The sequence below is a fragment of the Cupriavidus neocaledonicus genome (assembly GCF_000372525.1).
Taxonomy (GTDB): Bacteria; Pseudomonadota; Gammaproteobacteria; order Burkholderiales; family Burkholderiaceae; genus Cupriavidus; species Cupriavidus neocaledonicus.
Map to the genome: position 1 here is coordinate 57196 of NZ_AQUR01000094.1, position 55140 is coordinate 112335.

The window sequence follows — 55140 nt, forward strand, 5'->3', positions numbered from 1 at the left end:
CGCCTGCGTCAGGCCGAGATGTTCGCGCCAGGCACGCAGCGGGGGCACGTCATCGAGTAGCACGCGCCGGACCACGGCATGCGGTATCAGGTCCGCGGCTTGGGCAAATTGCGTGAGGTAATCTTCGTACGGGATCACGACAAAGGCCGGCTTGCCGTCCGCCCCAACGATCGTCTGGATGTTAGTAGGTACGTTCATCCCGTTTCTTCACTTCCTGAATTCCACGATTCGTATCGCACCGTCTCAGTCGAACAGCACGCGGTAAGCGCCAACCCTCAGCCGATAGCCATAGACATGACCGACCAGCGCTTTGACGTGCTGGCAGTTCGGCATGTATGCCAAGGCTTCCACCGCATCCACGATAGTGACGCGCATCGGCTTTTCGAGCCGTCGGACCTGTTTCGAGGCTCTTGCCGTCCAAAATATCGAGTTCATCACTCGAATATAAGGACATTATAAGCTTAGTGGCCGAGATCTGGCCGAATTATAAGTTTCTTCTCACGCGGCCGAGTTCACCGTTCCGCGGCAGCGCCGGCGGCCTGTCGCGTTCCGGTCGGCGCCGCCGGCCCCGGCCGCAATACCAGCCACACCGCCATGCCGATCAGCGCGCCGCCGGCGGCATGCGCCCACGACAGCGCCTCGCCCAGGAACAGCGCGCCCCAGACCATGCCGAACGGCGGGATCAGAAAGGTGACGGTCAGCGAGCGCACCGGGCCCAGGTCGGCGATCAGCCGGTAATACAAGATGTAGGCCAGCGCCGTGCACAGCGTGCCCAGCCCCAGCATGGCCGCCCAGACACCGGCGCCGGCATCGGGCAGCGTGTTGTGGCGCCACAGCGCCGCCACGCAGAAGGGCAGCAGGAAGACGCCGGCGCCGACCAGGCTGCCGGCCGCGACCAGCCTGCTGTCCAGGCCGCCGCGCTGCGTGATCCAGCGCCGTGCCAGAAACCCGGACAGGCCGTAGCACGCGGTCGCGAACAGGCAAGCCAGCGCGCCCACCAGGACCTCGGTGGAAAAGGTCACCGGTCCGGTGCGCGTCAGCACCGCAACCCCGGCCACGCCCAGCACCACCCCCATCGCCTTGGCACGCGTCAGCGGTTCGGAGAAGGCAATGGCGCCGATCACCACGCCCATCAGCGGAGTCATGGCGTTGAACACCGCCGAGGAGCCGGCCGGCAGCCACAGCGCCGCCACGGCGTACATGGCGAACGGAATGCCGGAGTTGACCACGCCCAGCGCCAGCACCGCCGGCCATTTGCCTTGCATGTCCCAGCGCAGGCCCAGCAGCGGCAGGCACGCCGCCAGCGTCAGCGCGCCGATCAGCACGCGCACGAAGGCGGTCGGCACCGGCCCCAGCACCGGCGCGCCGATGCGGATGAAGAGGAAGCTGCCGCCCCAGAGGGCGGCCAGGGCCAGCAAGCGAAGCAGGTCGAGGGGTTTCATCGGTCGGGCGAGGGCACTCCGCCGGCAAGATCAGCGATGCCGCATTGGACGCCGGCCCAGCGCCAATCGCAAGCCGGATTCGGACCTGTGGCCCGATCGCCGCGCGCCCCTGCGAGCGGGCACCGCCGGGATTGGCAACACGTTGACGGATCTACCTGAAATTTAGGCGACGTTTTCGCCACAATGTCACGTAAATGCGTCACTTTCTTACCGGGAGCTTTCATCCTCACCCTCCACAGGAGGGGACGCGACGCCGACGCGTGACAATCCGCATTCGATTAAATTAAAATCTGGTCTGCGCCAGAGTTAATTGACCCCTCCGACGCATTCCCGACAAGCCGCCAGGCCCCCTGGCGGCTTCTTTTTTGGATTCGGTAGAATGCTGCGCTGCCCGGCGCGTAGGCAGCGTCTTCTCATGGGACGGCCGTCCCGGGCGCCGCCGGCATCACATTACCAGCATCCTGCGTCAACCGGCGCGGCGCCGGCCGCGTTGCCAATCCACATGAAACGACAGTTCCTGGGCCTGCTGGCCCGCGTCTACGTCCTGCAGTTCGCGCTGGAAGTCCCCGCCACCGTGGCCATGCTGGCCGACATGCTGCTGGAATATGGCTTCCAGGTCGATATCGGCTCGGTGCGTCCCCTGCTGCGCGCGCTGCAAATGGAGGGGTACCTCGAAAGCGTGCTGCGCGACGGCATCGGCCGGGTCTACCTGCTGACCGAACGCGGCCGCGAAGAACTGCAGGCCAGCCGCCAGCGCATCGACGAACTCTACCGCCGCCTGCACGCCGGCCTGCCCGCGACCGACGACGCGCAACGCCAAGCCTGAAGCAGGCCCGGCAACGGCGGTGCGCGGCGCCGACAGCGTACCCGTTTCTGCGGGCATCTTTCGCCGCGGCGCCCGGCTCAACGGGCTTACTTCTTCTCCGCCTTCCCTTCGTAGCGCTTGCTCCATTCGGCCAGGATGCGGTCGCGGTTGTCGCTGGCCCAGCGGAAGTCGTTCCTGATCAGGCGCTTTTCGTAGTCGGCCGGCAGCAGTGCGTCGGGCCTGGCGATGCCGGGCACGGCCAGCACCGCGAAGTTCTTTTCATACAGCGCCATCGCTTCGCGCGACGCCGAGAAGTCGGCCAGCTTGCGCGCCGCGTCGAGATGCTTCGTGCCCTTGACGATGGCGGTCGCCTCGATGTCCCAGCCCAGGCCTTCACTGGGCAGCACGATATCGATCGGCGCGCCTTCCTTCTTCGACTTCATGGCGCGGTACTCGAACGCGATGCCGATCGGGAACTCGCCCTGCGCGGCCATCTTGCACGGCTTGGAGCCCGAGTGCGTGTACAGGCCGATGTTCTTGTGCAGGGCGTCCATGTATTGCCAGCCCTTCTGCTCGCCCATCATCTGCAGCCATGCGCTGACGTCGAGGAAGCCCGTGCCCGACGATGCCGGATGCGGCATCACCACCTTGCCGGCATAGACCGGCTTGGTCAGGTCGGCCCACGAGGTCGGCCTGGGCAGGCCCTGCTTCTGCGCCTCGACCGTGTTGAAGCAGATCGCCGCGCCCCACACATCCATGCCGACCCATGCCGGCGGGTTGGCCGGGCTGCGGTACTTGGCATCGATCGCGGACAGGTTCTTCGGCGCGTACGGGTCGAGCATGCCTTCCTTGTCCAGGATCGCCAGGCTGGAGCCGGCCAGGCCCCACACCGCGTCGGCGCGCGGCGCGGCCTTTTCGGCCAGCAGCTTGGCGGTGACGATGCCGGTGGAGTCACGCACCCACTTGATCTCGATATCGGGATGCACCTTCTCGAACGCGGCCTTGTAGGCGGCGATCTGGTCGGCTTCGAGCGCGGTGTAGACGGTCAGCACAGTGGCGGCGGCGGCGTGGCCGGCCAGCAGCGGCAGCGTGGCGGCGGCCACGGTTGCAATGGCCGCGGAAAGGCGGGTGATGCGGGACATGGTTTCCTCCTTTTTGAATCGGTCAGTGTGTTGCAGCAGTGCAGCGGGTGACAAAACGGAAGGTTCAGCCGGCGCGCCAGCGCTGCGCGCGGCGCAGCCAGCCGGCCGCAAGCGCGTGCAGCAACAGCGCCGCGAGCACCGCGGTGAGCAGGATCAGCGTCGACATCGCCGCGGCGGGCGCGGTATCGCCGGCATCGTCCATGTTCAGCACCGAGATCGCGGCCAGCACGGTGTCGGGGCTGTACAGGAAGATCACCGCCGAGACCGTCGTCATCGACGACACGAACAGGTAGCGGAAGATGTCGAGCAGCGCCGGCAGGCACACCGGCACGGTCACGCGCCAGCACGTCAGCAGCGGCGCCACGCCCAGCGACAGCGCGGCGGCCTCGAACTCCTGGTCGAGCTGGCGCAGCGCGGCGGCGGCGGTGAGGTGGCCGGTGGTGTAGCAATGCGCGACATTGCACAGCACCAGCAGCGCCATGGTGCCGTACAGCGCATGCAGCGGATTGCCGGGCGCGTTGAAGAAGAACACATAGCCCAGCCCCAGCACCAGGCCCGGCACCGCCATCGGCAGCAGGAAGCCGGCGCGCAGCACCCCATGCAGCCAGGCCGGCCCGGGCGTGCGCAAGGTCAGCCAGGCGCCGAGGAAGATCGCCACGGTGCCTGCCAGCGCGGTCAGTACGGACAGCTTCAGGCTGTTGCGGTAGGCCAGCCAGCCGCCGCCGTCCATGTTGTCGAAGTCGTAGTGCGCGAGCGTCAGGCTCAGGTTGTACGGCCACAGCTTGACCAGCGACGCGCCCACCGCGGTGACGACCACCGCCAGCAGCGCGGCGCTGACGGCCAGCACCAGCAGCAGGCAGGCGCTGTCGCGGCCGCGCGCGGGCGCCGGCACGTACACCTGCGCGCGGCTGCCTAGTTGCGTGCGCTGGCGCCGCTGCAGCGCCATGTCCACGGCGAACGTCAGCAGCGCCGGCGCCAGCAGCAGCATGCCGATCAGCGCGCCGCGGTCGAACTGCTGCTGGCCCACCACGGCCTTGTACGCCTCGAGCGCCAGCACCGGATAGCCGCCGCCCACGACCTTGGGCACGCCAAAGTCCGTGATCACCAGCGTCAGCACCAGGCAGGCCGCGGCGAACAGGCCCTGGCGCGCGCCCGGCAGCGTCACCGTGCGGAAGATGCGCCACGGGCCGGCGCCCATGGCGCGTGCCGCTTCATAGAGGCGCGCATCGGCCAGCGACAGCGTCGCCACCAGCACCATCAGCGCATGCGGGAAGGTGTAGAAGGCCTCGCCCAGCACGATGCCCCAGAAGCCATAGATGCCGCCCGGGCCGAAGGCGTCGCGGAAGATGCCCTGGTTGCCGAACAGGTAGACCAGCGCGATCGCCGGCAGCAGCGACGGCGCGAACAGCGGCAGCAGCGCCATGCCGCGCCACAGCGGCCGCAGCGCGATGCAGGAGCGCTGCAGCGCATAGGCAAAGCCGAACGCCAGCGGCACCACCAGCGCCACCACCGTCAGCGACACCGCCACGCTGCGCCCCAGCATCGGCAGGAAGTTGGGGCCGGATACCAGCGCGGCCATGCGCGCGCCCAGCACCCACTGGCCGGCGCCATCGAACCAGGCCTGGCGGAACAGCGCCAGCAGCGGCAGCAGCAGGCCGAGCGCAAGCCCGGCCAGCCACAGCCACTTCATCGCGGCGGGGGCGCCGTGCGCCAGCCGCGCGTCCAGGCCGGTACCGCGCCGATGTGAAGCCGGTGTTTGCGCCGGAGGTGCGACCGTGGTGGCGGTGGCGGCGCGCATCATGCGAACACCCGCAGCGCCGGCGCCGGCAAGGCAATCCAGAACTTGTGGCCGCCCGCCTGCGGCAGCCGGTGCCGCGCCTCGCGCGCCACGTCGGCAAACAGCGTCAGGCCGGGCAGGCGATCGGCTTCCAGCGCCAGCCGATAGCGATTGCCGAGGTAGGTCTGGTCGACCACGCGCGCCAGCAGCCGGTTGGGCTCGGCGGGGTCCGGGTCCAGCCGCACGGCCTCAGGCCGGCAGCACAGCCGGCCGGCGGCAACTGCCGGCTGCGGTGTGTCGACCTGCAACTCGACCGCCTCGGTGCCTTCGCCAATCATGAAGCGCCCGCCCGGCGCGCTGTGTCCGGGCAGCCAGTTGGCCTGCCCGACAAAGCCGGCGACAAAGGCCGACGCCGGCTGCTCGTAGATCTCGGCGGGCGTGCCCTCCTGCACGATGCGCCCGCCCTCCATCACGGCGATGCGGTCGGCCATGGTCATGGCCTCTTCCTGGTCGTGGGTGACCATCACGGTGGTGATGTTCAGGCGGCGCTGCAGCTGGCGCAGCTCCACGCGCAGGTGCTCGCGCACGCGCGCGTCGAGCGCCGACATCGGCTCATCCAGCAGCAGCAGCGAAGGCGCCGGCGCCAGCGCACGGGCCATCGCCACGCGCTGCTGCTGGCCGCCGGAAAGTTGCCCCGGGAACTTGCGCTCGCTGCCGGCCAGGCCGACCAGGTCGAGCATCTCGGCCACGCGCGCGTCGCGGTGCGCGCGCCCCATGCCGCGCCCGTACAGGCCGTAGGCGACGTTTTGCGCCACCGTCAGGTTGGGGAACAGGGCGTAGGACTGGAACAGGATGCCGTAGTCGCGCGCCTGCGGCGGCAGGCCGGTCAGCTCGCGCGCGCCGGCGTGGATGCGGCCGGCGTCCTCGCGCTCCAGACCGGCGATGATGCGCAGCAGCGTGGTCTTGCCGCAGCCGGACGGGCCCAGCAGGCACAGCAGTTCGCCCTGCGCGACCGACAGCGACACATCGTCCAGCGCGAGGAAGCCACCGGAGCCACCGGCGCCACCAAAGCGCTTGCTGACCTGTTCCACGGCCAGGAACGCCCTGCCCTGCGTTGGCTTGCCTGCCTGCATCACCGAATCTCCCTGCATCTCGATCGAACCGGCCGCCAGCATAGGCAGCCCAGATGCCAGCCGTATGGCAGATCGGCAAAGGTTTTCGATGGAGGTATCGGGGGATTTGCGATGCGGGGCGCGATCAGGCCCGTTGCGGTGCGGACACGGCGGGCAGGCTGGCAGTGTCCGGCACCGCCAGCGGCGTGCGCAGCACATCGCGCAGCGCCGCCTGCGGCACGCCCTGGCTGAACAGGAAGCCCTGCAGCCCGTCGCATCCCTGCGCGCGCAGGAAGGCAAACTGCGCCGCGGTCTCCACCCCTTCGGCAATCACCTTGAGATGCAGCTGGTGCCCCAGCGCGATGATGGCCGCGGCCACGGCCTGGTCGTGGCCCGGCGCGGCCACGCCGTCGACGAAAGACTTGTCGATCTTGAGCCGGCTGATCGGCAAGCGGGTCAGGTAATTGAGCCCGGAGTAGCCGGTACCGAAGTCGTCGATCGACAACCCCACGCCCAGCTCGCGCAGGCGGCGGAAGGTCTCGATGGTGGTCTCGCCGCCATCGACCAGGATGCCTTCGGTGACCTCGATCACCAGCCCCTGCGGCGGCAGGCCGGCCTGCTGCAGGCAACGTGCGACGGTATCGGGGAAGTCGGCCTGGCGCAGTTGCAGCGGCGAGATATTGACCGCCACCTCCAGCTCGCGCCCCAGCTCCGTGCGCAAGGCCTGGATCTCGCGGCAGGCAGTGGCCAGCGCCCATTCGCCCAGTGGCACCACCAGGCCGCTCTGCTCGGCAATGGGAATGAACTCGGCCGGCTGCATCACGCCGCGCTCCGCGGTCTCCCAGGTGATCAGGGCCTCGACCGCGGGAATGGTCAGCGTGGCGGTATCGACGATCGGCTGGTAGCGCAGCCGGAATTCATTGCCGGCCAGCGCGCGCCGCAGCAGGCCTTCGATGGTGAAGCGCGTCAGCGAGGCCTCGGCCATGGCGCTGGCGAAGCGGCACAGGCGTGCGCGCCCGCCCTGCTTGGCGGCGTAGACCGCCGAGTCGGCGGACTTGAGCAGCTCGGTCAGCGTGTCGCCGTCGTCGGGGAACACCGCCATGCCGATCGACGGCGTCACGCGCAGGCGCTGGCCGCCGGCCAGCAGCTCTTCGTTGACACGCGCCTGGATCTTGGCGGCGATCAGCTCGGCTTCGCCGTCGTGGCGCAGGCCGCCCAGCACCACGCCGAACTCGTCGCCGCCCATGCGCGCCACCAGGTCGCCCTGGCGCACCGTGCCCTTGATGCGGTCGGCCATGGTGCGCAGCACGTCGTCGCCCACCGGGTGGCCGAGCGAATCGTTGATGCGCTTGAAGTGGTCCAGGTCGAGCAGCAGCAGCGCCACGCGCTCGCCGCGGGTGCGCGCGTGCAGCAGCAAGGCCTGGGCGCGCTCGCTCAGCTCGGCGCGGTTGGGCAGGCCGGTCAGCGGATCGTGCAGCGCCAGGTGGCGGATGTACTCGTCCACGCGCAGGCGCTCGGTCAGGTCATGGCCGAGCGCCTGATAGGCGGGCGACGCGGCGGCTGCAGGCATCGGCAGCGCGGACACCGCCAGCCGCACCGGCATGCGCGAGCCGCCCTTGCGCACCCAGGTCCATTCGCGTTCATCGGTCAGGCCCAGCCTCGGCTTGGCCAGCAGCGCGGGCAGGCCCGGCGGCACCGGCGCGCCCAGCTCGGCGCTGAGCGCGCGCGCGTGGTCGGCCAGCTCGGCGGCGACATGCAGCCCGGTCATCGGCATGTGGCCGACCAGTTCGGCGCTGCTGTACCACAGCATGCGCTGGCCGGCCGCATTGATGCCGGTGATCAGGCCGTGCTCGTCGAAGGTGATGACGCAGAAGGGGGCGTGGTCGAGCAGTCCGGCATAGCGCGCCGCCTGCACCGCGGCGGCATCCTGCGCGCGCCGCTCGGGCGCGAGGTCGGTGACCGCCCACAGCCAGTGCGACGCCACGCCCTCGGCGGCGGGCAGGGGCGCGACGCTGACGCGCAGCGCAAGGCTGTCGCCGTCGGCACGCACGCCGGCCAGTTCGCGGTGGATCGCCGAGCCCGCGGCGGCGTCGGCCGGCACCACGCCGGTGGCGCCGGGAACCAGCGCGTCCAGGCTGCGTCCGGCCAGGCGGGTGGCCTCGGTGCCGAACAATTGCCCGGCGCGCTCGCTGGCGCGCACCACCACGCCCTGCGCATCGGTCACGACGAAGCCGTCGGCGGACTGCGCCAGGCAGCCCTGCAGCATGGCGCTGTCGTCTTCCCAGGCGTGCACGGCCCGCGCCTCGCGCTGGCGCGCGGCGCGGCCCTGGCGCGCCAGCGCATGGGTCAGCCAGGCCAGCAGCAGCGTCGCCAGCGCTCCGGCGGCCGGCACCAGCAGCGCGGGCCGCGGCCCATGCGCGGCTTCGAAGGCCGGACGGGTGGCGGCGCGCAGCGTCCAGCTGCGGCCGCCATAGTGGAACTGGCGCTCGCCCCGCAGCAGCGGGGCCCTGCCGTCTTCGCGCAGCTCGCCTTCGGTGGGGCCGCCCGACAGCAGCGCGCCGGCGGCGGCGGGGCTGCCCTCGTGCAGCGACAGTTCGAGTTCGTTCGACGCCGAGGCCCCGACCGCGCGCATCAGGTCGCCCAGCCGCAATGACAGGTAGACGTAGCCGAGCACGGCCTCGCGCCGCTGCGCCACCGTGCTGAGTGCGGCACCGCCGCCATAGACCGGCAGGAACACCAGCGCGCCGCGCTGGCGCGCCGCGGCCTCAGGCTCGCCAATCGGATCCAGGCCGGCGCTCAGGCGCGGCTCGCCGCTGTCGCGCGCGGCTTCGAGCGCAGCCTGGCGGGTGGGTTCGGACAGCATGTCGAAACCGGCGACGCGCATGCTGCGCCCGTCCAGCGGATCGATGTAGAGGATGGGCGCGTACAGCTCGCGCGCGCCGGCGGGGTGGATGGTGTAGTCGGCAAGGCCGTCGGCGCGGGCTGCCTGCACCAGCTGCGGCACTTGCCGTGGCGTGGCGAGCGGCGCGTAGCCGATGGCCTGGGTGCCGGCCGGCAGGTCGTCGCGCTGCGCGGTATAGAGGTAGTTGCGCCATTGCGCGCGCGAGGTGCCGGGATTGGCCGTCATCACCGCGGCCACGCCGCGCAGCAGCCGTTCGTTCTCCAGCATGCGCTCGCGCAATGCGCTGCCGGCCTGCGCCAGCAGCGCGTCGAAGTGCTGCTGGGCGGCGCGGCGCTCGAGCCGGTCGGCCTGCAGCCATGCCCCCGCCGTCAGTAGCGCGCCGCCGGCCGCAACCAGCAATGACAACAGGGCGGGAGAAAGCGAAGTCAGTCTCATGGTCGGTGAATTCCGGCATGCGGCAGGGGCACCGCCCCTGCGCAGGCATGCCGCCACGCGGTCCGCCTTCGCCTTAGCGGGGGACTATACCGTGGCGCACGCAGCGCGCCCAGCCCCGCCGCGGCATGGAGCCGGGTGCGGGGGAAATGCCCGATGCCCCACCAAGGCAGGGGTATGGTAGGGTTGCACCCGAGACTCGACCTGCAGTTTGCGACAAGCCTGCGCTGTTCCTCGCTGCCCTTGCGCCCCCACTGCACCCGACATGCCCGTTTACACGCCCACGCTGAAAGCGCGCATTGCGATCATCACCACCGTGCTGGCCGCGGTGTTCGGCACCGGCATCGTGCTGATTGCCCTGTATGACGCGCACAGCGATCTGCACGATGCGCTCGAGGGCCAGCAGGACTCCGTGGTCAAGCTGACCGCCAACCAGCTCGACACGGCCATGAACGACCGTATCCAGCTGCTGTCGCACCAGGCCGACCAGCTCGGCGGCCTGTTCGCGCAGGCGCATGGCGCGCAGGCCGCCACGGCGCGGCAGCGCGCGCTGCAGGCGCTGTCCGAGGCGATCCCGGTGCCGGCGGCGTTCAACGCGCTGCTGGTCGCCGACCAGCACGGCAATATCCTCAGCGACCAGGGCGACGGCGCCGCGGTCGGCGACCGCGCCTACTTCCGCGAGGCCGCGCGCACGCTGGCCCCCGTGGTATCGCCGCCGATCCGATCGCGCACCAGCGGCCAGATGGGCGTGCTGGTGGCGGTGCCGGTGCTGTCGCCGCAGCGCAGCTTCCTGGGCCTGGTGGGGGGATGGCTGGACCTGTCCAGCGCCAACTTCCTGGTCGACATCCTGCACAACCGGCTCGGCACCACCGGCTACTACTGCCTGGTATCGGCCGGGCGCGAGCCGGTCTACGTGCGCCATCCCGATCCCGCCCAGGCACGCCAGCCGGCCCGGCCCGTGGCCGACACCTGCGGCGAGGACGACAGCCCCGCGCCGCTGGAATTCCTGACGCCGGCGCGACCGGTGATCGCGCGCTACCTGATGTCGAGCACCGGCTGGGAACTGGTGGCATTGCTGCCGGCGCGCGAGGCCTACGCGCCGCTGCGGCAGATGCAGCAGCGCTTCCTGAGCATGGCGGGGGTGGCGATGGCCGGGGTGGCGCTGCTGATCTGGCTGGCGGTGCGGCGCCAGCTGACGCCGCTGTCGCGGCTGCACCGGGTGGTGCTGGCCAGCGCCAACGACCTGTCCGCGTTCGAGCGCCTGCCCACGCGGCAGCAGCGCGACGAGATCGGCGACCTGACGCGTGCCTTCATCAAGCTGATGCGCGACGTGCGCGAGCGCCGCCAGGCGCTGGACCGCAGCGAACGGCGGCTGCGCGCGGTGACCGACACGCTGCCGTCGCTGCTGGCCTTCGTCGATACCGAGGCGCGCTATGTGTTCAACAACCTGGCCTATGAGCGCGTGTTCGGCCTGAAGCCGGAAGAACTGCGTGGCAGGCCGATGCGCGAGGTGCTCGGCGAGGCCCGCTTCGCGCGCGTGCGGCCGTTCCTGGAACGCGCGCTGGCCGGCAGCGCCGTGACCTTCGAAACCGAGGACGAGGGCCCCGACTACCACTGCATGGAAACCAGCCTGCGCCCCGAATGGAGCGCCGACGGCAGCGAAGTGGTGGGCGTGCATGTCCACGTGCAGGACATCACCCAGCGCAAGCTCGAGACCCGGCGCCTGGCGCGCATGTCGCGCACCGACCACCTGACGCAGCTGCTCAACCGCAGCGCCTTCGAAGGTCAGCTGCACGCGGCCATGGCGCGCAGCCGCGAGCACGGCACGCTGATGGCGCTGCTGTATCTGGACATGGACCGCTTCAAGGCGGTCAACGATATCCACGGCCACGCCGCCGGCGACCTGCTGCTGCAGGACTTCGCGCAGCGCGTGCGCCAGTGCGTGCGCGACAGCGATACCGTGGCCCGGCTGGGCGGCGACGAGTTTGCCGTGGTACTGGAAGACCTGCCGCAGCCCGCCGCCGCGCGCCGCGTCGCGCAAGCGATCCTGCAGGCGATGGACGTACCCTTCCGCTTCGAGGGCGTGCGCGCCGACGTCGATGTCAGCATCGGCGTGGCGCTGTACCGCGGCGGCCCGGCGCAGGACCCCGAGCTGATGCGGCTCGCGGACGTGCTGCTATACCGCGCCAAAGGTGCGGGCCGCGGCCGCTACGAGATCGGCCCGCCGGAGCTGGCCGACCAGCCGAGCCCGCAGCACGCGGGGCCTTCCGCGGCTCAGTGAAGCGTGCCCGCGGGCTTGTCCGGCAGCGCGCCGGCCGCGCCCTCGGGCTCGAACGGCACGTGGCGGCCGTCGCTGGACTGGTAGCCGAGCTGGGCGTCGGCGCCGAGCATCTTTTCCCAGGCGATCATGGCCTGGGCGACGGCCTCGGGCGCGCCCTTGAACACCACCACGTCGTTGCCGCAGTTCGGGCATTCGCCGCCGAACACCGCGTCGATGCCGGGCAGGCCCGGCACGTCGAGCGCGTCGAACTGCGCGAACGCGGTCTTGCAGTGCCCGCAGACCAGCTGGGCGGGGCGCAAGGCCTCGATCTTTGCGCGTGCCTGTGCCGCGCGCTCCTCGGGAGTCCCCCGCCGTTTTGCCTCGCCCATGATGTCCTTCCTTCCCCGGTGCTGCCGGTGTGTGTGTTTGCGGCAGCCGGCCGTCGTGGCCGGTGTCGTGCCTGTTAGATGCGCAATGCGGGCTGGTGGTGCCCCGCACCGTAGCGCAGGTGACGGCGGCGATGCCTGCGCGCCGGCGCCTGGCTGCCGCGCTTAACCGGCATTGTAACCAGCGCTGCGCAGCAAATACCGGGCCGACAGGAAGCGGCAGCGCCTGCTATTGTGGATAACGATGCCCGGTGCGGGCGCGCATGCGCCGCCTGCCGCACCGCGGGCATGCCGGTTCCAGCCACCTACCCCCGAAGGAGGACGTTCCATGATCCGACCCACCGTGCAGGAAAACGCCGCCCGCTACGCCGACTGCATTGCCGCCTGCAATGCCGCGGCGGCGGCCGCCCTGAAGTGCGCGGCCGCGTGCCTGGAAGAACAGGACGTGCGCAAGATGGCGCGCTGCATTGCGCTGGACATGGATTGCGCCGGCATTGCCCAGCTGGCCGCGTCCTACATGCTGCGCAACAGCGAGTTCGCGCCGCTGGTGTGCGAGGACTGCGCCGAGGTCTGCAAGTGGTGCAAGGAGGAATGCGAGCGCCATGATGCCGAGCACTGCCAGGAATGCGCGCGCGCCTGCGCCGCGTGCATGGAGCAGTGCCTGAAGATGACGGCGTAGCGCCAGCCGGCTCAGTCGGCCGCGCCGCTCGCCTGCGCCGGCGGCGTGTGCGGCGTGTGCGCCAGCGCGGCGAAGGCATCGATCAGCCGCGCGCCGCGCCGCTCGCGCAGGCAATACAGGTATTCGTGCAGGCACGGCGCGGCATCGGTAAAGCCCAGCACGCGCAGGTCAGGATGGCTCGGCACCTCGTGCCGGGCGATCACCGATACACCCAGGTTGCGGATCACCGCCTCGCGGATCGATTCCCGGCTGCCGATTTCCATCTGCGCCGCGGGGCTGACGCGGGCCTGCGCCAGCATGTCCTCGGTGGCGATGCGCGTGGTCGATCCCAGTTCGCGCATCAGCAGCCGGCAGCCCGCCAGCGCGCTGACCGGCACTTCGGCATGCCCGGCCAGCGCATGGGTGCGATGCACCACCAGCATCAGCGGATCCACGCCCAGCAGCATGCGCGACAGCCGCGCATCGTCGACGCGCTGCGACGAGGTGGCGAGGTCGACGCGGTATTCCTGCAGCGCCTCCAGCACCTCCTGCGAGTTGCCGGTGACCACGCTCACGTCGATCGCCGGGAACCGCTCGCTGAAGCGGCGGATCAGTTCCAGCACGTAGTACGGCGCGGTGGCGCCCACGCGCAGGCTGCCGGTGCGCAGGTCGCCTGAATGGCGCAGGAAGAAATCGATCTCGGTTTCCTGCTGCACCAGCGCCTCGACCCTTGGCAGCAGCGCCAGCCCGGCGTCGGACAACGCCAGCCGGCGCCCGCCGCGATGGAACAGCTCCACCCCGTAGGCCTCTTCCAACGCGCGGATCTGCGCGGTGATGGTGGGCTGCGACAGGCCCAGGCGCTTGGCCGCCTGGGTGACGCTGCCGATGCGGGCCACCATGAAGAAGGATTTGAGCTGGGCGATGAGCATGCGGCGGGAACAGGGCGCGAACGCCGGCAATGCGGCAGGACGGCGAGGACGCAGGCACCCGCCATGGCGAAGCGGTATTCTAATGGACCGCACCAGCCCTCCGGCCCAGCCGCCCGCCGCCTTGCCAAGGAGTCAGCCCATGCCAGACCCGTCCACCGCCGCCACCCGCATCGAAAAAGACAGCCTGGGCGACGTGCCCGTGCCCGCCGACCATCTGTGGGGGGCGCAGACCGAACGCTCGCGCCAGAATTTCCGCATCGGCACCGAGAAGATGCCGCCCGCGCTGATCGAAGCCTTTGCCGTCCTGAAGCTGTGCGCGGCGCGCGCCAACGGCGAACTGGGCGTGCTGCGGCCCGAACTCGCGCACGCCATCGAGCAGGCCGCCGCCGAGGTGATCGAGGGCCGCTGGCCCGAGGAATTCCCGCTGTCGGTATGGCAGACCGGCTCCGGCACGCAGACCAACATGAACCTGAACGAGGTCATTGCCAACCGCGCCATCCAGCTGCTGGGCGGCGAGGTCGGCAGCAAGACCCCGGTGCATCCCAACGACCACGTCAACGCCAGCCAGTCGTCCAACGACAGCTTCCCCACCGCGATGCACATCGCCGCCACGCGCGCGATCCAGCAGCAACTGCTGCCCGCGCTGGAACAGCTGCAGCAGACCTTCGCGCGCAAGGTCGAGGCCTTTGCCGATATCGTCAAGGTGGGCCGCACGCACCTGCAGGATGCGGTGCCGCTGACGCTGGGGCAGGAGTTCTCCGGCTACATGGCGCAGGTAGCCGATGCGCAGTCGCGCCTGCAGCAGGCCATGCTGCGCGCGATGCCGGTGGCGCAGGGCGGCACCGCGGTCGGCACCGGACTGAACGCGCCGCACGGCTTTGCCGCCGCCTTTGCGCGCGCGCTGGCCGATTACACCGGCCTGCCGTTCGAGCCCGCGCCCAACCGCTATGCGCTGCAGGCCGCGCACGACGCGCTGGCCGACCTGTCGGGCGCGCTCAATACCACCGCCTCGTCTTTTTTGAAGATCGCGCGCGACTTCATGCTGCTGGGCTCGGGCCCGCGCGCCGGCTTTGCCGAGCTGGTGCTGCCGGCCAACGAGCCGGGCTCGTCGATCATGCCGGGCAAGGTCAACCCGACCCAGGCCGAGGCGCTGGCGATGGTGTGCTGCCGCGTGATCGGCAACCACACCACGGTAACGCTGGCGAACGGGCTCGGCACGCTCGAGCTGAACGCCTACAAGCCGGTGATCATCTACAGCCTGCTGCAATCGGTGAGCCTGCTGGCAGGGGCGGCCTCCAGCTTCGCCGAGCATATGGTCGAAGGGGTCGAGGCCGACCGCGAACGCATCGCCGAACTGCTGGAGCGCTCATTGATGCCGGTGACCGCGCTCAATCCGCATATCGGCTACGACCGCGCGGCGGAAATCGCCAAGCTCGCGGTCAAGCGCAACCTGTCGCTGCGCGAGGCCGCGATCGCGTCGGGGCATGTCACCGAGGCGCAGTTTGCCGAGTGGATCGACCTGAAGGGGATGACGCGCGAGGTGTAGCGCGCGGGTATCGAAGGAGGCGCCCGGCGCGGAGCCGCGCCGGGGCGGGCCGGCCTCAGCCGACGAAGGCCTTTTCCAGCACGAAATGGCCGGGGTGGCTCATATTGCCTTCGGCAAAGCCGCGCGCTTCGAGGATGGCGCGCACGTCCTTCAGCATATCCGGGCTGCCGCACAGCATGATGCGGTCGTTCTCGGTCGAGAACGGCGCCATGTCGAGGCGCTCGAACAGCTCGCCCGAGGCGATCAGGTCGGTGATGCGGCCGCGGTTGTCGAACTCTTCGCGCGTCACGGTCGGGAAGTACACCAGCTTCTCGCGCACCAGCTCGCCCAGGTGCTCGTGCTGCGGCAGGTGCTCCTGGATCAGTTCGCGGTAGGCCAGTTCTTCGACGAAGCGGCAGGTGTGGGTCAGCACAACCCGGTCGTAGCGCTCGTAGACGTCCGGGTCGCGGATGATCGACAGGAACGGCGCCAGGCCAGTGCCGGTGGCCAGCAGCCACAGGGTCTTGCCGGGCAGCAGGTTGTCGACCAGCAGGGTGCCGGTCGGCTTCTTGCCGACGTAGATCTGGTCGCCTTCGCGCAGATGCTGCAGGCGCGAGGTCAGCGGGCCGTCGGGCACCTTGATGCTGAAGAATTCCAGCGTTTCTTCGTAATTGGCGCTGGCGATGCTGTAGGCACGCAGCAGCGGGCGCCCATTGACTTCCAGGCCGACCATGGCGAACTGGCCGTTTTCGAAGCGGAAACCGGGGTCGCGCGTGCAGGTGAAGCTGAAAAGGGTGTCGGTCCAGTGATGGACGGAAAGGATCGATTGCTGGTTCAGATTGCTCATGGCAAGACGCGGAATGCAGCGCAACTGGCGCGCCAAAAAAACGGCTGGGAAGGATGCGATCTTAACGCAAGGCCCGGGCCGGCGCAGGCGGAGCCTGCAACGCCAGCAAGGGATTTGCCCGAATCCCGCGCGGTTGAGGCGGGTTAGTCACGTGCGCCATTGTTGATCGATTCTGTTTAATTCTTTTGGATTGGCGCTATTTATCCAGCGATCGCCAACATCCATCATGCAGCCATTCCCAACCAACCAAGGAATCTGCCATGACCTACCTCCCCGCTACCTCCCGCCGTGCCGCACTCGTCACCGGCGCCTCCCGTGGCATTGGCCGCGCCATTGCCTTGCGGCTGGCCGCCGACGGCTTTGACGTGGCCATCGGCTATGCCGGCAACGCCGCCCGCGCCGAAGAGACCGTGGCTGCGGCACGCGCGGCCGGCGCCCACGCCATCGCCGTCCAGGGCGACGTGGCGCAGGCGCCCGACGTGGCGCGCCTGTTCGATGCCGCGCAACAGGCCTTCGGCCGGCTCGACGTGGTGGTCAACAGCGCCGGCATCATGACGCTGAATCCGGTGGCGCCGGCCGGCGTCGAGGCCTTCGACCAGACCATCGCCACCAACCTGCGCGGCGCCTTCCTGGTGCTGGGCGAGGCCGCGGCGCGGCTGGGCCAGGGCGGGCGCATCATCGCGCTGTCCACCAGCGTGATTGCGCGCGCCTTCCCCGGCTACGGGCCGTACATCGCGGCCAAGGCCGGCGTCGAAGGGCTGGTGCGGGTGCTGGCCAACGAGCTGCGCGGCCGCGGCATCACCGTCAACGCGGTGGCGCCGGGTCCGGTCGCAACCGACCTGTTCTTCGACGGCAAGTCAGAGGAGCAGGTGGCGCAGCTGGCGAAACTGGCGCCGCTGGAGCGGCTCGGCACGCCCGACGACATTGCCGGGGCGGTGGCCTTCCTGGCGGGGCCGGACGGCGCGTGGGTCAATGCGCAGGTGCTGCGCGCCAATGGCGGCTATGCCTGAAGCCCCGAGGTCCCGGCTTCAGCCGCCGGGCGTGAGCGCGCCGGACAGTTCGCAGCGCTGGCGCGCCAGCGCTTCGCGCGAATAGCCGTGGCGCACGCGCAGCTGGTGCTCGACGGCATCGGCCTGGTCCAGGCAGGCGAACACCAGGTCGTCCTTGACGCGTTGCGACACGCCCTTCAGGCGCGGCGCCTCGTAGGCAATCTGGCGCGCGCGGCAGCGCAGGAACAGCAGGGTTTCCTGGGAGGCGATGATCAGCTGGTCATGCTCGATCCGCTTGCAGTCGACCAGGTCCTGGGCGGAGGCGCTGGCGCCGGCAAAGAACAAAGGCAGGCACAGCCATCGGCGCAACGAGCGGTGCATGGCAAACGGGGGCGCAGAAGGCCAGTTGAGGGTCCGGCTCGAATCATTGCCCAGACCCGCGCTCAGTGCAAGCCGCAGTGCGCGCAACATCGCATTGCGGCACGCGGCACTGGCGCCCCCCGCCGGGCACGCGGCGCCGGCATGGCAATATACGGGAGCTGTCACCGCCCCCGTCTTTCTCTGATCACCCCATGGACCTGAACGCCCTGCGCCTGTTCGTCGACATCGTCGACGCCGGCAACCTGAGCGCGGCCGCGCGCAAGCTCAAGATGACGCGCGCCAATGTCAGCTACCGGCTCAAGGCGCTGGAAGAAGAGCTGGGGGTGCAGCTGCTGCGTCGGACCACGCGCCATGTCGAGCCGACGCCGGTGGGTGCCGGGCTGTACGAGCACGGCCGCAATATCCTGGGCGAGGTCGCCGCGGCCAATGCACTGATCAGCAACATGGGCAAGAGCCTGCAGGGCCATGTGCGGCTGTCGGTGCCCACCGGGCTGGGCCATTCGCTGCTGTCGCCGCTGCTGGTGCGGTTCAAGCAGCGCTACCCGGACATCACGCTCGACGTGGTGTTCGACAACCGCGTGCACAACCTGGTGTCCGAGGACGTGGAGGTGGCGCTGCGCATCATCTCGACGCCGCCGGATTCGGTGGTGGCCACCGAGATCGGCGCGGTCGACTGGATCGTCTGCGCCGCGCCCGCGTACCTTGCCGGGCACCCGGCGCCGCAGGCGCTGGGGGAGCTGCAGTCGCATGCCATCGTGTGCGCGTCGCCGGTGGGGCAGAAGCTCAAGGCAGCGGGCTCGCGCGCAGGCGGCGCCGATGGCGAGGTGCGCGAACAGGTGGTGCTCGAGCCCACCCTCAGCTCGGAGAATTTCGCCTTCTTGAAAGAGGCGGTGCTGGCCGGCCTGGGCGTCGGCATCTTCCCGATCTATGCGATCGGCGCGGAACTCGACAGCGGCGCGCTGGTGCCGCTGCTGTCCGACTACCGCATCAGCGTGTTCGGCAGCAAGCTCTACATGCTGACCATGCCCAACCGCTACCAGACCCTGGCGACGCGCTACCTGCTGAACTTCCTGAAGACCGAACTGCAGGCGGTGTGGCCGCGGCTGCATCGCTAGCCGCGGGCCATCGCCATGGCGCCGGCGCACTATAGTAGGAGCACAAGGATAACCGTCGGCGCATCCGGAACCTAGGAGCAACCATGGCCCTGGCTAGTACGCTCGCAAACTGCCTGAGCAGCAAGAACACCCGCTACGACATCATCCGTCACCCCTATACCCTGAGCAGCATGGCCACGGCAGAGGCCGCGCACGTGCCCGGGGACCGGCTGGCCAAGACGCTGTTGCTGGAGGATGAACGCGGCTATGTCGCCGCTGTGATCCCTTCGAGCCATCACCTGCAGATGGCCGCCATCTGCGAACAGACCGGGCGCAACCTGGTGCTGGCGCACGAGGACGAGATCCGCGAGATTTTCAAGGATTGCGACCTCGGCGCGATTCCGCCGGTGGCGATGGCATACGGCATGACGACTTATGTGGACGACAGCCTGATGCAGCAGCCCGAAGTGTATTTCGAGGGCGGCGACCACCAGGACCTGGTGCACATGAGCGGCGACCAGTTCAAGCAACTGATGTCGGATGCCGGGCACGGGCAGTTCTCGCGCCGCATGATGTAAGCGGTGCGACGGCAACGGCCACCACGCGGGTTGCGGCCCGCGTGGTGGCCGTTTTGCTTGTTCAGCGCATCGGTGGCGTCGCTTCGGCGCTGCCCGCGGACAAGGCCGGCGCGCTGTCGTCCTTCAGGTCCACGCCGGAGCGGCCGAGCGCCGCCGCGCCGCAAAGCAGGAACACCAGCCGCTCGGCGGCCTGCACATAGGACAGCCCCTCCGGGCGCACGTTGGAGATGCAGTTGCGCTCGGCATCGGTACGGCCGACGCGCGGCGCATGGGTCAGGTAGATGCCAAGGCTGTCGGGCGAACTCAGCCCGGGCCGCTCGCCGATCAGCATCACCACCTGGCGCGCGCCAAGGCGTTCGCCGATCTCGTCGCCCAGCGCCACGCGCGACTGCTCGGCCACCACAACCGGACCGATCTGCCAGCCGTGCGGCAGGCGCTGGCGCGCCGCCTGGAGCAGCGGCAGCGCATGGCGCTGCGTCGCCAGCGCGGACAGGCCATCGGCAATCACGAACACCACGTCCGGCGCCTGCGGCGGCCGCGCCGCGTCCAGCCGCGCGCGGCTGGCGTCGTCCAGGCGACGGCCCAGGTCCGGGCGGCGCAGGTAGTGCTCGCGGTCCGGCGCCGCGCTGTGCACGGCCAGGTGCGGCAACCCTGCCGCATCCAGCGCCGTGGCGACGGCATCCACCTGCAGCGCCAGGTGCACCGCATCGCGCGCCTGCGCATGGGCCAGGCCGAAGGCCAGCACGGCGTCGGTGGGCTGGCTGTGGCCGGTGCGGCCCAGCGCGATGCGCGCGCGCGTGAAGCGGCGCAGCCGTTGCCACGGGTCGGCTTCGGCGGCGGCAGGGTCCGGCATGGCGGGAGCCCGGCGCTTGGCGGTCATGGCGGCTCCTTACAAGCTGTGGGCCATCTGCAGCAGCGGCTGGCGCGCGGCGGGCTCCAGCAGCCGGCCGGCGCCGTCGGCAATGCCCATGCGCTGCAGCCAGGCCTCGAATTCCGGCGCCGGGCGCAGCCCCAGCACTTCGCGCAGGTACAGCGCATCGTGGAACGAGGTGCTCTGGTAGTTCAGCATGATGTCGTCGGCGCCCGGCACGCCCATGATGAAGTTGATGCCGGCCACGCCGAACAGCGTCAGCAGCGTGTCCATGTCGTCCTGGTCGGCCTCGGCATGGTTGGTGTAGCAGACGTCGCAGCCCATCGGCACGCCCATCAGCTTGCCGCAGAAGTGGTCTTCCAGCCCGGCGCGGATGATCTGCTTGCCGTCGTACAGGTACTCCGGCCCGATAAAACCCACCACGGTATTGACCAGCAGCGGCGAGAACGCTCTTGCCACCGCATAGGCGCGCGCCTCCATGGTCTGCTGGTCGACGCCGTGGTGCGCGTCGGCCGACAGCGCGCTGCCCTGTCCGGTCTCGAAATACATCAGGTTGTCGCCCACGGTGCCGCGCGCCAGCGCCTGCGCGGCGTCGTGCGCCTCGGCCAGCAGCGACAGGCTGATGCCGAAGGCGGCATTGGCGCGCTCGCTGCCGGCGACGGACTGGAACACCAGGTCCACCGGCGCGCCCTGGCCGATCGCGCGCAGCGTGTTGGTGACATGGGTCAGCACGCATGACTGCGTGGGGATGTCGAAGCGGCTGCGCAGCTCGTCGATCATGCGCAGCAGCGAGACGATCGCGCCGAGGTTGTCCGAGGCCGGATTGACGCCGATGGTGGCATCGCCGCAGCCATAGAGCAGGCCGTCGATGATCGAGGCGGCGATGCCCTTGGGGTCGTCGGTCGGGTGGTTGGGCTGCAGCCGCACCGCGAGCCGGCCCGGCAGGCCCACCGTGCTGCGAAAGCGCGTGACCACCTGGCACTTGCGCGCCACCGCGACCAGGTCCTGGTTGCGCATCAGCTTGCTGACCGCCGCCGCCATCTCCGGCGTGATGCCCGGGGCGACCCGCGCCAGCATGGCGCTGTCGGTCTCATGCCGCAGCAGCCAGTTGCGCAGGTCGCCCACGGTCGTGGCATCGATCGCGGCAAAGGCGGCGGCGTCGTGGCGGTCCAGGATCAGGCGCGTGACCTCGTCGTCCTCATAGGGCACCAGCGCCTCGTCGAGGAAGCGCGTCAGCGGCACCTCGGCCAGCGCCAGCCGTGCCGCCATCCGCTCCTGTTCGCTTTGCGCGGCAAGGCCCGCGAGCGCATCACCGGAGCGCGCCGGGCTGGCCCTGGCCAGCAGCGCGCGCAGGTCGGCGAAGACGTGGCGGTGGTTGCCGATGGTATGGGTGTAGGCCATGCGTTGCGTTCCCGGACTTGGCGACAAACACGGACCGCGCGGCAAGCCACGGGCCGCGCACGATTCCCCCTAATATAGACACCCTTGGCGTGTGCCGATATGCCAACATCGGCTCCTGCTCGCGGCGGCCAGGCGACCGAAGCCGCGACTGACGCAGCCATTACATCTGGATCGGCGAGAATCCAGGAATTCTTTTCAGCAAATTGCATGCCGGAGACACCGATGAAAGACCCCGAACCGACCGTCACCCCGCGCCTGCCGCCGGCCGCGTGGTACAGCGTCGGCACCATCGCCTACCTGCTGACCGCGCTGGCGCTCTGGACCGTGCTGCACGCCAACCTGGTCGCGGCGCTGCTGTCCGGGCTGCTGCTGTATTCGCTGGTGGACGTGCTGGCGCCGCGCCTGAAGCGCCTGCACCAGCGCCACGACGCGCTCGCCGTGGCGATCCTGTCGGCGCTGATCCTGCTGGGGCTGACGCTGGCGGGCTGGCTGCTGGTGCGCTTTGTCAGCGGCGAGGGCAATACCCTGGACGGGCTGCTCAACCATGTCGCCGACATCATCGACCGCTCGCGCGGGCAGCTGCCGCCGTGGCTCAGCGACGCGCTGCCCAACGGCGTCGATGAACTCGCCGACACGCTCATCGACACGCTGCGCGAGCATGCCGCGATGGCGCAGAAACTCGGCGCCGAAGTGCTGCGCACGCTGGTACATATCCTGATCGGGCTGGTGATCGGCGCGATGGTGGCGCTGTACCGCGCGGTGGCGCGCCCCAACCGGCGCCCGCTGGCGGCCGGGCTGGTGGCGCGGGCGCGCACGCTGCAACAGGCGTTTTCGCAGTTCATCTTCGCGCAGATCCAGATCTCGGCGATCAACACCGTCCTGACCGCCCTCTACCTGCTGCTGGTGCTGCCGCTGTTCGGCGTGCACCTGCCGCTGAGCAAGACCCTGGTGGTGATCACCTTCGTCGCGGGGCTGCTGCCGGTGCTGGGCAACCTGATCTCGAACACGGCGATCGTGGTGGCCTCGCTGTCGGTGTCGCTGCCGATCGCGGTGGCATCGCTGGTGTTCCTGGTGGTGATCCACAAGCTCGAGTACTTCCTGAACGCGCGCATCATCGGCGCGCGCATCCAGGCCGCGGCGTGGGAACTGCTGATGGTGATGTTGCTGATGGAAACGCTGTACGGCATCCCGGGCGTGATCGCCGGGCCGATCTTCTACGCCTACCTGAAGCGCGAGCTCGCCGGCGCCGGGCTGGTCTGAATGCCGTGGCCGGCACGCCCGGCTGGTGGTAGGACCAATGCCGGCCTCTGCCACCTGTAGTCACGCCGCGTCGTGCTCCACGCGGCTGCGCACGAAGTCGATGTGGGTCTGCATCGCCGTGCGCGCCTCTTCCGGGCGGCGCGCGCAGATGGCATCGCACAGCGTGCGGTGCTGCAGCAGTAGCAGGTCCGAGGCGCCGTCGTCCTGTTCGCGCAGGCCGGTGCCATTGATGGTGATGTGCTCGCGCAGCATGCCGATCACGCTGGTATGCAGGTGCAGGAACATGGTGTTGTGCGAGGCCTGCGCGATGGCGTCGTGCAGCTGCGCGTCGGCATCGGCCTCGGCCTGCTTGTCGTCGGCGGCGCGCGCGCGTTCCAGTTCGGCCATCAGCGCGCGGATGCGCCTGACGTCGGCGGCATCGGCGCGCAACGCCGCGAAATAGGCCGTGGCGCCTTCCAGCACGCGGCGAAACTCCAGGATGTCTTCGCGCAGCGCGGGATGGTCCGCCACCAGCTGGCCCCACGGCGAGGCAATGCCGGCGCGCAACTGGTCGGTGGCATAGACGCCCGCGCCGCGCCGGCTCTGCAGCAGGCCGCGCGCGGCCAGGCGCTGGATCGCCTCGCGCACGGTGTTGCGCGCCACCGCGTACTGCTCGGCCAGCACGCGCTCGGCCGGCAGCCGCGTGCCGGGCGGCCAGGTGCCGTCGAGCAGCGCGGTTTCCATGCGCCGCATCACCGACTCCACGCGTCCACGGGTATGCCCGTGCCTGGCTGCCGTCATGCCGTGCTCCCTCGCTCCTGAACGTGTCTGAACGCGCGCGACCGCTTTCTGCATTGGTCCAACCAATTTGAAGCGCCGCGCGGAAGCGGGAATTATGCGCCCAAACGTGCGACCCAGCACGTGTGGAGCGAGACATGAAGGATCGTCAGTACCCCAGCGGCCCTGCCCCCACGCAGGCCTACCTGTTTGCCACCTGCTTGGTCGACATGTTCGTGCCGCAGGCCGGCCTGGATGCCGTGCGACTGCTCGAGCGCGAAGGCCTGACCGTGCATTTCCCGCGCGGCCAGAGCTGCTGTGGCCAGCCCGCCTACAGCAGCGGCAACCCCGACGCGGCCCGTGCGGTGGCGCGCGCCCAGCTCGACCTGTTCGGCCAGCCGTGGCCGGTGATCGTGCCGTCCGGTTCGTGCGCCGGCATGATGCGCCACCACTGGCCGCAGCTCTTTGCCGACGATCCGGTGGCCGGCCCGCAGGCGCGCGAACTGGCCGGACGCGTCTATGAGCTGGGCGAGTTCCTGCTGCACGTGCTGAAGCTGGACTTCGGCGCTGCCGCGCCATCGGCCCAGCCGCCGGAGCGCATCGTGCTGCATACCTCGTGCGGCGCGCGCCGCGAAATGGGCACGCGCCAGCACGGCGTGGCGCTGGTCGATGCACTGCCGGGCGTGACCCGCGTCGAGCACGCGCGCGAGTCGGAATGCTGCGGCTTCGGCGGCACCTTCTCGCTCAAGCATCCGGATATCTCGGGGGCGATGGTGCGCGACAAGGTGGCCTCGGCCTGCGCCACCGGCTGCGACCGCCTGGTCTCGGCCGACTGCGGCTGCCTGCTCAATATCGGCCATACCGCCGCGCACGACCGCGCGCCGCTTCAGGTGGAGCACCTCGCCAGCTTTCTCTGGCGCCGTACCGGAGGTGCCGCATGAGCACGCCCGGCGCCCGCGAACGCATGCTCGGCCGGCTGCGCGCCGCCGCGCCCGTGCCGTCCCCGCAGACCACCGAGCTGGACCGCCGCATCGACGACCATTTCGAAGCACGCCGCCAGGGCACGCCAACGACTGGCGCACGCGTCGCCGCGATGCAGGCCGCGCTGCAAGGCCTGCATGCCGAAGTCTGGTGCGCCGACGCCGGCGCCTGGCCGGCGATGCTTGCCGCCGAACTGGCCCGGGCAGGTGTGAAGCGCCTGCTGCTCGATCCGGCCACCGTGGCCGGCGTGGCGCTGGCCGCCGCGCTACCGGCCGGTATCGAAGCCATCGGCTACGACCGCCCGATCGAGGCGTGGAAGGCAGAACTGTTCGACACCGTCGATGCCGGCTTCACCGTGGCGCGCTCCGGCATCGCCGCCACCGGCACGCTGGTGCTGGCGCCCGATGCGGGCTCGCCGCGCACGGTGTCGCTGGTGCCGCCGCTGCATGTCGCGCTGGTGCGCGCCTCGACGCTGCATGACGACCTGCACATGGCGGCGCGCGCCGAGCGCTGGGCCGACGGCATGCCGACCAACCTGGTGCTGGTCTCGGGTCCGTCCAAGACCTCGGACATCCAGCAAACCCTGGCCTACGGCGCGCATGGTCCGCGCCGGCTGTGGGTCGTGATCGAAACCGACACCGCGGAGGCCGCGCGATGAGCCAGCAAACCCTGCAATTCGTTGCGCCGCGAGAGTTCAAGGCGCGCGCCCGCGAGGCGCTGGACGACCCCAAGCTGCGCCAGAGCTTCCGCGGCGCGATGGACTTCCTGCAAGGCAAGCGCCTGGCGCAGTTTCCCGACGCCGACGAGCTCGAGCGCCTGCGCGACCTGGGCGAGGCGGTGCGCCAGCACGCGCTGGCCAACCTGCCGGACCTGCTGGTGCAGCTGGAACAGAAGCTGACCGCCGCCGGCGTGCAGGTGCACTGGGCCGAGAGCGCCGACGAGGCCAACGCCATCATCCACGGCATCGCCAGCGCCAGGCAGGCCACGCGGGTGATCAAGGGCAAGTCGATGGCCAGCGAAGAGATCGAGCTGAACCATTACCTGGCCGAGCGCGGCGTCGCCTGCATCGAGTCGGACATGGGCGAATACATCGTCCAGCTGGCCGGCGAGAAGCCTTCGCATATCGTGATGCCGGCGATCCACAAGACCAAGGGCGATATCGCGCAGCTGTTCACTGAGCATATCCCCGACACGCCCTATACCGAGGACGTCGACGCGCTGATCCAGACCGGGCGCCGCGCGCTGCGCCAGGCCTTTGTCGACGCCGACATCGGCCTGTCCGGCGTGAACTTCGCCGCCGCCGACACCGGCACGCTGTGGCTGGTGGAAAACGAGGGCAACGGCCGGCTCTCCACCACGGTGCCGGACGTGCATATCGCCATCATGGGCATGGAGAAGGTGGTGGCCCGGCTCGAGCACATCGTGCCGCTGTCGACGTTGCTGACGCGCTCGGCCACGGGCCAGGCCATCACCACCTACTTCAACCTGATCTCGGGCCCGCGCCGCGCGGGCGAGCGCGACGGCCCGCGCGAAGTGCACCTGGTGCTGCTCGACAACGGCCGCACCCAGGCCTATGCCGACGCGCAGTTGCGCGCCACGCTGCAATGCATCCGCTGCGGCGCGTGCATGAACCACTGCCCGGTCTACACCCGCATCGGCGGCCATGCCTACGGCACCACCTACCCGGGCCCGATCGGCAAGATCCTGTCGCCCCACCTGCTGGGGCTGGACGCCACCGCCGACCTGGCCACCGCCTCGAGCCTGTGCGGCGCCTGCGGCGAGGTCTGCCCGGTGCGCATCCCGATCCCGCAACTGCTGGTGCGCCTGCGCACCGAGTCCAACCGCGATCCCGCAGAACCGGTGGCCAACCCGCTGCGCGGCCAGGGCGCCAAGTACAGCCGCGGCGAGCACCTGGTGTGGCGCTTCTGGAGCGGCGCCTATTCGCACCCGGCGGCCTACCGGCTGTTCCGCTGGGCCGCCACGCGCCTGCGCGCGCTGACACCGGCGCGGCAGCTGGGATGGACGCAGCACCGCACGCCGCTGAAGCCGGCGGCGAAAAGCCTGGCGGACCTGCTGAAGGAAAAGGGGCAGCCGGAGTAGGCGGCGCCAGGCGCGGCGCAGTACAGCGCTGACGCTTCCAGCCCCCGCTTGTTTGCTCCCCTCTCCCGCTTGCGGGAGAGGGGCAGGGGGTGAGGGCAGGCGGTGGCATACCGACGGCCTGTACTTCGTCGACACACCGGCCCTCACCCCAGCCCTCTCCCGCAAGCGGGAGAGGGAGCACACAAACGCGCAGGCTGACATCACCGCGCTTTTCAGAACAACAAAGCTTTCCCGAACCACCACAAATCAGGAGACCACCCTTGCAACCCTGGACCCAACTCTACACACCGCTAGGCAGCCTGTGGCTGTCCTCACTGGCGGCAGCGATTCCCATCGTGTTCTTCTTTATCGCGCTGGCGGTCTGGCGCATGAAGGGTCATGTCGCCGCGGCGGTGACGCTGCTGCTGGCGCTGGCCGTGGCGATCTTCGCTTACGGCATGCCCGCGCAGCAGGCGCTGGCCGCGGCCGGCTTCGGCTTTGCCTATGGGCTGTGGCCGATTGCATGGATCATCGTGACCGCGGTGTTCCTCTACAAGATCGTGGTCAAGACCGGACAGTTCGACGTGATCCGCGCTTCGGTGCTGTCGATCACCGACGACCAGCGCCTGCAGATGCTGCTGATCGGCTTTGCCTTCGGCGCGTTCCTGGAAGGCGCGGCCGGCTTCGGTGCGCCGGTGGCGATCACCGCGGCGCTGCTGGTGGGACTGGGCTTCAACCCGCTGTACGCGGCGGGGCTGTGCCTGATCGCCAATACCGCGCCGGTGGCGTTCGGCGCGATGGGCATCCCCATCATCGTGGCGGGGCAGGTGACGGGCCTGGACCCGTTCCATATCGGCGCCATGGCCGGGCGCCAGCTGCCGCTGCTGTCGCTGCTGGTGCCGTTCTGGCTGGTGTTCATGATGGACGGCGCCAAGGGCGTGCGCGAGACCTGGCCCGCGGCGCTGGTGTGCGGCGGCAGCTTCGCCGTGACGCAGTACTTCACCTCCAACCATATCGGGCCGGAACTGCCGGACATCACTTCGGCGCTGGTCAGCCTGGTGTCGCTGGCGGCGTTCCTGAAGGTGTGGCAGCCGCGCAGCGCATCGCAGCGCGCCGGCGGCAACGCCGGCAACGTCAGCGGCGGCACGGTCGCGCTGGCGGGCTTTGGCGGCGATATTGGCGGCGGTGATGGCGGCGGTTATGGCGGCGCGATGCAGAGCCGCAAGCCGTCGCCCTACACGCTGGCGCAAACGCTGCGCGCATGGGCGCCGTTCGGCATCCTGACTGCCATCGTCACGGTGTGGAGCCTGCAGCCGTTCAAGGCGCTGTTCGCCGCCAACGGCCCGCTGGCGGGCACGGTGCTGAAGTTCAAGGTGCCGGGGCTGGACCAGCTGGTGATCAAGGCCGCGCCGATCGTGGCCACGCCCAAGGCCTATGACGCGGTGCTGAAGATCGACCTGCTCTCCGCGGTCGGCACCGCGATCCTGCTGACCGCGCTGATCTCCGCCGTGCTGCTGCGCATGAAGCCGCGCGACCTGCTGGCCACGTTCGGGGAAACGCTGGTGGAACTGGCGCGCCCGGTGCTGTCGATCGGGCTGGTGCTGGCCTTCGCCTTTGTCGCCAACTACTCCGGCATGTCGTCGACGCTGGCGCTGCTGCTGGCCGGCACGGGCGCGGCATTTCCGTTCTTCTCGCCGTTCCTGGGCTGGCTGGGCGTGTTCCTGACCGGGTCCGACACCTCGTCGAATGCGCTCTTCTGCGCGCTGCAGAACACCACCGCGCACCAGATCGGCGTGTCCGACACGCTGATGGTCGCGGCCAACACCACCGGCGGCGTCACCGCCAAGATGATCTCGCCGCAATCGATCGCGGTGGCCTGCGCGGCGACCGGGCTGGTGGGCAAGGAATCTGAGCTGTTCCGCTTCACCGTGAAGCACAGCCTGCTGTTCGCGGTGATCATCGGGGTGATGACGATGGTGCAGGCGTATTGGCTGCCGGGGATGATTCCGGGGTAACACCCGAATCCTGCGGATTGCGTGCGCCCTCTCCCGCTTGCGGGAGAGGGTTGGGGTGAGGGCCGATGCGTCGACGAAGTAACGGCCGTCGGTATGCCACCGCCTGCCCTCACCCCCTGCCCGTCTCCCGCAAGCGGGAGAGGGGAGCAAACCAGTGGTGAGAGGTGACCGCGTCGCCTCTACTTTAGAAACTCGTCCCCTTCAGTGAGCGGCGCATACCGGTACGTCGCCGGCGTCCGGCTCAGCTTCACCGGCGCCCCCAGCCCCTGGTACCCCCCTTCCATCTCCACCACCATCTCGCGGTGCCGCGTATGCGGATGCTGCAAGGCATCCGCCACCGACAGCACCGGCGCGCATGGCACGCCCGCGGCCACCAGCGCATCCGCCAGCGCCTTGCCGTCGAGCGTGCGCAGGCGCGCTTCCAGTTCGGCCTTCAGCGCGACGCGGTTGACCGATCGCGCGCCGGCGGTGGCGTAGCGCTCGTCGTCGGCCAGCGCCGGCACCTGCAGGTGCTCGCACAGGATGCGGAACTGCCGGTCGTTGCCGACCGCCAGGAACACCGGGTCGGTGGCGGTGGCGACGGTGTCGTACGGATAGATGTTGGGATGCGCATTGCCGGTGCGCTGCGGCGTCTTGCCGCTCATGAACCAGTTGGCCGCATGCGGATGCAGCAGCGACAGCCCCGAGTCATAGAGCGCGGCCTCGACAAACTGCCCGCGCCCGCTGCGGGCGCGCTCCTGCAGCGCCAGCAGCACGCCGATCACGGCGTTGAGGCCGGTCACCATGTCCACCACCGGCAAGCCCACGCGCAGCGGATCGCCATCGGCCTCGCCGTTGATGCTCAGGATGCCGGACATGGCCTGGATCGCGGCATCGTAGCCGGGCAGGCCGCCCAGCGGGCCGTCGGCGCCAAAGCCTGACACGCGGCAATGGACCAGCCGCGGGAAGCGCGCCGACAGTTCGTCATAGCCCAGCCCCCACTTCTCCAGCGTGCCGGTCTTGAAGTTCTCGACCAGCACGTCGGCCTCGGCCAGCAGCGCCAGCAGCACCTCGCGGTCCGGCGCGGCGGTCAGGTCCAGCCGCATCACGCGCTTGTTGCGGTTCAGGCCGAAGTAGTAGGAGGCCACGCCGTCCTTGAACGGCGGCCCCCAGGTACGGGTGTCGTCGCCCTGCGGCGGTTCGATCTTGAGCACGTCGGCGCCGTGGTCACCCAGGATCTGGCCGCAGTACGGGCCGCCCAGGATGCGCGACAGGTCGACCACGCGGATGCCGGCGAGCGCGCCGGGACTGGCTTGGGTCATGGCTGCGATTCCCCCGGTGTCGTCAGTCAAGCTGGGCGCCGGACTTCTGCACCACGGCGCGCCACTTGCCGACCTCGGCCTTGACGAAGCTGCCGAGCTGCTCCGGCGTGGTCGACGGCGCGAACTCCAGCCCTTGGCCCTGCAGGGTCTTGCGCACGTCGGGCTGCTTCAGTGCGTCGGCAAAGGCGCGGTTGAGCTTGCCGACCACCTCCGCCGGCGTGCCGGCCGGCGCCACCACGCCGAAGAACACCGATACGTCGAAGCCGGGCACGCCCTGCTCGGCCACCGTCGGCACGTCCGGCAGCGCCTGCGAGCGCGCCCGGGTGGTCACGCCCAGCGCGCGCACCTTGCCGCTCTTGATGAAGGGCATCGCGGTCAGCACGTCGGTGAAGGTCATGCTGACCTGGCCGCCCAGCAGGTCGTTCAGCGCCGGGCCGGTGCCCTTGTACGGGATGTGCTGGAAATCGGTGCCGGTGACGTTGTTGAACAGCACGCCGGCCAGGTGCGACGAAGCGCCATTGCCGGACGAGGCATAGGTCAGCTTGCCCGGATGCGCCTTGCCGTAGGCGATCAGCTCGTTGACGTTCTTCGCCGGCACCGACGGATTGACCACCAGCACGTTGGGCAGCTGGCCGATCTGGATCACCGGGGTGAAGCTCCTGACCGGGTCGTAATTGATCTTGCGGTACAGGCTGACGTTGATCGCCAGCGGCGCCGAAGTGCCGAACATCAGCGTGTAGCCGTCAGGCTCGGCGCGCGCCACCGCCTCGGCGCCGATATTGCCGCCGGCGCCGGCACGGTTCTCGACCACCACCGGCTGGCCCAGGCTGGTCTTGAGCGCGGCCGCCAGCGTGCGCGCCATGGCATCGGTGGGGCCGCCGGGCGGATAGGTGACCACCATCATGATGGGCTTGGACGGGAAGTCCTTCTGCGCGAAGGCGGGGGCGATAAACAGCGAGCACGCGGCGATGGCCGCGACGCGGTGCCAGAGTTTCATGGCGTTGTCTCCTGATGCAGGACTTCTCCCGCGGGGTCTGCGGGATGGTTGGGGCTGCTCCCTCTCCCGCTTGCCGGAGAGGGGCGCAAACAATGGGTTCAGGTTGCGGCGTCAGAACACGTTGACCGCGTCCACCGCGCCGGCCGCGCGCACCGCGCCATCCTCGGCGGGCGCCACCGTTTCGGCGAGCCATGCCGGCTCCTCGCTCGCCGCCAGGGGGTCCTGCGGCAGCACGCGGTGGCGCAGCACCAGCTGCGCCAGCCGCATGCGGCGCACCGAGCCGATGCGCCCGGCTTCCCAGGCCATCGCCACCGCGCTGGTCACGTGGTACAGCGCCGAGGCCGCCTGGCGCGCCAGCAGCTCGCCGTCGGCACCGGCCGCGGCGGCGTGGCCGGCGAGTTGGGCGGCGCCGGCGATGGCGCCTTCGAACACGGCACGGGCTTCCGCGTGCATCGGCGTAGAGGCCAGCAGCCCGGCCAGGTGCGCCTGCAGCACCGGCAATGCGCCCTCGCGCCGCACCGCGCGCAGCACGTCGAGCGCGACGATATTGCTGGTGCCTTCCCAGATCGAGCCGAGGTGGGCGTCGCGCACCAGGCGCGGGTCGCTCCATTCCTCGATATAGCCGCAGCCGCCGCGAATCTCCATGGCGTCGCCGGTGACCTTGCGCGCGTCGCGGCAGGCGCGGAACTTGATCAGCGGGGTCAGGATGCGCATCAGCGCGTAGGCGTCGGGCTCGCCGGCGTCGGCGCGGCGCAGCGCCTCGGCGGTCTGGAACACCATGGTGCGCGCCTGCTCGGTCGGCAGCGTCAGCTTGAGCAGCTGGCGGCGCATCAGCGGCATGTCCCGCAGGCGCTTGCCGAAGGCCTGGCGCTCGCGCGCGATGAACAGGCCCTCGGTCAGTGCGCGCCGCATCAGCCCGGCGGCGCGCACGCCGTTGGACAGGCGCGAGTTGTTGATCATGTCCGCCATCTGCACGAAGCCGCGGCCGGGTTCGCCGACCAGGTAAGCGTGCGCGCCCTCGAGCCGGATCTCGCCGCTGGCCATCGAGCGCGTGCCCAGCTTGTCCTTGAGCCGGATGATGCGGTAGTGGTTGGCGCTGCCGTCTTCCAGCTGGCGCGGCAGCAGGAACAGTGACACGCCCTTGTGGCCAGGCACGGCGTTGCCGGCCTCGTCTTCCACGCGTGCCAGCACCATCGCCAGCGCGGCATCGGGGTTGGAGCAGAACCACTTGTCGCCATGCAGGCGCCAGCCGCCCTCGGCCGCGGCATCGCGCACCGCGCGGGTGGCGGTGGCGGCCACGTCGGAGCCGGCGCCCTGCTCGGTCATGAACATCGCGCCCTGGTACAGGTCGTCGAACACCTGCGTGGTCAGGTTGGGCAGGAAGCGCCCGACCAGCGCCGGGTCGCCGAACTTGCGCAGCGTGCGCGTCAGCGAATCGGTCATCGACAGCGGGCAGCACAGGCCGAACTCGGCCTGCACGAACAGATAGGTGAGCGCGTACTTGGCCGCCGGCGGCATGGGCTTGTCCCAGCCCAGCACGCCGCCGCGGTGCGACGCCGCGGCGAGCCCGAACTCGGCAAAGGCCACGCGCTCCATCTCGACATAGGCCGGATGCTTGTCGATGCGCTGCGCGTCCACGCCGGCGCGGGTGCGGTAAGTCAGCTCCGGCGGGTTGCGGTCGGCCACGCCGGCCAGCTCGTCAAGCACGCCGCCGGCCAGCGCGCCCATGCGCTCGAGGTGGGGCAACAGGTGGTTGAACAGGTCGGGCGGCAGGTACAGCGGCAGCAGCGCGCGCAGGTCCGGGTCGGCGGCGAGCAGGCTGCCGCCCTGGCGGTCCGGCACCGGGTGCGCCGCGGCAGCGGCGGGCGCGCAGTGGTGTTGCTGGGGGATGTCGCGCACGGCGCTGGATGGCATGGCAGGTCTCCGGGGTATGGCGGTGCCGGCTGGCGGCCCTTTGGGCTCCATTATTCAAACCCCATGGATTTGCGTCTAATTCTAAAATTGGCTTGATCCATATAATTTCTGTATCGCCATGGAATTCCGCCACCTGCGTTACTTCCTCGTGCTGGCCGAGGAACTGCACTACGGTCGCGCCGCGCGCCGGCTGGCCATCTCGCAGCCGCCGCTGTCGCTCAATATCCAGCAGCTCGAGGCCTCGGTCGGGGCGCGGCTGTTCGACCGCGACAGCCGCGGCGTGCGGCTGACCGCGGCCGGGCGGGCCTTTCGCGAATCGGCCACGGCGCTGCTGGCGCAGGCCGAGGCCGCGCGGGTGCTGGCGCGCGAGATCGAAGCCGGCGCCATCGGCCGCCTGCGCGTGGGCTTTGTCGGCTCGATGCTGTACCGCGGGCTGCCGCAGACCCTGCGCGAGTTCGAGGCGGCCTACCCGGGCATCCACGTGGCTTTGACCGAACTGAATTCGCAGGAACAGATCGACGCGCTGCTGCACGACGAGCTCGACGCCGCCTTCATCCACACCGGCCGGGTGCCGGATACCCTGCAGGCCACGCTGGTGCATTCGGAGCCGTTCGTCTGCTGCCTGCCCGCCGACCATGCGCTCGCCGCGCTGACGGAGTTGCCGCTGACGTCGTTGCGCGGCGAGCCGTTCGTGCTGTTCTCGCGCAAGGCCTCGCCGGACTACTACAGCCGGATCTTCGACATGTGCGCCGCGCAGGGCTTCTTCCCGCAGATCCGGCATGAGGTGCGGCACTGGCTGTCGGTGGTGTCGCTGGTGTCGCAGGGCATGGGGGTGGCGGTGGTGCCGGCGGCGCTGGCGCGCTCCGGCATGGCCGGCGCGGCGTTCCGGCCGCTGGCGCAGGCGCCGGTGCGCTCGGAGGTCTATTGCGCCTGGAAGACGGCGCCAGACCACCCCGCGCGCGACCACTTTGTCGCCATGGTGGCGGGCAAGGCGGCGCCCAAGCGCAGCCATAAAGAAAAAGCCACCGGTCCAGGGACCGATGGCTTGTGAAGTACGCGTGGAACGGGGTGTTCAGCGTGCTGTGAGCTTAACGCCGCTGGCTTACGGCATCCATAACGCAAATGCAGTAATTGCGCCCGTTTGCAGGAATCGCGCGCATTCGGTGTTCCATTGCCGAACCGCGGTTTTGGCTCGGTTGAACAACAGGTGCGTCGGACCCGCATCGCCACCGGCCAGCGCTCAGCCATTCGTCCCCTTAGCGGTTATCATTCGCCTCCTGCCGTGCCCCGGCGGGCAAGGCTGGCGTGCCCGCCCTTTGAGGGGGCAACGTAAAGCCTCATTTGCGATACAATGAAAACGATTTTCATTTACATACCCCGGCGCGGTCGCATCGACCGCTTGGCGGCAGGCCGCGCCACGGACTGGAAGCATGATGCGGTTGTCTGAACTTCCACGGCGCACGCCCGCCGTAGTGCAATCGGTGGACGACGCCACCCCAGGGGATCCGGTTGCGCGCCGCCTGCGCGAATTGGGCTTCGTTGCCGGCGAAGCCGTGCAGGTCATCGCCTACGGGCCGTTCGGCATGGACCCGCTGGTGGCGCAGGTCGGCTTCACGCGCTTTGCGCTGCGCCGCTCGGAGGCGGCGCGCATCGGCGTGGAAATCGCCAGCGCCTCGGTCACCCGCATCGCCCCCGCCACGCAGGGCGACGAGACTGCGCAACCGTCCGCCAAGCGGACCGCCTGAGCCTTCCCCGGATTATGTCTGCAGCTGCTTCCCCTTCGGCCCTGCGCATCGCGCTGGTCGGCAATCCCAATTGCGGCAAGACCGCACTGTTCAACCGCCTGACCGGCAGCCGCCAGAAGGTGGCCAACTACGCCGGCGTCACCGTCGAGCGCAAGGAAGGCTACTTCGTGTCGCCAGCCGGTCGCCAGGTGCGCATCCTGGACCTGCCCGGCGCCTACAGCCTGCACGCGGCCAGCCTCGACGAAGCCATCACGCGCGATGTCTGCCTGGGCCAGCGCGCCGGCGAAGCGCGCCCGGACCTGCTGGTGTCGGTGGTCGATGCGACCAACCTGCGCCTGCACCTGCGCTTCGTGCTGGAGCTGCGCCAGCTGGGCCTGCCGATGGTGGTGGTGCTCAATATGAGCGACGCCGCCGCGCGGCGCGGCATCCAGATCGATCGCGACCAGCTGTCGGCCGCGCTCGGCGTGCCGGTGGTCAGCACCGTGGCGGTCCGGCGCGACGGCGCCGCGGCGCTGATCAGCCTGCTCGATGCCACGCTGCCGCCGGCCCCGCCGTCCGGCCTGTCTGCCGGCCCGGACTTCGACGTGCATGCCGAAGTCAACCGCCTGCTGTCGGCCGCGGTGAGCATGCCGGCGCGCACCGCCGCGCTGGACGACCGCCTCGACCGCATCGTGCTGCATCCCGTGTTCGGCCTGTTGCTGCTGGCGGTGCTGCTGTTCCTGATGTTCCAGGCGGTGTTCTCGTGGGCCGAGCCGCTGATGGACGGCATCGAGGGCGGCGTGCACTGGGCCGGCGAGATGCTGGGCGCCTGGCTGCCCGACGGTATGCTCAAGAGCCTGCTGGTCGACGGCCTGGTCGCCGGGCTGGGCAGCGTGGTGGTGTTCCTGCCGCAGATCCTGATCCTGTTTCTGTTTATCCTGACGCTGGAGGAATCCGGCTACCTGCCGCGCGCGGCCTTCCTGCTCGACCGCCTGATGATGGGCGCGGGGTTGTCGGGGCGCTCGTTCATCCCGCTGCTGTCCAGCTTTGCCTGCGCCATTCCCGGCATCATGGCCACGCGCACCATCCAGGACCCGCGCGACCGGCTCACCACCATCCTGGTGGCGCCGCTGATGACCTGCTCGGCACGGCTGCCGGTCTATGCGCTGCTGATCGGCGCCTTCATCCCCGAGCGCACCGTGATGGGCCTGTTCAACCTGCAGGGGCTGGTGCTGTTCGCGCTGTACGTGGCCGGCATCGTCAGCGCGCTGGTGGTGGCCTATGCGCTCAAGTTCCTGCGCCGCGACCGCACCGACCATCCGCTGCTGATGGAGCTGCCGTCGTACCGCATCCCCAATCCGCGCGACATCGCCATCGGCTTGTGGGAGCGTGCCCGCATCTTCCTGTCGCGCGTGGGCAAGGTGATCCTGGCGCTGACGGTGCTGCTGTGGTTCCTGTCGACCTTCCCGTCCGCGCCCGCGGACGCGACCGCGCCGGCGATCGACTACAGCTTTGCCGGCATGATCGGCCACGCGCTGCAGAAAGTGTTCGCGCCGGTGGGCTTCAACTGGCAGATCTGCATTGCGCTGGTGCCGGGCCTGGCCGCGCGCGAAGTCGCGGTGGGCGCGCTGGCCACCGTCTACGCGCTGTCGGGCAGCGAAGAGACCGTGGCCACGCAGCTGGCGCCGATGATCGCCGCGCAATGGTCGCTCGCCACCGCGCTGTCGCTGCTGGCGTGGTACGTGTTCGCGCCGCAGTGCATTTCCACGCTGGCGGTGATCCGGCGCGAGACCGACTCCTGGAAGGTGATGGCGCTGTCGGCCGCCTACCTGACCGGGCTGGCCTACCTGGCGGCGTTCGTGACCTACCGCGTCGCGCTGCTGTTCAGCTGAGGCCAGCCGCCGCCATGAGCCTCTACCACGCCATCGAAACCCTGCTGGTCCCGCTGATCGTGCTGGCGTGCGCGGTATCGGTGGCGGCGCGCTATGCGCCACGCACGCGCGAGCGGGTCAAGGCGGCGCTGGCGGCACGCCTGGGCGGCCCGGCCGCCGCCGGCTGGCGCGGCCGCCTGGCACGCTGGCTGGCGCCGCAGGCCGCCGCCGGCTGCGCCAGCGGCTGCGACGACGGCGGCTGCAATACCTGCGGCGCCAATACCACCACGCCGGCCAGCCAGGACAAGCCTGCCGAGCAGGTGGTGCGCTTCGTGCGCAAGCGCTGAAGCGCGCTTTTCTCCTCCCTCATCCTCCACGCAGAAACGGGTACGCCCGCTGCAGCCGCATGGTGTGGCAGGCGGCGGATGGCGTGCGGGCGGGCGTGTTTGCAGGCGGCGGCGCGGGTCTTTTTACTGGTCAATCGGGCCCGTTCCGATGCACGCAGAATTGGGTACGCTTTACGCGCTCGCCTGCCGGGCAGGCACGCAGAAACGGGTACGCTCCACAAGTTATCCCTGCCGCTTGTGTACTCCCTCTCCCGCTTGCGGGAGAGGGTTGGGGTGAGGGCCCGGCGTCGCAACGAAGTCAACGCGTTGGCATAGCGAAATCCTGCCCTCACCCCCGCCCCTCTCCCGCAAGCGGGAGAGGGGAGCAAACCAGCAGCCCGTCTGCGTCTTCGCAAAGCAAAACGTGCAAAACAAGACGCCCTCCATCCGGAGGGCGTCTCTCCAGCCGCGGGATACCGGCGCTTACCTGACCGTACCGTAGAACACCAGCTTCAGCGGCGTATTGTCGGTGACCGCGGTGCAGGTCGCGGTGATGGTGAAGTCGCCGGGCCCGGTGCCGCTGGCGCGCACCTGGTTGGGCAGCATCACCATGCTCGGGCTCAGCGACACCGGCCCGGTGCTGGACCATGCCCAGCCCTTGCACGCGGTGTACTGCGCATCCTCGCCCAGGTGCTTCATGCGCGCGGTTACCTCGATCGGCATCGGCGCCAGCAGCAGCAGCGTCATCGGATCCTGGTTGTCGCCCACCAGTGCCCACAGCGGGTTCTCGGTCACCGTCAGGATGGCGCTGCGGCGCTCGCCCAGCTTGCTGCTGACCGCGGTCACTGTCAGGCCGCCCTGCACCGGACCGGTATCGCCGGCCAGGCTGGTGCGCACCGTGGCGTCATGCGTACCCGCGGCTTCCGTCGCCGACAGCGTCGTCGAGGTGGCGGTGTAGCTCCAGGTGCCGTCGAAGTCCGCGGTCACGTCCTGGCCGTCGTGGCGCAGCACGCGCGCGGTGAAGGTGTCGGGACGATTGCTGAACACCTGCAGCGCGTTGACCTCGCGCCCGCCCTTGGTGGTCACCACGCGATAGGCGGCGGCGCCGTTCTTCTGCACCGTCACCGCGATGACGCCGGCGAGGGCATGGCCGTCAGGCGCGGTCACCGATACCGAGACACTGGCCATGGCCGCGGTCGTGGGCGAGCCGTTGCTGGCCTTCAGCGTGGCGCTGTTCTGGCTGGCCGTGACCTGGACCGCGGTGCCGCTGCTGGACCAGGCCCAGTCGGAGACGCTGGCCGACACATCGCTGCCGTTGCTGTCGAGCAGCGTCACCCTGACCGGCAGCTCCTGGCCGTCGCTCATCGACAGGCTGGTGGCGGGCATCGACAGCGTGTAGCTCGGCGCCGATGCCGGCACCACGGTGATGGTGGCCGATTGCGCGGGCAGTTGCACGGTGGTGTTGTCGGCGCCCCGGACCGTGGCCACCACCTGCACGGTGGTGGTGCCCGGCGCAACGCCCCTGACCACGGCGCTGCCCGGCGTGCCGGCGCCCGCCGCCACGGTGGCGACGGCGCTGTCGGTGCTGGTCCAGTCGAACGTGGTGCTGCCCGATACGTCGACGCCGTTGCTGTCCACGGCCAGCGCGCTGATGGTCAGCGTGCGGCCGACACCGACCTCGCCCGAGGTCACGCTCATCTTCGCGGTATAGGTCAGCGGCGTGGTGGTGCCGCCCGCTGCCGGCGTGGCGGGCGCGCTGTTGCCACCGCCGCCGCCGCATGCCGCCAGCAACAAGGCCGCCGCGGAACCCGCCAGCCAGGATGCCCACGTTCTCAGTCTCATGATGTTCCCCCAGTGGTATTTTTTCCCGCGCTAACAGCCTAGGCACAAAGCGGTCCACGCAATACCAGCCAGAGGACTGAGGTGCAGCGCACAGAACCCGGCCGCGATTCATCCATTCAGCGCAGGGCATCGTCGCCGTACATCGCCATTCGGCCGAGGAAAACAGGAGCCGCCGGCGCGCGCCCAATGCTTGACCAGGCCCGGGCTTGTCGACTAACCTTGCCCGTTCCCATGGACCTGCGCTGCATGCGCACCCAACCGGAGCGGCCGCGGCCCTCCCACTCCAGCCACGATGACCCTTGACCCCAGCACTTCCCGCCAGGCTGCCGATGCGTCCCGCATCGCTGCCCGCGCACGCGTGCTGGCTGCCCTGGCATCGGGCCGCGCCCTGCGCGCTTCCTCGCTACTGCTAAGCCTACCGATCGGTTGCCGGGCCTAGGGCCCCGTGGCAGTTCGGCAGCCTTGCGCCACCCTGTTCCCGTTTTTCCCTTTTTCATCTTCCCTTGCGAGGAAGGAGACCCCGTATGCTCGTCAATCCCGCCACCAAGTACCGCCCCGCCGCCACCGTCGACCTCGGTGACCGCACCTGGCCCGGCCGCACCATCACGCACGCGCCGCGCTGGATGAGCACCGACCTGCGCGACGGCAACCAGGCCCTGATCGAGCCGATGAACCCGGCGCGCAAGCTGCGCTTCTTCGAACAGCTGGTGAAGATCGGCCTGAAGGAAATCGAAGTGGCGTTCCCCGCCGCCTCGCAGACCGACTTCGACTTCGTGCGCATGCTGATCGAAGAACGGCGCATCCCTGACGACGTCACCATCGTCGTGCTGACGCAGTCGCGCGAAGACCTGATCCGCCGCACCGTTGAATCCGTGCGCGGCGCGGCACGCGCCACCGTGCACCTGTACAACCCGATCGCACCGGCCTGGCGCCGCATCGTCTTCAATGCCTCGCGCGACGAGATCAAGGCAGTCGCGGTATCCGGCACGCGCCTGATCAAGGCGCTGACCGATGCCATGCCCGAGACCGCCTGGACCTACGAGTATTCACCCGAGACCTTCAGCCTGGCTGAACTGGATTTCTCGCTGGAAATCAGCGACGCGGTGTCGGCCGCGTGGCAGGCCGGCCCGGGCCGCCCGATGATCCTGAACCTGCCGACCACGGTGGAATGCAGCACGCCCAACGTGTTCGCCGACCAGATCGAATGGATGCACCGCCGCCTCGCGCGGCGCGAGCACATCGCGCTCTCGGTGCACCCGCACAACGACCGCGGCACCGCAGTGGCGGCGGCGGAGCTGGCGTTGATGGCAGGCGCCGACCGGGTGGAGGGCTGCCTGTTCGGCAACGGCGAGCGCACCGGCAATGTCGACCTGGTGACGCTGGCGCTGAACCTCTATACGCAGGGCGTGGCGCCGCAGCTGGACTTCTCCGACATCGATGCGGTGCGCCAGTGCGTCGAGCACTGCAACCAGCTGCCGGTGCACCCGCGCCATCCGTATGTGGGCGACCTGGTGTTCACCGCGTTCTCGGGCTCGCACCAGGATGCGATCCGCAAGGGCTTCGCGCAGCAGCAGCCGGACGCAATCTGGGAAGTGCCCTACCTGCCGATCGACCCGGCCGACCTGGGCCGCAGCTACGACGCGGTGATCCGCGTCAACAGCCAGTCGGGCAAGGGCGGCATGGCCTACCTGCTGGAACAGGTGCATGGCCTCTACCTGCCGCGCCGCCTGCAGATCGAGTTCAGCCGCGCGGTGCAGGCCATGACCGACGACAGCGGGCTGGAAGCGAGCGCCGACGACCTTCATGCCCTGTTCCGGCGCGAGTACCTGGCGCGCGAGGCGCCGCTGCGCTATGTCTCGCACCAGCTGGCAAGCGACAGTACCGGCGCCACCGTGATCACGGTGCAGATGGAGCGCGACGGCCAGCCCTGCAGCGTGCGCGGCAGCGGCAACGGCCCCATCGACGCCTTCATCGATGCGCTGGACCTGCCGGTACGCGTGATGGATTACCACGAGCATGCGATGACCGCCGGCGCCGATGCGCGCGCGGCCTGCTACGTCGAAGTTCGCGTGGGCGATTCGCCGACCGGGTTCGGCGCGGGCATCGACGCCAATCTCGTCACGGCTTCATTGCGTGCGGTGCTGTCGGGCGTGAACCGGCACCTGCAGGCAGGTTTTGCCGCCGGCGCTCACACCCCGGCCAGCGCCACCATGGCCTGAGCGCTGACGTGTAGCGTTTCGCAAGAAAACCGGTGTGCCCCGCCCCCACGGGGCACACCCGGAAAGACGCCCTTGCGGACGCCCACGACATGCCTGGTGCGGATCCGGACACGCGTTGCGCGTGTTCGGATCTTTCGCACAGCGTAAGCGGCAGCATCGGGCCGCGCTACGAATCATTTCGCATGTGGTTAGAAGCGATGTCCGAGGACGCCTCGGTCGTGGCTGCGTTGTAGCGCGATCGCGACGCCGCGCGCGCCATTTGGTTCCGCTTGTTTTGTATCAAGGCCCCGGCCGGCGCGCTCGGCCACACTGGGCGCGGCTTCGATAACAAACCAAGCAGACCTCATGAAAACACTGTCTCTTCGCACCGCCACCTGTTCGGCCCTCGCCGCCTGCGCCATGCTCGGCGCCTTCGCCACGCCCGCGGCCGCCGCGGACGACGCCCAGGGCAACTGGATGGTGCGGCTGCGCGGCACCTACCTCGACATGGCCAACAGCTCCGATCCCGTCGGCGGCGCCGGCCCGTCGGACCGCATCACGGTCAACAACAAGTGGATCCCCGAACTCGACGTCACCTATTTCTTTACGCCGCACATTGCCGCGGAACTGGTGCTGACGGTGCCGCAGAAGCAGAACGTCTACCTCGACGGCAACAAAATCGGCACCTTCAAGCACCTGCCGCCGACGCTGCTGATGCAGTACCACTTCATTCCCAACGGCACCTTCCGCCCGTATATCGGCGCGGGCCTGAACTTCACCCGCATCTGGGGCGAGAACCTCGCCAACAACGCGCTGCAACTGGATAGCTGGAGCGTGGGCCCCGCGTTGCAGATCGGCATGGACTACAAGCTGACCCGGAACTGGTTCCTGAACGCCGACATCAAGAAGATCTGGCTGTCGAGCGACGTGAAGGCGGGGGACGTCAAGGTCTCCAAGGTAAGCCTGGATCCGTGGCTGTTCAGCTTCGGGGTGGGGTATCGGTTCTGATCCTGCCGCGCGACAAAAAAGGCCGGCGCCCCAGGGGCGCCGGCCTTTTGCATTCCACGAGAAGGCGCAGCGGAGCGCTACCTGAACGCTGGCTCGTCAAAGCTGCGCAGCTTGCGCGAATGCAGTTGCTCGACGCCGTTCTCGCGCAGGATGCGGATCGCTTCCAGGCCGATGGTCATGTGCTGGCTGACGCGCTGGCGATAGAACGCGTTGGCCATGCCGCGCAGCTTGAGTTCGCCATGCAGGGGCTTGTCCGATACGCACAGCAGGGTGCCATACGGCACGCGCAGCCGGAAGCCGTTGGCGGCCACCGCCGCGCTCTCCATGTCGATGGCGATCGCGCGCGACTGGTTGAAGCGCGCATACAGCGCCTTGGACTTCAGCTCCCAGTTGCGGTCGTCGGTCGATACCACGGTGCCGGTGCGCATGCGCGTCTTCATCTCGTTGCCGGACAGACCGGTGACGCGCGCCACGGCTTCCTGCAGTGCCACCTGGATCTCGGCGATGGGCGGCACCGGCACCCACGGCGGCAGGTCGTGGTCCAGCACGTGGTCGTCGCGCACATAGGCGTGCGCCAGCACGTAGTCGCCGAGCTGCTGCGATCGGCGCAGCCCGCCGCAATGGCCCACCATCAGCCAGCAGTGCGGGCGCAGCACGGCGAGGTGGTCGGTCATGGTCTTGGCGTTGGACGGCCCCACGCCGATATTGACCAGCGTCACGCCCAGCTTGTCGCCGCGCACCAGGTGGTAGGCCGGCATCTGCGGCAGCACGCGCGGGCGCGTGGCGTCGTCGGGCTCGGCCGCGCCCAGGTCCTGCACCACGTCGCCGGGCTCGACAAAGCGCGTGTAGCCGCCGCCGTCGCCGTCGCCCATCAGCGCGCGCCCCAGCGCGACGAACTCGTCGACATAGCGCTGGTAGTTGGTGAACAGCACGAAGCGCTGGAAGTGTTGCGGCGCCGTGCCGGTGTAGTGGTAGAGCCGCTGCAGCGCCAGGTCCACGCGCTCGGCGGGGAACAGCGACAGCGGCCAGGCTTCGCCGGGCACCGGCTCATAGGTGCCGTTGGCAATGCCGTCGTCGATGCGGTTGAGCTCCGGCAGCACGAACGAGGCTTCCAGCTCGCGCGCCTGGGTGTAGCTGATGTCGGTGGTCGAGGCCTCGATCACGAACGGCAGCGGGATCGGTCGCCGGCTCAGGCCCACCACCACCGGCACGCGGTGATAGCGCATCAGCCGCTCGATCTGGTCGCGGTAGTAGTCGGCCAGCAGGTCGGGGCGCGTCACCGTGGTGCCGTAGACGCCGGGGTACGCCACCGTGCCCCATGACGGCCGGCTGTCGGTGACCATGGTCTCGATGTTGACCGAGATGCCCAGGTACGGATAGCACGCGTGCGCGGCCGAGGGCAGCGGCTTGCCGCCGGCGAAGGCATCGAAGCGCGCGCGCACGGCGCCGACCGATGCATCGTAGATCTCGCGGATGCGGGCAATCGCCGCATCCGCGTCGGTGAACTCGGCGAGCTGGTCGGCCGGGTGCGCGGAGGAGAAGACTGGGGCGTTCATGGAGGCCATGATACCGCGCCGGAGGGTCGCCGTGAGCGACCCTGTGGGCAACCTCGTGAGCCACCTCGCGAGCAACGCCCGGCGCCGCGCGCCAAATTGACGCGCCCGCGCACGCTCGCTACACTCCGCCAATTGCGCAGCACGGCTTGCCGTGCCGTTCTCGACTCGCGGCGCCCCTGGTGGCAAGGGGCGGCGAGGGGCCGTACATGCTTGCTGGGAGAGCCGCCAATGGAAATCCGTAACCTGTTGCCCGACGACCTCGAGGCAGCCAGACAACTACTGATCGCCAACGGCTGGGCCCACCGGGTGGGCGGGCCCGAAAAATTCGCGCGCCTGGTGGCCAATTCGCAGCGCGTGGCCGTGGCGGTCGAGAAGGGCGAGGTGGTCGGCTTTGCCCGCGCGCTGTGCGACGACGTCTGCGACGGTTTCCTGTCGATGGTGGTGGTGGCGCCCGGCCACCGTCGGCACGGCATCGGCCGCGCCCTGGTGCGGCATATCGTCGGCAGCGATCCCGATATCAGCTGGATGCTGCGCGCGGCGCGCTCGTCCGAAGCCGCCTTCTTCGGCCAGCTCGGCTTTACGCCGTCGATGGTCGCGATGGAGCGGCGCCGGCCCTGAACCTACCCGGGCCGGTACCACCGCGGCACAGCGTCAGCGTCCCCCCATCTTCTGCCGGAACTCGTCGGCCGTCCCCACCTGCCGGAACAGCGGCCCGCCCGGCGCGAAGCGATCGGCGCTGGCCAGCGGCCCCACCACCACCGGTTCGAAGCCCGCGTCGCGCACCAGTTGCGCCGCCACCTGCAGCGCGGCCGGGTCGTCGCCAGCGATCGGCACCGCCACCAGCCCGCCGGGCCGGTGATGCTCGCTGGCAAACTGTGCCGCCCCCATGAAGTTGAAGGCCCGCACCACGCGCGCGCCGCGCAGGTAGCGCGCCGTGGTGAGGCCGATGCCGTCGCGCCTGGCCTCGTCGGCGATGGGGCCGTCGCGGTGTTCGTAGGCGTTGGTGGCGTCGAGCACGATCTTGCCTTGCCAGGCACCGGCATGGTCACGAGCGAGTTGCGGCAGCGCGCCATAGGGCGTGGCAAGGAACAGCACGTCCGAGAACGCAATGGCCTCGGCCACCGTGCCGGCGCGCGCGCGCGTACCCAATTCTTCGACCAGCGGCTTGAGCGCCTCCGGGTGCCGCGACGAGAACAGGACCGGATGCCCGGCCTTGACCCACAAGCCGCCCACGGTGCCGCCGATGCGGCCGGAACCGATCACGCCGATGCGCTGCGCCGCTGCCTCGCGGGCCGGCGCCGGGCCGGGCTGGGCGCGCACGGCGCGCGGCAGTGGCGCGACCAGCAGCAGCGCCGCGGCGTCGGCGCGCAGCCAGCGGCGGCGGGTCACATTGGCAGGCATGGCAAGTCCTCCGGCAGGCGGGGCCACCGCCCGGTACGCGCGGGGCCCCCTGGGATGACTCTAGGCGAAAAGCCGCCGCGCGTGGCTAGCGGTCGTTCCGGATCGGGCCATACTCGGCCGGCACCCACGTATAGCCGGCAGAGTCGCGGCGCACATGGCCCAGGCCCGGGAACGGCATGTGCGCGCCGCCTACCCACAACCTGCCCCTGGCGGCCTGCTCCAGGATACGCTTGCGCGTGATCACGGCCTGGTTGCTGTCCACGTCGAACTCGATCGCCACCTGCGGCCGGCGCAGCTGCAGCGCGTGGTTGTGCACGATATCGCCCCACAGCAGCAGGCTGTCGTTGCCCGAGGTGAACAGGTAGCCGCTGTGGCCGGGGGTATGCCCGTTGGCCGGCACCACGCGCACGCCGGCGACGGGCTCGCCGCCGGCGCCGCCGTTGAAGGTGCGCAGGCGCTGCGCCGCCTGGTACGGCGCGACCGCTGCGCGCGCCATGGCGAACAGGCCCTGCGCCTCCTTCGGCGCGGCGCCGGCGTTGGCCTCGCTCAGCCAGTAGTCGAGGTCGGCCTTGTCGACGTAGACCGTCGCATTCGGGAACGCGGCCTTGCCGTCGTTGACCAGGCCGCAGGCATGGTCGCCATGCAGGTGCGTCAGCAGCACCGTATCGACCTGCTCCGGCGCATAGCCCGCGGCGCGCAGGTTCTCGCCGATGCGCCCCAGGGTCGGCCCGAAGCAGCCCGCGGCGCCGGTGTCGACCAGCACCAGGCGGCTGCCGGTATGGATCAGGTACGCGTTGACCGCGGTCTGCATGCCCGGCGTCGAGGCCACGAACATCCGCGCCAGCAGGCTCTGCACCTCACGCGCGCTGGTGTACTTGAAAAGCTTGGGGTCCAGGTCGATGTAGCCGTCATAGAGCGCGGTGACTTCCAGCTGGCCGACCATCATGCGGTAGTAGCCCGGCACCTGGGCCTTCTGCTGCGACGGCGGCGGGGCGGTCTGCGCGCTGGCCACCCCTGCGGCCAGCACGGCGCCGCCCATGGCCATGGCGATGACGGCGCTCGATACGGTCTGGCGCAACGTCGGGCGCGGGCGCCGGCCGAAGGTGGCAGGGCGCACCAGGGACTGCTGCTTCATATCCTGATCCTGTTCTGATTGATGTTGTCGAGGAGCAGGCCGGCGCCAGCGGGCGCGCGGCCAGCGCATATCTTAGCCGCGCCTTGCCCGACAAGGCCGAAAGGGTCGAAGCGTACCTACTTCTGCGTAAAAAACGGGGCCATGCGGCCCCGTTTTCCATGCATGGGAGCTTGCGCCGCCCGGTGTTCACTCCGGCTGGATATTCGCCGCCTTGATGATGCGGCCCCACTTGGCGGACTCCTGCGACTGGAACTTCGCCAGTTCGGCGGGCGTGCTGGTGAAGACCTCGGTGCCGCTCGAGTTGTAGAAGCCGGCGGCGGTCTCGCTGCGCGCCGCCTTCACCATCATCGCGTTGAGCCTGGCCACCACCGGCTGCGGCGTGCCCGCGGGCGCGTAGGCGGCGAACCAGTAGCTCATCTCGTAGCCCTTGACGCCGGCTTCATCGATGGTCGGCACCTCCGGCGCCAGCGGCGAGCGGGCCTTGCCCGACACGCCCAGCGCGCGCAGCTTGCCGCTCTTGACCTGCGGCAGGCCGGTGGCGGTGTCGGTGATCATCATCTGGATCTGGTTGCCGAGCAGGTCGGTGATGGCGAGCGGGTTGCTCTTGTATGGCACGTGCAGCAGCTGCACCTGCGCCATCTGCTGGAACAGCTCGCCGGCAATGCGCGACGACGAGCTGCCGCTGCCGAAGCTGAGCTTGCCCGGCTGCTGCCGCGCCAGCGCGATGAACTCGCCCACCGTTTTGGCCGGCACCTGCGGGTTCACCACCATGATCTGGCCGCCGCGTCCCAGCGCGGTGATGGGCGCGTAGTCCTTGACCGGGTCGTAGGGCAGTTTCTTGAACAGGTGCTCGTTGGCCGCATGCGTGGTGTTGGTGCTGATCAGCACGGTGTAGCCGTCCGGCGCCGCCCTGGCCACGTCGGACGCGGCGATGAAGCCGTTGGCGCCGGGCTTGTTGTCGACCACCACGGTGACCTTGCTGTCCACCGTGATGGCCTGGCCGATGGCGCGCGCGAGCTGGTCAGTGGCGCTGCCCGCGGCAAAGGGCACGACGAAGCGGATCGGCTTGTCGGGAAACTCGGCCCAGGCCTGGCCGGCGGGCAGGATCAGCGCAAGCGCGGCAACGGCCAGTGGCTTGAAGAACGGATGCATGGAAGTCTCCTGTTGAAATCGTTATCGGGTAAGGCAAGGGTTCAACGGTGGCCCGACGTGCCCGGCGCAAGGCCCGGCGGCAGCGGGATCTGGAGCTGCAGCAGGCGGAACGACAGCGCCTTGCCGTGAGTGTCGAGATTGAGCGCGTCATTGACGCCGCCATCGAGCACGCCGTCGAGCACGAAGTTCATCGCGTGCAGCGACGGCACCAGGTAGCGCGTCACCGCCGCGGGCCGGCGCTCGCGAAACAGCGCGCGCACCGCGTCTTCGGTCACGTGCGCGACCAGGTGGTCGAAGTCGCGCGGGTCATAGGCAATCACGCTGATGTTGGAACGGTCGCCCTTGTCGCCGGTACGGCCATGGGCGAACTGGTAGAGCGCTGCGGTGGCGGTCATGGCGGCCTCCTCAGTCGATGAAGGTGTGGGTGGGGGTGACCGCGGCGCGCGGCACCAGGCACGACACCGCGTTCAGCCGGGCGCGCTGCGCCGTGCGCACGCCACCGCCGCCGGCGGGGCCGCAGGTATAGAGGGCGTTGACCTCGCGCTGCAGCGCCTGCGCCACGGCCAGGTCGTCATGCGCCAGCGCCGCGCGCAGGCGCACGTCCAGCGCCTGCGCTTCGTGCGGCTGGGGCTGCGCGAGCATGGCGCCGCCATCGTCGGCGAGCACGCTGAGCACGCCGATCAGGTCGAAGCGGATCGGCGCGTCGTGGCCCAGCATGCGCATGCGCCGGCGCAGGATGTCAGCGGCCAGCCGCGCGCGCGCCGCGGCGTTCGGGCCGGCATAGGAGATCTCGCCCTCGGCCAGCCAGCCGCCGTGGCTGAACACATTGGCCTTGAGCTGCGCCGGGCGCGGGTGGCCGCGCACATTGCGCACGGCCACGCGGTCCGGGCCCACCTGTGCGACGGTGACTGCGCCGATGTCGGCCACCACGTCCGGCGTCAGGTAGGCGCACGGGTCGTGCACCTCGTACAGCAGCTGTTCCTTGACCGTGCGCAGGTCGACGCAGCCGCCGGTATCGGCGGCCTTGAAGATCTCGATGCCGCCGTCGGCATCGAGCTGCGCGATCGGAAATCCCAGCGCGTGCACGTCCGGCACCTCCTTGCGGCCGGGGTCGGCAAAGTAGCCGCCGGTGACCTGTGCCCCGCATTCGAGCAGGTGCCCGGCCATGGTGGCGGCGGCCAGCCGGTCCCAGTCGTCCCAGGCCCAGCCGAAGTGCGCCATCGCCGGCCCCAGTGCCAGCGCAGGATCCGCCACGCGCCCGCACACCACCACCTGGGCCCCGGCGGCGAGGGCCTCCGCAATGCCTTGCGCGCCGATATAGGCGTTGGCGCAGACAAAGCGTTCGGCGTCGAAGGCCTCGCCCAGGATGCCGTGCAGGCGCGCGCGCCCGGCGTCGTCGGACAGGTCATCGCCCTCGACCACCGCCACGCGCGGCGCGGCCAGGCCCAGTTCGCTGGCCAGTTGCAGCACGCGCCGCGCCGCGGCGCGCGGATTGGCGGCGCCGAAATTGCCGACGATGGCAATGCGGTGCTGCAGGCACAGGCCCAGCACCGGCGCCAGCAGCGCGTCGAGCAGCGGCTCGTAGCCCCGCGCGGGATCGTTGCGCCGCGCCAGTTGCGCCAGCGCCAGCGTGCGCTCGGCCAGGGTCTCGAAGATCAGCGCGGCGGGCTGCGCCGCGGCAATCAGCGTGCGCACCACCGGCAGCGCGGCATCGGTACGGTCGCCGGAAAAGCCGGCGCCGGAGCCAATCAGCAAGGCAGCAGTCATGGTTTGGGGGGCAGTGTTAGGCAGGTAGAAGCCATTCTAGGCCGGTCGCGCCCAGCCAAAAAATGGATTATTTGGATTAATCTATCGACTTGCTGGATATATCGATCGAGGCCATGAACCTGTCGGTGAAACATCTCCGCGCGTTCGTCGCGCTGGCCACCTACCGCAATTTCACCCGCGCGGCGCGCGCCTGCCACCTGTCGCAGTCGGCCTTCAGCGCGCTGGTGCAAACCCTGGAAGAACAGGCCGGCAGCCGGCTGTTCGAACGCACCACGCGGCATGTGGAACTGAGCAGCGACGGCGTGCGCTTCGAGCAGACCGCGCGGCGGCTGCTGGCCGACTTCGAGACCGCCTTCGAAGACCTGCGCGCGCATGCGGAGCGGCGCAAGGGCCGGGTCTCGATCGCGGCGCTGCCCTCGCTCGCCGGGGGCGACCTGCCGCCGCTGCTGGCGCAGTTCCGCGCGCGCTATCCCGGCATCGTGCTGGAACTGTTCGACCAGCTTGCCGATGGCTGCATCGAGCTGGTGCGGCAAGGCCGCGCCGACTTTGCGCTGGCGCCCGCGCCGGCGCAGGACGATGACCTGCGCGTCGAGCCGCTGCTGCGCGACACCTTCCACCTGGTGTGCCCGGCGGACCATGCGCTGGCGCGCAAGCGGCGCATCGCGCCCGAGATGCTGGCGGGACTGCCGTTCATCCAGCTGTCGCGCACCACCAGCGTACGGCAGCACCTGGACGCCGCGCTGCATCCGTTGCGCCTGGCCAGCGTGATGGAGGTGGAGCACCTGGCGACGGTGGCGGCGCTGGTGCAGGCGGGGCTGGGCATCAGCGCGGTGCCGTCGCTGGCGCTGTTCCAGTTCCGCCGCGAAGGGCTCGCGATCCGGCCGCTGCAGCTGCCGTCGCTGGTGCGCGATATCTGCCTGGTGCGGCTGCGGGATCGCGGCGATTCGGCCGCCGCCGCCGCGATGATCGAGGCCCTGCAGGCGTTCTACCGGGGCGGCAAGGCGCCCGCGCGGCGCTGAACCGCGGCCACGGCCGGCACGCAGAATCGGGTACGCAGGAGCGCGTACGGTGACCCGAGTACGCCGGAGCGGGGACGCAGAATCGGGTACGCCCTGGACAGCAAGCGACGCGCGGCGCCTCAGAAGTGACCGAGGTAGCCGCCGTCGACCGCCAGCACTTGCCCGGTGACATAGGACGCCGCCGGCGATGCCAGGAACACCACCGCGCCGGCCACCTCCTGCGGCTGGCCCCAGCGGCCCAGCGCGGTGCGCTGGCGCAGCCACTCGGCCACGCTCTCGTCCTCGACCATGGGCTGGTTCGGCTCGGTGGCGAAGTAGCCGGGCGCGATCGCATTGACGGTGACGCCGTGGCGGCCCAGGTCGGCGGCCATGGCGCGCGTGAGCGCGTCCAGCCCGCCCTTGGTGGCGGGATAGAGCACGTCGCCGGCGCGCGCCACCTGGCCCGCGATCGAGCTGACGTTGACGATGCGCCCGTAGCCGCCGTGGCGCATGCGCTGCGCGGCCAGCCGGCACAGCGCGTAGGGCGCGACCAGGTTGGTCTCGAGCATGGCGCGCAGGTCGCCGGCATCGAGCTGCGCCATATTGCTGCGGTTGCGCGCGCCGGCGTTGTTCACCAGGATGTCGAGCCGGCCATGGTCGGCATCGATGCGGTCGAAGGCCGCCGCCACGGCGGCCTCATCGGTGATGTCTAGCACCAGCGCCTCGGCGCTGCCGCCGCGCGCAGCCAGCGCGGCGACGGCCTCGTGCACGCGCGCCGCATTGCGGGCCACCACCAGCACATGGGCACCGGCATCGGCCAGCCCGGCGGCAATCGCCAGGCCCAGGCCCTGTGCGCCGCCGGTCACCAGCGCCACGCGGCCGTGCAGCGCGAACGGGGTACGGGCATCGGGGGAAGGGGTAGGAGTAGCCATGCGGGCGACTATACCGCAGCGGCCGGCACGGTCCCGTCGCCGCGCGCTAGCGGATCAGCTTGCCGGTGGACGACACGATCGACATTTCCACGAACGACGAGCCGGTGTGGCGTGCGGCGCTGTAGCTGATCAGGATGCCGCCGAGGTCATAGTCGCGCATGCCCTCCAGCGCCGCGACCAGCCGCTCGCGGGTCAGGTCGGGGCCGGCGCGGCGCAGCCCTTCGACCAGTACCTTGGCCGACATGAAGCCCTCCATGCCGGCGTTGGACGGCTCCACGCCCTGCTGCCTGGCCAGGCTGCGGTATTCGCTGGCCAGCGTCATCTGGCTGGAGTTGGTGCCCGGCACCACCTGCGTGATGATCAGGCCGCGCGCGTCGTCGCCGAGTTCGCGGATAAAGGCATCGGCGGCGTTGTTGGACAGCGTGACGAACTGCGCCTCGCTGCCGGCGCGGCGCAACTCGCGGATGATGCGCGCCGCCTCGGAGCCGGAGCCGATCACCAGCACCGCCTGCGGGTTGGCCTTGTGCATGGCCGCCACGCCCTGGCTGATGTCGCCCATGGGCCGGGCGAAGTTGACCGTCGCCGCGGGCTGCACGCCGCGTGCCTGCAACGCGGTGCTGTAGCCCTCCAGCACGTCCTGGCCGAAGCCGTCGTTGGCGTAGAAGATGCCGATGCGGCTCATGCCCGAGGTCGCCAGATGGTTGATCGCGCGCGCCACTTCGTCCTGGTACTTGGCGCGCACGTTGAAGACGAAGCGGTTCACCGGCCGGTGCAGCGTGATGGCGCCGGTCAGCGGCGCAATCAGCGGCACCTTCTGCGCGGCGATAATGGGCAGGATGCTTTCGTTCTGCGGCGTGCCGCGCACCATGAACAGCGCGAACACCTTGTCTTCGTCGAGCAGCTTGCGCACGTTGTCGGGCGTGCGCTTTGCATCGAAGCCGTCATCGTGGGTCACCAGCTCGATGCGCCGCCCGGCGACGCCGCCGTTGGCATTGACCGTGCGCAGGTAGACCTGCGCGCCGGCGATCTGCTCCTTGACCGAGCCCGCCACCGGCCCGGTGATGCCGGCCGACTGGCCGATGCGGATGGTGTTGCGGGTCACGCCCGGCTCCGCCATGGCCGTTTGCGCGGCCCAGCCCAGCGTGGCGGCCAGCACGCCGCACGCGATCCATTTCGCCTTCATTGTCTCGACCCCTCCGCCTGGACGGCTGCTTTCATTGTTCTGTGGCGGCGCCGCGGGCAGGGGCCCGCGCGCCGTCACGCAAGGTACCGCATGCGTCGGACGCGGGCAAACCGGGAAAACCGGGGGTGTTGCAGCGGCATCACACCGGAACCGGGGGGCGGTCCCGGTGCGGGCCGGAGCGTGCGGCAGGGGGCGCGCCGCATGGGCGCGCGCGGAGAGAGATGCGGCGCCACGTGGCGCCAGCCGGCGGCAGGCGCCGGATCAGGGGAACGCCGGGATGGCCGGATCGACGCCGGCGAAGCTGGCTTCCGGATGCGCGTTGCGCAGCAGGGTTTCGACTTCCTCGACGCGGCTGCGCGGCACGTCGACCATCAGCAGAATCTTGCCCGCCTCGATGTCTTTCTCGAACGCGCGCAGCCGGCTGTTGGGCGCGGAACTGCCGATCATGCTTGCGGCCCAGGCCCCGAACACCGCGCCCAGCACCGCCAGCACGCCGACCAGCCCCCACTGCGGGGTGTCGCTGACGATGGGGAACATCGCCACCACCACGCCGGCCACCACGCCCACGCCGCCGCCGACCATCAGGCCCATCTCGGCCGCATGGACGATGTCGGACGTCTGGAACAGGTTGGCTTCATGCAGGCCGGTCATGTCGGCACCGTCGCGCGCCACGAAGTGGATGTGGCGGTTCTCGACGCGCGCCAGCAGCAGGTCATCCATGGTGCGTCGGGCACTCGCCAGGTCGGGCAACAACCAGAAGATGCGTTTGCGCATGTCTCTCTCCTTGTTCAGGCCGCACCACCGGTGAGGTTGAAGCTGGTCGGAAAAAGTACCGCTGGCGGCGCGGGGTTATTTCTTTGTACGCCGTTCATGGGGCCAGCGCAAGGCGCGTTTCGGCGCTGGCGCACGGTGCCGGCGGATGTGATGCGCGCGCGTGTCCTGCCCCGTGCGGGGCAGGCGTCACGTCTTGCGCGGCGCGCTGCGCCGGCTGGTCAGAAAGTGATCGGCAGGCGCACATTGACCTGCAGGTCGGGGGTGTCGCGCGTCAGCCCCGCGCCCACCGAAAGGTTCAGCGTATAGCGGTTGTTGAAGCGGTACGAATACCCCACCAGCAAGGTGCCCTGCGTGATGCGCACCGAGCCCGGCACGGTCATGCCGTTCTGCTTGGTCGGCCAGATGATGGCCTGGTCGTAGCCGATACTGAACGACGCCTTCTCGTTGAGCGACAGCCCCATGCCGAAGCTGAACTCGAAAATGTCTCCCGGGGCGATCTTGCCCAGGTTTTCCTTCTCGCCGTTCAGCACGGTGCGGCTCACGTTGTCGCGGGAAAAGTTGTGCAGGTAGCTGAAGGTGCCGAAGAACACCGCCGGATCGGTCGGCAGCAGCCACGTAATGCCGGGCTGGATCGCATGGAAGCCAGTGCCGGTAGGCAGCCCCAGCGGCAGGCCAGTGCCGGTGGCATTGCCCACGCAGCGCGTCACGCAATCGGTCACAACTTCGAACGGGTCCGTGCCGGTGTTGGACTTGTAGCGCAGCCAGCCGACGAAATACGGAATGCGCTCATTGCCGTAGTTGAGCTGGTAGCGCACCGTGGCCTCGACATCGCCCAGGCCCTTGCCGCTGGCATTGAACACGTTGTCGACGGCGGTGCCGGTGAACACCTCGCGGCTGATGGTCGAGCCCGAGGTCTGCACGTACGGCACCTTGGCCTCGATCTCGAGCCGCTTGGTGACGCCGTAGCGCAGCGCGATCGATTCGATATAGGTCGAGGTCTTGACCTCGCGCACATCGATCAGCCCGATCAGGATGGCCGGAATGATCGAGTAGCCGACCAGCGCGACGCGGTTGTTCGATGAGTAGCCATACTGGAAGCCCGGCTCCACCACGAGCTTGCCCTCGGCGGTAAGCACCCCGGGCTGGTCGATCAGCGGTGCCACCTCTGGCGGGCGCCGGTCAGTCTCGGGTGGGCGCCCCACGGGCTCTTCCATGGCCACCGTCTGCGGGCTGGCCGACTCGCCCGGCTGCGCCCCGGGCTGCGGCGCCTGCGCCATGACCTGCTGCGGGCTGCTGCCCAGGCCCGGCGCGCCCTGCGTGGCGCTGGCTGCGGCTGCCGCGGCGGCAGCGTTGGTGGCATTGTCGGCCGGCATCACGCCGGGCCCGGAGCGCTGGCCGCCGCGCTTGGTGGCCAGCACCTCGGTGCCGATCACGCTGCGCAGTTCGCGGATCACTGCCTCCTGCTCGGCCAGCGCCCGCTTCATGGCATCGAGCTGGCTGGCCTGCTCGGCGAGTTCCCTCTGCAGTGATTCCAGTCCGGCCGCGGGTGGCCCCGCCTCCGGCGGCGTCTGGGCCTGCGCCAGTCCGCCGAGCAACAGCAACGTCGAGCATCCCGCATTGCGGATGCCCTGCATCGAGCGCTTCTTCATCGCGTCTTCCTCCCCCGGACGGCAGGCTGTTGTGCAGGAGCCTGCGACCTGTACTGCCTGCTACCTCGCTAACGGCTATCTCATGCTTGCGGCCCGCAGCAGCGCATTGTTCAGCGCCGTGTTGGCCAGTTGCGACCGGAAGGCCTGCAGCGTATTGACGCTTGCGTCGATTGTCATCAGGCTCCGGATGCTCTGGTTGTTCAGCGTGTTCTGGATCACGGTCACCGGCGTTGCCGCCAGCGCGCCCACCGCGGCGGCATTGCCCGGGCCGTTCTGGATCACGTTCTGCAAGCCGTTGGTGACGACCTGGCCCGTGGCCGTAGTCACGACCGTGGCCGGCAGGCCCGCCGCCCCGGCCGCAGCTGCCGCGGCCGTACCGGATGCCGCTGCGCCAGCGCCGCCAGAGACGCCGCCATGGGCAGATGCCGCAGCCGCGCCGCCGCCGCCCGCACCACCCGAAGCCGCCGCGCCGGCGCCATTGGCGCCCATCGCCGCGGCGGCGTCGGCCGTGACCGGACGGCCCGCCAGCGCGTTGGCGACCGTGGCGTTGGTGTTGGCCACAATGGCGGGTCCCAGTGCCGCGGCCAGCCGTGCGGCCTGCGCAGCAGTGATGCGGCTGACGTCAGGGATGTTAATGCTGGTGGCGACCACCAGATCGCCGTTGATGTACACCGCGCGTTCGATACCGAACGAAACCTGCAGCCCGGGCATCTCGAAGCCGCCGCGCATGTCGTCGAGCTTGTCATGCGCCACCGGTTTCCAGCCGGCCATGCTGCCGCGCGCGGCGGCC

The 55140-nt window shown here is 69.8% G+C and carries 48 protein-coding genes and 1 pseudogene (2 of these 49 cut by a window edge); 20 read left to right on the forward strand and 29 right to left on the reverse strand.

The window, feature by feature from the left end:
* The 3 genes and pseudogenes from A3AG_RS0113960 to A3AG_RS0113970 all read right to left on the reverse strand — a co-directional run.
* Positions 1–198: the 5' portion of a helix-turn-helix domain-containing protein gene (locus A3AG_RS0113960; protein ID WP_018006007.1), read on the reverse strand. The gene continues 132 nt to the left of window position 1, outside the view; 198 of the gene's 330 nt are visible here — the first part of the coding sequence; it begins with the start codon at positions 196–198; its stop codon lies off the left edge, out of view.
* A pseudogene (locus A3AG_RS31655) lies at positions 182–435 on the reverse strand (type II toxin-antitoxin system RelE family toxin). Before A3AG_RS31655 ends, A3AG_RS0113960 begins: the two are co-directional and overlap by 17 nt.
* A gap of 77 nt (positions 436–512) precedes the next feature.
* Positions 513–1442 carry a DMT family transporter gene (locus A3AG_RS0113970; RefSeq protein ID WP_018006008.1) on the reverse strand — a complete coding sequence of 310 codons (930 nt, stop codon included), beginning with the start codon at positions 1440–1442 and terminating at the stop codon, positions 513–515.
* A gap of 502 nt (positions 1443–1944) precedes the next feature.
* Between A3AG_RS0113970 and A3AG_RS0113975 the strand changes: the two genes are divergently transcribed.
* Positions 1945–2268 carry a PadR family transcriptional regulator gene (locus tag A3AG_RS0113975; protein WP_018006009.1) on the forward strand — a complete coding sequence of 108 codons (324 nt, stop codon included), beginning with the start codon at positions 1945–1947 and terminating at the stop codon, positions 2266–2268.
* A gap of 86 nt (positions 2269–2354) precedes the next feature.
* Here A3AG_RS0113975 and A3AG_RS0113980 read toward each other — a convergent pair whose 3' ends face one another.
* The 4 genes from A3AG_RS0113980 to A3AG_RS0113995 form a co-directional block, all read right to left on the reverse strand.
* On the reverse strand, positions 2355–3389 hold the full coding sequence (locus A3AG_RS0113980; protein ID WP_018006010.1) for a putative 2-aminoethylphosphonate ABC transporter substrate-binding protein: 1035 nt from the start codon (positions 3387–3389) through the stop codon (positions 2355–2357).
* Between the two features lie 64 nt (positions 3390–3453).
* Positions 3454–5190, reverse strand: a complete 1737-nt coding sequence (locus tag A3AG_RS0113985) for a putative 2-aminoethylphosphonate ABC transporter permease subunit (protein ID WP_018006011.1) — start codon at positions 5188–5190, stop codon at positions 3454–3456.
* On the reverse strand, positions 5187–6299 hold the full coding sequence (locus A3AG_RS0113990) for a putative 2-aminoethylphosphonate ABC transporter ATP-binding protein (protein WP_026164175.1): 1113 nt from the start codon (positions 6297–6299) through the stop codon (positions 5187–5189). The genes A3AG_RS0113985 and A3AG_RS0113990 overlap by 4 nt, the downstream gene beginning before the upstream one ends.
* Before the next feature lie 124 nt (positions 6300–6423).
* Complete coding sequence (locus tag A3AG_RS0113995; protein ID WP_018006013.1) at positions 6424–9615, reverse strand: bifunctional diguanylate cyclase/phosphodiesterase; 3192 nt, start codon at positions 9613–9615, stop codon at positions 6424–6426.
* Between the two features lie 262 nt (positions 9616–9877).
* Here A3AG_RS0113995 and A3AG_RS0114000 point away from each other — a divergent pair, with 262 nt between their 5' ends.
* Positions 9878–11893 carry a sensor domain-containing diguanylate cyclase gene (locus A3AG_RS0114000; protein WP_026164176.1) on the forward strand — a complete coding sequence of 672 codons (2016 nt, stop codon included), beginning with the start codon at positions 9878–9880 and terminating at the stop codon, positions 11891–11893.
* On the opposite strand, the gene A3AG_RS0114005 is transcribed toward A3AG_RS0114000, so the two are convergent.
* Positions 11887–12261: a hypothetical protein gene (locus tag A3AG_RS0114005; protein WP_018006015.1), complete on the reverse strand. Its 375-nt coding sequence runs from the start codon at positions 12259–12261 to the stop codon at positions 11887–11889. The two genes, A3AG_RS0114000 and A3AG_RS0114005, sit on opposite strands and share 7 nt — an antisense overlap.
* A gap of 325 nt (positions 12262–12586) precedes the next feature.
* Here A3AG_RS0114005 and A3AG_RS0114010 point away from each other — a divergent pair, with 325 nt between their 5' ends.
* Entirely contained in the window at positions 12587–12937 is a 351-nt protein-coding gene (locus A3AG_RS0114010) for a four-helix bundle copper-binding protein (RefSeq protein ID WP_018006016.1), read from the forward strand.
* An 11-nt stretch (positions 12938–12948) separates the two neighbouring features.
* Here A3AG_RS0114010 and A3AG_RS0114015 read toward each other — a convergent pair whose 3' ends face one another.
* The gene (locus A3AG_RS0114015) at positions 12949–13845 is read right to left on the reverse strand and encodes a LysR family transcriptional regulator (RefSeq protein ID WP_035848737.1); all 897 of its coding nucleotides are present in this window, start codon (positions 13843–13845) and stop codon (positions 12949–12951) included.
* 139 nt (positions 13846–13984) lie between these two features.
* Here A3AG_RS0114015 and fumC point away from each other — a divergent pair, with 139 nt between their 5' ends.
* The gene (fumC, locus tag A3AG_RS0114020) at positions 13985–15391 is read left to right on the forward strand and encodes a class II fumarate hydratase (protein ID WP_018006018.1); all 1407 of its coding nucleotides are present in this window, start codon (positions 13985–13987) and stop codon (positions 15389–15391) included.
* A 55-nt stretch (positions 15392–15446) separates the two neighbouring features.
* Here fumC and A3AG_RS0114025 read toward each other — a convergent pair whose 3' ends face one another.
* Entirely contained in the window at positions 15447–16217 is a 771-nt protein-coding gene (locus A3AG_RS0114025) for a ferredoxin--NADP reductase (RefSeq protein ID WP_018006019.1), read from the reverse strand.
* Positions 16218–16477: 260 nt separating this feature from the next.
* Between A3AG_RS0114025 and A3AG_RS0114030 the strand changes: the two genes are divergently transcribed.
* Positions 16478–17227 carry an SDR family oxidoreductase gene (locus A3AG_RS0114030; RefSeq protein ID WP_018006020.1) on the forward strand — a complete coding sequence of 250 codons (750 nt, stop codon included), beginning with the start codon at positions 16478–16480 and terminating at the stop codon, positions 17225–17227.
* Between the two features lie 18 nt (positions 17228–17245).
* On the opposite strand, the gene A3AG_RS0114035 is transcribed toward A3AG_RS0114030, so the two are convergent.
* Positions 17246–17587 (reverse strand): hypothetical protein, encoded by a 342-nt coding sequence (locus A3AG_RS0114035; protein ID WP_051073520.1) that lies wholly within the window; start codon positions 17585–17587, stop codon positions 17246–17248.
* 191 nt (positions 17588–17778) lie between these two features.
* Here A3AG_RS0114035 and A3AG_RS0114040 point away from each other — a divergent pair, with 191 nt between their 5' ends.
* Positions 17779–18702, forward strand: coding sequence for a LysR family transcriptional regulator (locus A3AG_RS0114040; RefSeq protein WP_018006021.1), 924 nt, complete (start codon positions 17779–17781; stop codon positions 18700–18702).
* An 83-nt stretch (positions 18703–18785) separates the two neighbouring features.
* Positions 18786–19259: an aminoacyl-tRNA deacylase gene (locus A3AG_RS0114045; RefSeq protein WP_018006022.1), complete on the forward strand. Its 474-nt coding sequence runs from the start codon at positions 18786–18788 to the stop codon at positions 19257–19259.
* 61 nt (positions 19260–19320) lie between these two features.
* Here A3AG_RS0114045 and eutC read toward each other — a convergent pair whose 3' ends face one another.
* Both eutC and A3AG_RS0114055 read right to left on the reverse strand, forming a co-directional pair.
* Positions 19321–20139 (reverse strand): ethanolamine ammonia-lyase subunit EutC, encoded by an 819-nt coding sequence (eutC, locus tag A3AG_RS0114050; protein WP_018006023.1) that lies wholly within the window; start codon positions 20137–20139, stop codon positions 19321–19323.
* A gap of 9 nt (positions 20140–20148) precedes the next feature.
* The gene (locus A3AG_RS0114055) at positions 20149–21531 is read right to left on the reverse strand and encodes an ethanolamine ammonia-lyase subunit EutB (protein ID WP_018006024.1); all 1383 of its coding nucleotides are present in this window, start codon (positions 21529–21531) and stop codon (positions 20149–20151) included.
* Between the two features lie 222 nt (positions 21532–21753).
* Here A3AG_RS0114055 and A3AG_RS0114060 point away from each other — a divergent pair, with 222 nt between their 5' ends.
* Entirely contained in the window at positions 21754–22791 is a 1038-nt protein-coding gene (locus A3AG_RS0114060) for an AI-2E family transporter (protein WP_018006025.1), read from the forward strand.
* Positions 22792–22851: 60 nt separating this feature from the next.
* Here A3AG_RS0114060 and A3AG_RS0114065 read toward each other — a convergent pair whose 3' ends face one another.
* Entirely contained in the window at positions 22852–23571 is a 720-nt protein-coding gene (locus tag A3AG_RS0114065) for a FadR/GntR family transcriptional regulator (RefSeq protein ID WP_018006026.1), read from the reverse strand.
* A 134-nt stretch (positions 23572–23705) separates the two neighbouring features.
* Here A3AG_RS0114065 and A3AG_RS0114070 point away from each other — a divergent pair, with 134 nt between their 5' ends.
* The 4 genes from A3AG_RS0114070 (at position 23706) to A3AG_RS0114085 (ending at position 28622) form a co-directional block, all read left to right on the forward strand.
* Positions 23706–24488, forward strand: a complete 783-nt coding sequence (locus A3AG_RS0114070) for a (Fe-S)-binding protein (protein ID WP_018006027.1) — start codon at positions 23706–23708, stop codon at positions 24486–24488.
* Entirely contained in the window at positions 24485–25186 is a 702-nt protein-coding gene (locus A3AG_RS0114075; RefSeq protein WP_018006028.1) for a LutC/YkgG family protein, read from the forward strand. The genes A3AG_RS0114070 and A3AG_RS0114075 overlap by 4 nt, the downstream gene beginning before the upstream one ends.
* Entirely contained in the window at positions 25183–26628 is a 1446-nt protein-coding gene (locus A3AG_RS0114080; protein ID WP_018006029.1) for a LutB/LldF family L-lactate oxidation iron-sulfur protein, read from the forward strand. Before A3AG_RS0114075 ends, A3AG_RS0114080 begins: the two co-directional genes overlap by 4 nt.
* 260 nt (positions 26629–26888) lie before the next feature.
* Positions 26889–28622: a lactate permease LctP family transporter gene (locus A3AG_RS0114085; protein WP_018006030.1), complete on the forward strand. Its 1734-nt coding sequence runs from the start codon at positions 26889–26891 to the stop codon at positions 28620–28622.
* 179 nt (positions 28623–28801) lie between these two features.
* Here A3AG_RS0114085 and A3AG_RS0114090 read toward each other — a convergent pair whose 3' ends face one another.
* The 3 genes from A3AG_RS0114090 to A3AG_RS0114100 all read right to left on the reverse strand — a co-directional run bounded on the left by A3AG_RS0114090 (position 28802) and on the right by A3AG_RS0114100 (position 32834).
* A complete protein-coding gene (locus tag A3AG_RS0114090; RefSeq protein ID WP_018006031.1) occupies positions 28802–29923 on the reverse strand; it encodes a CaiB/BaiF CoA transferase family protein in 1122 nt (373 codons plus the stop codon).
* Positions 29924–29945: 22 nt separating this feature from the next.
* On the reverse strand, positions 29946–30920 hold the full coding sequence (locus tag A3AG_RS0114095; protein WP_018006032.1) for a Bug family tripartite tricarboxylate transporter substrate binding protein: 975 nt from the start codon (positions 30918–30920) through the stop codon (positions 29946–29948).
* Positions 30921–31031: 111 nt separating this feature from the next.
* On the reverse strand, positions 31032–32834 hold the full coding sequence (locus A3AG_RS0114100; RefSeq protein ID WP_026164179.1) for an acyl-CoA dehydrogenase family protein: 1803 nt from the start codon (positions 32832–32834) through the stop codon (positions 31032–31034).
* Between the two features lie 118 nt (positions 32835–32952).
* Here A3AG_RS0114100 and A3AG_RS0114105 point away from each other — a divergent pair, with 118 nt between their 5' ends.
* The 4 genes from A3AG_RS0114105 to A3AG_RS0114120 all read left to right on the forward strand — a co-directional run bounded on the left by A3AG_RS0114105 (position 32953) and on the right by A3AG_RS0114120 (position 36776).
* Positions 32953–33885, forward strand: a complete 933-nt coding sequence (locus A3AG_RS0114105; protein ID WP_018006033.1) for a LysR family transcriptional regulator — start codon at positions 32953–32955, stop codon at positions 33883–33885.
* Positions 33886–34267: 382 nt separating this feature from the next.
* Positions 34268–34579, forward strand: coding sequence for a FeoA family protein (locus A3AG_RS0114110; protein ID WP_026164180.1), 312 nt, complete (start codon positions 34268–34270; stop codon positions 34577–34579).
* Positions 34580–34593: 14 nt separating this feature from the next.
* Positions 34594–36450, forward strand: coding sequence for a ferrous iron transport protein B (gene feoB, locus A3AG_RS0114115; RefSeq protein ID WP_018006035.1), 1857 nt, complete (start codon positions 34594–34596; stop codon positions 36448–36450).
* A 14-nt stretch (positions 36451–36464) separates the two neighbouring features.
* Complete coding sequence (locus tag A3AG_RS0114120) at positions 36465–36776, forward strand: DUF6587 family protein (RefSeq protein WP_018006036.1); 312 nt, start codon at positions 36465–36467, stop codon at positions 36774–36776.
* A gap of 462 nt (positions 36777–37238) precedes the next feature.
* Here A3AG_RS0114120 and A3AG_RS0114125 read toward each other — a convergent pair whose 3' ends face one another.
* Complete coding sequence (locus tag A3AG_RS0114125) at positions 37239–38597, reverse strand: hypothetical protein (RefSeq protein WP_026164181.1); 1359 nt, start codon at positions 38595–38597, stop codon at positions 37239–37241.
* Positions 38598–39121: 524 nt separating this feature from the next.
* Between A3AG_RS0114125 and leuA the strand changes: the two genes are divergently transcribed.
* Together leuA and A3AG_RS0114135 are read left to right on the forward strand one after the other, a co-directional pair.
* A complete protein-coding gene (leuA, locus tag A3AG_RS0114130; protein WP_018006038.1) occupies positions 39122–40816 on the forward strand; it encodes a 2-isopropylmalate synthase in 1695 nt (564 codons plus the stop codon).
* Positions 40817–41161: 345 nt separating this feature from the next.
* Positions 41162–41803: an OmpW/AlkL family protein gene (locus A3AG_RS0114135; RefSeq protein WP_018006039.1), complete on the forward strand. Its 642-nt coding sequence runs from the start codon at positions 41162–41164 to the stop codon at positions 41801–41803.
* A 77-nt stretch (positions 41804–41880) separates the two neighbouring features.
* Here A3AG_RS0114135 and A3AG_RS0114140 read toward each other — a convergent pair whose 3' ends face one another.
* A complete protein-coding gene (locus A3AG_RS0114140) occupies positions 41881–43368 on the reverse strand; it encodes an AMP nucleosidase (protein ID WP_018006040.1) in 1488 nt (495 codons plus the stop codon).
* Positions 43369–43587: 219 nt separating this feature from the next.
* On the opposite strand from A3AG_RS0114140, the gene A3AG_RS0114145 reads away from it, so the two are divergent.
* Positions 43588–43977: a GNAT family N-acetyltransferase gene (locus A3AG_RS0114145; RefSeq protein WP_012354928.1), complete on the forward strand. Its 390-nt coding sequence runs from the start codon at positions 43588–43590 to the stop codon at positions 43975–43977.
* Positions 43978–44010: 33 nt separating this feature from the next.
* On the opposite strand, the gene A3AG_RS0114150 is transcribed toward A3AG_RS0114145, so the two are convergent.
* From A3AG_RS0114150 to A3AG_RS0114170, 5 genes are all read right to left on the reverse strand, one after another.
* Positions 44011–44760, reverse strand: a complete 750-nt coding sequence (locus A3AG_RS0114150) for an NADPH-dependent F420 reductase (protein ID WP_018006041.1) — start codon at positions 44758–44760, stop codon at positions 44011–44013.
* Positions 44761–44845: 85 nt separating this feature from the next.
* Positions 44846–45895, reverse strand: coding sequence for an MBL fold metallo-hydrolase (locus A3AG_RS0114155; protein WP_026164182.1), 1050 nt, complete (start codon positions 45893–45895; stop codon positions 44846–44848).
* Between the two features lie 186 nt (positions 45896–46081).
* Positions 46082–47047, reverse strand: coding sequence for a Bug family tripartite tricarboxylate transporter substrate binding protein (locus tag A3AG_RS0114160; RefSeq protein ID WP_018006043.1), 966 nt, complete (start codon positions 47045–47047; stop codon positions 46082–46084).
* A gap of 41 nt (positions 47048–47088) precedes the next feature.
* Positions 47089–47442 carry an AtuA-related protein gene (locus A3AG_RS0114165; RefSeq protein WP_018006044.1) on the reverse strand — a complete coding sequence of 118 codons (354 nt, stop codon included), beginning with the start codon at positions 47440–47442 and terminating at the stop codon, positions 47089–47091.
* A gap of 10 nt (positions 47443–47452) precedes the next feature.
* Complete coding sequence (locus A3AG_RS0114170) at positions 47453–48814, reverse strand: acyclic terpene utilization AtuA family protein (protein ID WP_018006045.1); 1362 nt, start codon at positions 48812–48814, stop codon at positions 47453–47455.
* Between the two features lie 113 nt (positions 48815–48927).
* Between A3AG_RS0114170 and A3AG_RS0114175 the strand changes: the two genes are divergently transcribed.
* Positions 48928–49833, forward strand: coding sequence for a LysR family transcriptional regulator (locus tag A3AG_RS0114175; protein ID WP_026164183.1), 906 nt, complete (start codon positions 48928–48930; stop codon positions 49831–49833).
* Between the two features lie 119 nt (positions 49834–49952).
* Here the strand turns inward: A3AG_RS0114175 and A3AG_RS0114180 are convergent, their stop codons facing one another.
* From A3AG_RS0114180 to A3AG_RS0114200, 5 genes are all read right to left on the reverse strand, one after another.
* A complete protein-coding gene (locus A3AG_RS0114180) occupies positions 49953–50744 on the reverse strand; it encodes an SDR family oxidoreductase (protein ID WP_018006047.1) in 792 nt (263 codons plus the stop codon).
* 46 nt (positions 50745–50790) lie between these two features.
* Entirely contained in the window at positions 50791–51927 is a 1137-nt protein-coding gene (locus A3AG_RS0114185) for an ABC transporter substrate-binding protein (RefSeq protein WP_018006048.1), read from the reverse strand.
* A gap of 261 nt (positions 51928–52188) precedes the next feature.
* On the reverse strand, positions 52189–52701 hold the full coding sequence (locus A3AG_RS0114190) for a hypothetical protein (protein WP_018006049.1): 513 nt from the start codon (positions 52699–52701) through the stop codon (positions 52189–52191).
* 218 nt (positions 52702–52919) lie between these two features.
* Positions 52920–54350 (reverse strand): acetate kinase, encoded by a 1431-nt coding sequence (locus A3AG_RS0114195; RefSeq protein ID WP_018006050.1) that lies wholly within the window; start codon positions 54348–54350, stop codon positions 52920–52922.
* Between the two features lie 75 nt (positions 54351–54425).
* Positions 54426–55140: the 3' portion of a hypothetical protein gene (locus A3AG_RS0114200; RefSeq protein WP_018006051.1), read on the reverse strand. Its footprint extends 200 nt past the window's final position; only the last 715 of its 915 coding nucleotides appear in the window; its start codon lies off the right edge, out of view — the gene reads right to left on this strand; it ends in the stop codon at positions 54426–54428.

What these genes read in the sequence shown, in the direction of transcription:
- A3AG_RS0113970 (WP_018006008.1), bottom strand. Translation starts at nt 1,442, where the DNA reads ATGAAACCCCTCGACCTGCTTCGCTTGCTGGCCCTGGCCGCCCTCTGG.
- A3AG_RS0113975 (WP_018006009.1), top strand. Translation starts at nt 1,945, where the DNA reads ATGAAACGACAGTTCCTGGGCCTGCTGGCCCGCGTCTACGTCCTGCAG.
- A3AG_RS0113980 (WP_018006010.1), bottom strand. Translation starts at nt 3,389, where the DNA reads ATGTCCCGCATCACCCGCCTTTCCGCGGCCATTGCAACCGTGGCCGCC.
- A3AG_RS0113985 (WP_018006011.1), bottom strand. Translation starts at nt 5,190, where the DNA reads ATGATGCGCGCCGCCACCGCCACCACGGTCGCACCTCCGGCGCAAACA.
- A3AG_RS0113990 (WP_026164175.1), bottom strand. Translation starts at nt 6,299, where the DNA reads ATGCAGGCAGGCAAGCCAACGCAGGGCAGGGCGTTCCTGGCCGTGGAA.
- A3AG_RS0113995 (WP_018006013.1), bottom strand. Translation starts at nt 9,615, where the DNA reads ATGAGACTGACTTCGCTTTCTCCCGCCCTGTTGTCATTGCTGGTTGCG.
- A3AG_RS0114000 (WP_026164176.1), top strand. Translation starts at nt 9,878, where the DNA reads ATGCCCGTTTACACGCCCACGCTGAAAGCGCGCATTGCGATCATCACC.
- A3AG_RS0114005 (WP_018006015.1), bottom strand. Translation starts at nt 12,261, where the DNA reads ATGGGCGAGGCAAAACGGCGGGGGACTCCCGAGGAGCGCGCGGCACAG.
- A3AG_RS0114010 (WP_018006016.1), top strand. Translation starts at nt 12,587, where the DNA reads ATGATCCGACCCACCGTGCAGGAAAACGCCGCCCGCTACGCCGACTGC.
- A3AG_RS0114015 (WP_035848737.1), bottom strand. Translation starts at nt 13,845, where the DNA reads ATGCTCATCGCCCAGCTCAAATCCTTCTTCATGGTGGCCCGCATCGGC.
- fumC (WP_018006018.1), top strand. Translation starts at nt 13,985, where the DNA reads ATGCCAGACCCGTCCACCGCCGCCACCCGCATCGAAAAAGACAGCCTG.
- A3AG_RS0114025 (WP_018006019.1), bottom strand. Translation starts at nt 16,217, where the DNA reads ATGAGCAATCTGAACCAGCAATCGATCCTTTCCGTCCATCACTGGACC.
- A3AG_RS0114030 (WP_018006020.1), top strand. Translation starts at nt 16,478, where the DNA reads ATGACCTACCTCCCCGCTACCTCCCGCCGTGCCGCACTCGTCACCGGC.
- A3AG_RS0114035 (WP_051073520.1), bottom strand. Translation starts at nt 17,587, where the DNA reads ATGCACCGCTCGTTGCGCCGATGGCTGTGCCTGCCTTTGTTCTTTGCC.
- A3AG_RS0114040 (WP_018006021.1), top strand. Translation starts at nt 17,779, where the DNA reads ATGGACCTGAACGCCCTGCGCCTGTTCGTCGACATCGTCGACGCCGGC.
- A3AG_RS0114045 (WP_018006022.1), top strand. Translation starts at nt 18,786, where the DNA reads ATGGCCCTGGCTAGTACGCTCGCAAACTGCCTGAGCAGCAAGAACACC.
- eutC (WP_018006023.1), bottom strand. Translation starts at nt 20,139, where the DNA reads ATGACCGCCAAGCGCCGGGCTCCCGCCATGCCGGACCCTGCCGCCGCC.
- A3AG_RS0114055 (WP_018006024.1), bottom strand. Translation starts at nt 21,531, where the DNA reads ATGGCCTACACCCATACCATCGGCAACCACCGCCACGTCTTCGCCGAC.
- A3AG_RS0114060 (WP_018006025.1), top strand. Translation starts at nt 21,754, where the DNA reads ATGAAAGACCCCGAACCGACCGTCACCCCGCGCCTGCCGCCGGCCGCG.
- A3AG_RS0114065 (WP_018006026.1), bottom strand. Translation starts at nt 23,571, where the DNA reads ATGACGGCAGCCAGGCACGGGCATACCCGTGGACGCGTGGAGTCGGTG.
- A3AG_RS0114070 (WP_018006027.1), top strand. Translation starts at nt 23,706, where the DNA reads ATGAAGGATCGTCAGTACCCCAGCGGCCCTGCCCCCACGCAGGCCTAC.
- A3AG_RS0114075 (WP_018006028.1), top strand. Translation starts at nt 24,485, where the DNA reads ATGAGCACGCCCGGCGCCCGCGAACGCATGCTCGGCCGGCTGCGCGCC.
- A3AG_RS0114080 (WP_018006029.1), top strand. Translation starts at nt 25,183, where the DNA reads ATGAGCCAGCAAACCCTGCAATTCGTTGCGCCGCGAGAGTTCAAGGCG.
- A3AG_RS0114090 (WP_018006031.1), bottom strand. Translation starts at nt 29,923, where the DNA reads ATGACCCAAGCCAGTCCCGGCGCGCTCGCCGGCATCCGCGTGGTCGAC.
- A3AG_RS0114095 (WP_018006032.1), bottom strand. Translation starts at nt 30,920, where the DNA reads ATGAAACTCTGGCACCGCGTCGCGGCCATCGCCGCGTGCTCGCTGTTT.
- A3AG_RS0114100 (WP_026164179.1), bottom strand. Translation starts at nt 32,834, where the DNA reads ATGCCATCCAGCGCCGTGCGCGACATCCCCCAGCAACACCACTGCGCG.
- A3AG_RS0114105 (WP_018006033.1), top strand. Translation starts at nt 32,953, where the DNA reads ATGGAATTCCGCCACCTGCGTTACTTCCTCGTGCTGGCCGAGGAACTG.
- A3AG_RS0114110 (WP_026164180.1), top strand. Translation starts at nt 34,268, where the DNA reads ATGCGGTTGTCTGAACTTCCACGGCGCACGCCCGCCGTAGTGCAATCG.
- feoB (WP_018006035.1), top strand. Translation starts at nt 34,594, where the DNA reads ATGTCTGCAGCTGCTTCCCCTTCGGCCCTGCGCATCGCGCTGGTCGGC.
- A3AG_RS0114120 (WP_018006036.1), top strand. Translation starts at nt 36,465, where the DNA reads ATGAGCCTCTACCACGCCATCGAAACCCTGCTGGTCCCGCTGATCGTG.
- A3AG_RS0114125 (WP_026164181.1), bottom strand. Translation starts at nt 38,597, where the DNA reads ATGAGACTGAGAACGTGGGCATCCTGGCTGGCGGGTTCCGCGGCGGCC.
- leuA (WP_018006038.1), top strand. Translation starts at nt 39,122, where the DNA reads ATGCTCGTCAATCCCGCCACCAAGTACCGCCCCGCCGCCACCGTCGAC.
- A3AG_RS0114135 (WP_018006039.1), top strand. Translation starts at nt 41,162, where the DNA reads ATGAAAACACTGTCTCTTCGCACCGCCACCTGTTCGGCCCTCGCCGCC.
- A3AG_RS0114140 (WP_018006040.1), bottom strand. Translation starts at nt 43,368, where the DNA reads ATGGCCTCCATGAACGCCCCAGTCTTCTCCTCCGCGCACCCGGCCGAC.
- A3AG_RS0114145 (WP_012354928.1), top strand. Translation starts at nt 43,588, where the DNA reads ATGGAAATCCGTAACCTGTTGCCCGACGACCTCGAGGCAGCCAGACAA.
- A3AG_RS0114150 (WP_018006041.1), bottom strand. Translation starts at nt 44,760, where the DNA reads ATGCCTGCCAATGTGACCCGCCGCCGCTGGCTGCGCGCCGACGCCGCG.
- A3AG_RS0114155 (WP_026164182.1), bottom strand. Translation starts at nt 45,895, where the DNA reads ATGAAGCAGCAGTCCCTGGTGCGCCCTGCCACCTTCGGCCGGCGCCCG.
- A3AG_RS0114160 (WP_018006043.1), bottom strand. Translation starts at nt 47,047, where the DNA reads ATGCATCCGTTCTTCAAGCCACTGGCCGTTGCCGCGCTTGCGCTGATC.
- A3AG_RS0114165 (WP_018006044.1), bottom strand. Translation starts at nt 47,442, where the DNA reads ATGACCGCCACCGCAGCGCTCTACCAGTTCGCCCATGGCCGTACCGGC.
- A3AG_RS0114170 (WP_018006045.1), bottom strand. Translation starts at nt 48,814, where the DNA reads ATGACTGCTGCCTTGCTGATTGGCTCCGGCGCCGGCTTTTCCGGCGAC.
- A3AG_RS0114175 (WP_026164183.1), top strand. Translation starts at nt 48,928, where the DNA reads ATGAACCTGTCGGTGAAACATCTCCGCGCGTTCGTCGCGCTGGCCACC.
- A3AG_RS0114180 (WP_018006047.1), bottom strand. Translation starts at nt 50,744, where the DNA reads ATGGCTACTCCTACCCCTTCCCCCGATGCCCGTACCCCGTTCGCGCTG.
- A3AG_RS0114185 (WP_018006048.1), bottom strand. Translation starts at nt 51,927, where the DNA reads ATGAAGGCGAAATGGATCGCGTGCGGCGTGCTGGCCGCCACGCTGGGC.
- A3AG_RS0114190 (WP_018006049.1), bottom strand. Translation starts at nt 52,701, where the DNA reads ATGCGCAAACGCATCTTCTGGTTGTTGCCCGACCTGGCGAGTGCCCGA.
- A3AG_RS0114195 (WP_018006050.1), bottom strand. Translation starts at nt 54,350, where the DNA reads ATGAAGAAGCGCTCGATGCAGGGCATCCGCAATGCGGGATGCTCGACG.